Origin of the sequence: Gloeomargarita sp. SRBZ-1_bins_9 (assembly GCA_039794565.1) — a bacterium.
Lineage (GTDB): Bacteria > Cyanobacteriota > Cyanobacteriia > Gloeomargaritales > Gloeomargaritaceae > Gloeomargarita.
In genome coordinates this window covers 1-56073 of the sequence record JAUQVX010000006.1, presented here as the reverse complement: position 1 = coordinate 56073, position 56073 = coordinate 1, and the positions used below count along the sequence as shown (strand labels likewise).

Genomic DNA, 56073 nt, shown 5'->3' with positions numbered 1-56073 from the left:
GGGCATTGGGTCTGGGTTTGGTTCCAGCCCTGGAGGGAGGTACTGCACACCGGACAGGGGCCAACGGCGATTTGGCGACGCACCCACCAACGCAACCCCCAGAGCAACAGGGGCGGTGCCACGATGAAAAACACCAGCAGGACCACCAACCCCCGCACCAATCCCTGCAACCCCAGATTACCCAGCAACAGGAGAAGAATGAGCCAGCCCAGCCAAAATCGCCATCCCGTGTTCACCCGTCTCCCCCAGACCCTACAATCAATCTAGCGCCCCTTGCTCCCATGGTAGTGTATGACCCATCCGACTGATCAGTGGACCCTGGCCCGGTGGTTGGCCGCCGATTTCAGTAACCAGGCCCAGGCCTTCGCCAATCCCCCTTTTTTTGCCCACATCCGCGTGTGCATGCGCCCCCTGCCCTGGTCCCTGCTCAACGGACTTAGCCTGTACGTCGAACAAGCCTACAACTATGAACTCCACCACCCCTACCGGGTACGGGTGCTCAAAATCCACACCGTCAACGACCACCTGGAAATCGAAAATTACCTGGTGCGGGACGAGGTCGAATTTTACGGCGCGGCTCGCCAAAAAGAACGTCTCCAGGCCCTGACGGCCGACCGGTTAGTCCACCTGCCCGGTTGCAACATGATCGTCACCTGGGACGGCCAGAGCTTTCACGGCCGGGTGGAGGGCAAATGCTGCTGGGTGGAGCGGCGGGGCAAACGGACCTACCTCGATAGCGAATTCAGGGTCAACGACCGGGAATTTTTGAGCTGGGACCGGGGCCGGGACCCGGAAACCGATGCCCAAGTGTGGGGTGCCGTCGCCGGACCCTTTGAGTTCGTACGGGTGCAGAGTTTTGCCGAGGAAGTAGCCGACTTATTCCACTGAAACCGGTTGCTGCGGCACTACGATGTAGCCCTCCTGTTCATTGCCCAGAACCTGGTTTTTTTGGCGTCCCCAGTACCACCAGTAAGCAGCAACATAGGCGCACACCAAGGCATCCAACTGATCCTCTAAGACCTTTAGGGCAGCAGTGGTGCTGGGAATGGCCGGTAAATCCCTCAGGTTCAAGGCCGGTTCGCCCCCCTTGAGTTGCAGCAGCAAATCCCGTAGCTTTTGCAATTCCTGTTGTCGCTGGGCCAATCCCCCTTTCTTGTACTTGAGAATGCGCGGCAGGGCAAACAAATGCACCACCGCCGGATGGGGAAACACCTCAATCTGCCAGCGGTCGGGCCGACGGGGTTGGATGTGCACCCCATGGCGAAATTGGCGCGCCAACAGGGCCTGCCCAAATCCCACCGTGCGCCGGGCAAAAGGCCGCCCCAAATTCGCCGGATAACACCCCGCCTGGTAGCGCCGGAAATACAGATGGGTCAGCCGGTCCGGTAAACGCATGCCCGTGGCATTGGGAATGATCGTCGGCGCATCCACCGCCACCCCCGCCGCCTGTCCCTCCGGCGCCCACCGGTCCACCCAGGCCAGGATCGTCTCCAGGGGTTGTTGCCGGCCCAGGTCGAGCAAAACAAGAGCCTGCCCATCCCACTCCAGGCAACAAAGTCCCGACGGCCCCGACACCCAGCCCAGGTCAATCCCCAGAAAGCGCAACTAGGCGACCCCTTCGATGCGGTCCTCCACCTCCTGATACAACTGCTGGAGCAGAGCAATGTTTTCCGGGCTGGTTTGCCAGTAGCCCCGCCCATACACCTCCAACAGCGTGCCCACCATCCGCCGGAAGGAATGGGGATTCAGATTCAGCAGGCGCTCGCGCATATGCGGGTCGTTGATGTAGGTGTTGTGGGCCTCCTCGTAAATCCAGTTGTCCACCGCCCCGGCTGTAGCCGACCAACCCAGGGTGTTGTTGAGCCGCTTGGCAATCTCCCGCACCCCCTCGTAGCCGTGCTTGAGCAGCCCCTCGTACCACTTGGGGTTGAGCAGTTTAGTACGAGCATCCAGGCGCACCGTCTCACTCAAACTCCGCACCCGGCCGTCCGGCGTTGTGGTGTCGGCGATGTAGGCCTGGGGCTTTTTGCCGTCGTTGCGTAAGCTGGCCACCACCTTGGTCGGGTCCGAATCAAAGTAGTGAGACACATCCGTCAAAGAAATTTCCGACGAATCCAGGTTTTGCAGCGTCACCTCCACCCGGCGCAAGCTGCTTTGAAACAGCTCCAGGTTCTGCTCCATCGTCCCGGGACAGTCGGCATTAAAGGCATAGGACTTGCGGGTCAAAAACATCTGCTGCAAATCACTTTCCTGCTCCCAGGTGCCGTTTTCCACCGCCAGGTTGACATTAGCGGCATAAGACCCCGAAGCATTGGAAAACACCCGCGTGGCCGCCTGCCGCAACGGCAAGTTCAACTCCTGGGCCTGCTCCAGAGCGTGCTTGCGCACAAAGTTCCACTCTAGGGGTTCCTCCGCCTCCGCCGCCAACTTCACCGCCTGGTCCAGCAAATACATCTGGTTCAAAAACAAATCCCGGAACACCCCCGAGCAATTGACCACCACATCAATGCGGGGCCGGCCCAACTCCTCCAGCGGGATCAACTGCAACCGGTTCATCCGCCCCAGAGCATCGGGCATAGGTTTGACCCCCACCAACCAAAACACCTGGGCCAGGGACTCCCCATAGGTCTTGATGTTGTCCGTCCCCCACAGGGTAATGGCGATGCTCTCCGGCCAGGTCCCCCCCGACTCCTGCCGATAGCGCTCCAGCAACCGGTCCACGATCAGCCGCGCCTGGGCCATAGCCGCAGCCGTGGGAATCGCTTGGGGGTCCAAGGCATGGATGTTTTTGCCCGTCGGCAGCACCTCCGGCGTGCGCACCGGGTCACCCCCCGGCCCCGGCGTAATGTATTCCCCCTCCAACGCCTTGAGCAACGCCCCTAACTCGTTATCGGCGGTAATCAGCTCCAGCGCCTGGGCCAAGTAATTCATCAGGGGCTGCAACTGCACCTGCTCCAAGCGGGGGTAATCCTTCTTGAGCATCTGAAACCAGGGTTCCTGCGCCCCCAGCCCAAAGAAATTAAACCGCGCCGTTCGGCCCAGGCGACCCTCCTGGTCCGTGACCGTTTCCACCAGGGTGGTAATAGCCCGGTACGTATCTGCCTGCAACCGGTCCAGCCATGCCACCGCCGCCAAATCCCCCTGCTGGCTCCGGCGATACAGCTCATCCAAATCCTGTCCCAGACTGCGGGCCAAAATGCGCGGCAGACTCTCTAGGCCCTCCTCCGGCCGGTCCACCTTAGCAATTGCCACCAGGGTCGCAATCGCCTCCTGCGCCGACGGCGGCTGGCCGATCACATGCAACCCAAAGGGCAACAACCGCGATTCGATGTCCATCAACTGCCGGTAAATGCGGCCCACCAATTCATCCCGCTGTTGGGGCGTTAATTCCTCCCCCGGCACCTCCGGCAGCGGCACGTCCTGATCCAAATTCACCAGCCGACATTGCTCCACAATGCTGTTGATAATCGCCGGCCCCCGCCCCGTATCTTTCAGGGTTTGGTAGGACGCAATCAAGTCCTTGAGTTCCCGCAGCCCCTTGTACAACCCCGCCTGGTCCGCCGCCGGCGTCAGGTAACTAATGGTGGTGGCATAGCCCCGCCGCTTGGCAATCGTCGCTTCCGACGGATTATTCGCCGCATAGTAGTAGAAATTGGGCAGTTCCCCGATCAAATTATCCGGGTAGCAATCCCCCGACAGACCCATCTGTTTCCCCGGCATGAACTCCAGCGACCCGTGGGTGCCAAAGTGCAACACCGCATCCGCCTGCCAGACGTGCTGGAGATAAGTGTAATAGGCAGCAAAACCGTGGTGGGGAGACGCCGAGCGGGAAAACAGCAGCCGTATCGGGTCCCCTTCATAGCCAAACGTCGGCTGCACCCCGATAAACACATGGCCAAAGTGCTTGCCGTAGATGAGCAAATGCTGCCCATCGCTGTTGAGCTGGCCCGGCGGCGGTCCCCACTGCTGGGTAATCCGCTCATGGTAGGGCGTCAACCGCTCGTACTCCGCCACCGTCATCCGGTAGGCAATGTTCAGATTGGGACTCCCGGCGAGCGCCTGCCGGTCATGCAAAACCGCCTCCATCAACTCCTCAACGCTCCCGGGCATATCCTCCACCGCATAGCCGTTGTTTTTCAGCGCCTCCAACACCCGGTAGATCGAGCCAAAGACATCCAGATAGGCCGCCGTACCCACATTTCCCTTATCCGGCGGGAAGCTAAAGACCGTAATGGCAATCTTCTTTTGACACTTGGGTTTACGGCGCAACTGCACCCAGCGCATCGCCCGTTTAGCCAGCAGCGCCACCCGGTCCTGGAGCGCGATCGCCTTGCCCGTGGCCCCATCCCGCCCCGAGAGAATAATCGGTTCAATGGCCCCATCCAATTCGGGAATCGCCATTTGCAGCGCCACCTGAATCGGATGCAGCCCCAGGTCGCTGGCCCGCCATTCCTCCGTCGTTTGAAACACCAGCGGCAGCGCCACCAGGTAGGGACGGTTGAGTTTTTGCAGCACCTGCACCGCCTTGCCATGGTCCTGGCGCGCCGGCCCCCCCACCAGGGCAAACCCCGTCAGGGACACCACCACATCCACCAGGGGTTTGTGGGGCGCCTGGGGTTGGTAGAAATAGGCCTCCACCGGCTTGGAAAAATCCAACCCCCCCGCAAACACAGGAATCACCCGCGCCCCCAAACACTCCAACTCCTGCACCATGGCCACGTAGTGGGCGTCATCCCCCGTCAACAGGTGCGTGCGCTGCAAAATCAACCCCACCGTCGGCGCCAAGGGGTCTCGCAAATCCTCGCCGATGTCCGCCCGCTGTTGGTACCAGTGCAGGTAGTCCACCAAGGACGTAAACATCTGGGGCGCCAAAGGGTGCCAAATCCCCATCTCCGGGTAGGTCACCGGCTCTTGAAAGGCCAGTTTTTCCTGCATCTGGGGCAAATACTTATCCGCCAGCATCAGCAGGAAATTGCGCAGGTTTTCCTTCGACCCCCCCAACCAGTACTGAAAACTCAACAGGAAATTGCGCGCATCCTGGGCCTTGTCAATGGGCAAATACTTCAATACCTTAGGCAGGGTTTGCAACAGTTTCAACATCCCCTCCTGGAACGACCCCCCGCCAGCCTCCTTGCGCTTGCGCATGAATTGGGCAATGGCATTTTTCGACTGGCCCAACTGCGCCATAGAAAACGTCCCCAACTTATTGAGCCGCATCACCTCCGGCAGGGACGGAAACACCACAATCGCATGCAACTTGTCCCGGTAGGGAGTGACCGCCTGCACAATCTTTTGGGCCAAATCCTCCACAAAAATCAACGACGCAATGAAAACATCCGCCTGGGCAATGTCTTCTTGAAATTGTTGATAGTTTTCCGGCGAGCGCAACTCCTCAATCAAATACCCCCGCAATTCCACCGCCAGGTTGCCCGGTTGGGCGTTGATATCCCGTGCCGCCGCCGTCAACGCACTTTGATACTGCGGTTCCAACACCACATACACCACCCGCATCACAGTGCGATTTTCCACATTCTCCGGCTGCAATTGACGGATAGACGGCTTGACGTAGGTGAACATAAGCTCGCTGTCACACAAAGGGCCTATGAGTATTCTTACCGAAAACACCCACCAGCGGTGACCCCGCCTCCCCACCTGCAACAATTCGATACGTTGCTTAATCTTGGGATAGCTTCCTTGCGTTACGACCGGTTTTGTGATAAGGCGCGGGGGTGAAGGGGGTTATGTTGGGGTAGGGGCATGACAGTGAGGCCTGAAGTCAGCCGGATACCGCCTTGAGAAAGCGGCGACCACTTATCGCGGGCGGAAGCGGCGCTATGCTACCATGCCCCAGGTGAAAGCGGAACTCATCGAAGGGGTGGTTATAGGGCGTCGCCGGTGCGGGCAACCAGTCACAGTCGTCCCCACAGTCTGGTCACACCCTAGGCAATGGTCTGGCGAACCCTGGAGCAGGAATTTGTGGGGGAAGCAGGGACCTGGACCTATCAACGTCAAGAACCCAATGCCCAGGGCGTGCTCAAAAGTCGGTTTTTTTGCCGGACTTTGGTTGGATGGGGTGGCGCTGTCGCAGGGTAACTTGTCCCAAGTTCTCAACCTGTTGCAGCAGGGGTTGACGACCCGCTAGAGCAGTTCCCAGGGGTCCACGTCAATCAGCAACTGCACATCGGGGGGGCACCGGCGCAGCAAAAAACGGAAATCGGGCCAGGGCGCAGCGACGTCGGGCATTTTTAGGAGCAACTGCCAGCGGTAGCGCTCGGCCAAGCGGGGGATAAAAGCCGGTGCCGGCCCCAAACACTCCCAAGGTCCCTGCGGTAAGGCCGCGGCCATTTGTTCCGCCACCTGTTGGACACGGACCTGGTCGCGCCCGCTCCAGCGCAACAGTGCCAACCGACCCCAGGGCGGATACCCCAGCTCCCGGCGCTGCTGCAACTCCTGGACCAGGAACCCCCCGTAATCATAGGCCCACACCGCCTGTAAGACCGGATGCTGGGGGCAGTAGGTCTGGATAATGACCTCCCCCGGTTGTTCGCCGCGACCTGCTCGCCCCGCCACCTGGAGCAACGTTTGGGCCGCGCGTTCCTGCACCCGGTAGTCCGCCAGATGCAACAGGCCATCGGCCGCCAGGACCACCACCAACGTCACCCGCGGCAGGTCCAGGCCCTTGGTGAGCATCTGGGTCCCTACCAGCACATCCGCCTGCCCCTGCTGAAACTGGGTCAGGATGGTACGGTGGGCCTCCTTAGTGCGGGTGCTATCCCGGTCATAGCGCAACACCCGCAACTGGGGCCACAGCCGCCGCAGTTCTTGCACCACCCGCTGCGTCCCACAGCCAAAGTGCTTGAAATAGGGCGACCCACAGCTTGGGCAACGCGGGGGCACCCCCTGGCGCCAGTTGCAGTAGTGGCAATAGAGCGCGGGGATGTGCTCCGGGTGTTCCTGGTGATAGGTCAAGGACACATCGCAGCGGGGACACATCAGTACATAGCCACAGGCGCGGCAGGACACAAAGGTGCTATGGCCCCGGCGCGGCACAAACACGATGGCCTGTTCCCCCTTGGCCGCCAGAGCGCTTAGCCGCTCCTGCACCACCCGGCTGAACAGGGACCGGTTGTTTTGCGCCAACTCCACCCGCATATCCACCAGGTGAATTGGCGGCAAAGGACGGGGGGGAATCCGCTCCGGCAACACCAGGTGATGGACGCTGCCGGCCAGGCGCTGCCAGGTTTCGGCGCTGGGGGTTGCCGACCCCAAAACCACAGGGCACCCCACCGTTTGGGCACGCCAGCGGGCCACCGTCTGGGCGTGGTAACAGGGGGCCATCTGACTCTGCTTAAAACTGGGGTCGTGCTCCTCGTCCAGGATGATTAATCCCAGGCGCGGCAAAGGGGCAAACACCGCCGAGCGGGTGCCGATGACCACCGCCGCTTCCCCCTGCCAAATGGCCCGCCAGGTGTCGTAGCGCTCTCCGTCGGACAACCCACTGTGATAGACCCACACCCGGTCCCCCAAGCGCGCCCGGAACCGGTCGGTTAACTGGGGCGTTAGACCAATTTCTGGCAACAGCACCAGCGCCTGTTTCCCCTGCCGGATGACGTTAGTAATCACCCGCAAATACACCTCTGTCTTGCCGGAACCCGTGACCCCATGGAGCAGGATTTCCGTAAAAGTTTTCGCCTCTAGGGCTTGCCGGATATGCTCCACAGCTTGTTGTTGCGCCGGCGTCAGGGTGGGGGGCTGGTCGGGGGCAACGACGTGCCTTTCTCGCCGCAGCCAAGGCCGTTGGTGCAAAGCAATCATCCCCAGGGCCTCCAGTTTCTGGAGCGTTGTAGCGCTGGTTTTCACCTGTTGTTGCAGGTCTGCTAACCAGGCCGCACCCCCTTGGTAATGCAGCCAGTCCACCACCCGCTGTTGCGCCGGCGTCAGGGGCACAGCGTTTTCATCCACCAGCGTCACCCACGTCCGGTACTGGGTCCGGGGCGCCGGGGGGAACACACAGTAGGAAGCGACGACCCCTTTGCGGAGCAACTCCCGTAGGGCACGCCGGCAGCCCGGCACCTGCCGTTCCAGATAGCGGCGGCTGTAATCTCCGCTGCCCTGGCGCAACAGGTCCCAGACCCGCTGAGCTGTCGCCGAAAGCTGGGGGGGAGCTTCTGTTACCTGGAGCCGGATGCGGGTCTGACCGCGCCGAAAAACCCCCGGTGGCAGGGCCAAGCGCCACACCGCCGCCAAAGGGGTCTGGTAGTAATCCGCCACCTTGTGCAGCAGGGGTACATAATCCGGGGGGAACAACTGGCGATGGACCACCGCTGTGACGGGTTTGATCTGCTCCGGCGACACCTCCGGCGGCAAAGTTTCCACCCAGTTCAGCACCAGTCCCAGGACCGTTTGTGAGCGCAGGGGCACCTGAACCACATCCCCCGGCTGGGCTTCCTCCGCCCTGTAGGTCAGCACCGCCGCTGTCCCTGGCGCCTCCACCAGTACCTCAACCCAGGGGGTAGGCATCCATAGGGGGGCAACTGCACACCAAATGCCGGTCGCCGTAAGCGTTATCAATGCGGGCCACCGGTGGCCAGAACTTGGAGGTGCGTAGGCGGGGCACCGGATAAGCTGCCTGTTCCCGGCTGTAGGCGTGCGGCCAGTGATCCGCCACCAACACCTCCGCCGGATGGGGGGCATTCTTCAGCACGTTGTCCTTGGGGTCCGCTTCCCCCCGGGCAATGGCCATCGCCTCATGGTAGATGCCAATCATCGCCTCGCAAAAGCGGTCCAATTCCGCCAGAGACTCGCTTTCGGTCGGTTCCACCATCATCGTTCCCGGCACCGGCCAGGACACCGTCGGCGCATGGAAGCCGTAGTCCATCAGCCGCTTGGCCACATCCTCCACGTCAACCCCGGTCTGGGCCTTCAAGGGGCGCAGATCCAGGATGCACTCGTGGGCCACCCAACCATTTTTACCCCGATACAGCACCGGGAAATAGGGGTCCAGCCGTTGGGCCAGGTAATTGGCATTGAGAATCGCCACTTTAGTGGCCTGGGTCAGCCCTTCTGCCCCCATCAGCGCGATATACATCCAGGAAATCGGCAGGATACTGGCGCTGCTCCAGGGGGCTGCCGCCACCGTACCGATGCTTTGGGAACCCCCCACCGGCATCACCGGATGGGTCGGCAGAAAATCCCGCAAATGTTCCGCCACCGCAATTGGCCCCATCCCTGGTCCCCCGCCCCCATGGGGAATGCAAAAGGTCTTGTGCAAATTCACATGGCACACATCGAACCCCAATTCCCCGGGCCGGCACAGGCCCACCAGCGCATTCAAATTCGCCCCATCCAAATACACCTGCCCCCCGCAGTCATGGACGATGGCGCACAGCTCCTGCACCGCCGGCTCAAACACCCCGTGCGTCGAAGGATAGGTCAGCATCAGGGCGGCCAGCTCGTGGCGATACTGCTGGGCCTTGCGGCGCAGGTCCTCCCCATCCACATTCCCCTGGGCGTCACAGGCCACCGGCACCACCTGTAACCCCGCCATCACCGCACTCGCCGGATTCGTCCCGTGAGCCGACTGGGGAATCAGACACACCCGCCGGTGCCCTTCTCCCCGCCGCTGGTGGTACTGGCGGATCACCAGCAACCCCGTCAATTCCCCTTGGGAACCCGCATTGGGTTGAAACGACACCCCCGGCAACCCCGTGATGTCCCCCAGCCAGGCCGCCAACTCCTGCAACAGTTGCTGGTAGCCCTGGGTTTGGGTCAGGGGCACAAAAGGATGCATCTGATTCCACTCCGGCCAGGAAATCGGCAGCAGTTCACTGGTGGCATTGAGTTTCATCGTGCAGGACCCCAGGGGCATCATGGCCGTGGTCAGGGACAAATCCCGCCGCTCCAGGCGACACACATACCGTAAAAACTCCGTCTCCGACCGGTACTGGTGAAACACCGGCTGCCGCAAAAACGTGTCCTTACGTCGCCAGGGCGCCAAATCGTCATCCCCCAGCTGCCCCAACAACTCCTTGACATCCAAGGGTGCCTCCCCCATTCCCCCCAGCAGCGCCAGGAGCTGTTGCACATCCTCCCAAGTCGTCGTTTCGTCCAGGCTGATGCCCACCCCGTCTTCGTAAAACCAATTCAGATTGATCTGGGCCTCGGTAAAACGCCGTTGCAGGTCTTGGCGCTGGTGGGGGGCCAATTCTAAAAACACCGTATCGAAAAACACCGAAGACCGCAGGCGATAGCCCAACCGCCGGCACCCTTCTGCCAGCACCCGCGCTTTCTGGTGAATCTCCTCCGCAATGCGCCGGAGTCCCTCCGGTCCGTGATAGACCGCGTACATACTGGCTACTACCGCCAACAGCACCTGGGCCGTGCAGATATTGCTGGTGGCCCGTTCCCGCCGGATATGTTGCTCCCGGGTTTGCAGCGCCAGGCGCAGTGCCGGTCGTCCCAGCCGGTCCTTCGACAGCCCCACAATCCGCCCCGGCACCAAGCGTTTGTAGGCCTCCCGGGTGGCGAAATAGGCCGCGTGCGGTCCCCCATACCCCAAAGGCACCCCCAACCGTTGCGTACTGCCGATGGCCACATCCACCCCCAGTGCCCCCGGCGGTTGCAGCAGCACCAAGCTCAAAACATCCGCCGCCATGACCGTCAGCGCCCCAACGGTTTTAGCCCGAGCCACCACCGCCGGCGGATACACCAGCGCCCCGTAGCAATTGGGGGACTGCCACAGACAACCACAGGTCGTCTCATCCAGGGCAAAAGCCTCCACCGGGGCGATGCGCAGGTCAATCCCTAAAGCCTGGGCGCGGGTTTGCAGGACCGCCAACGTCTGGGGCCAGCACCGATCATCCACCCAAAACGTCGGCCGCTGCTGCTGGTGCGCTTGATAGCACAAAAACATCGCCTCCGCCGCCGCCGTCGCCTCATCCAACAACGACGCATTGGCAATCTCCAGCCCCGTCAGTTCCGTAATCAGCGTCTGGAAATTAAACAGGGCCTCCAACCGGCCTTGGGCAATTTCCGCCTGGTAGGGGGTATAGGCCGTGTACCACCCCGGATTTTCCAAGATGTTGCGCTGGATCACCGGCGGCGTCATGCACCCGTAGTACCCCATGCCGATGTAGGTTTTCCAGAGTTGGTTGCGCCGGGCCATCTGTTTCAGGGTCGCCAGGGCCTGGTCTTCTGGCTGGGCCGGTGGCAAGTGCAGGGGTGTTTTTGTGCGCAACGATGCAGGAATCACCTGGTCGATTAACTCGTCTAAGCTCCGGCAGCCCAAAAACTGCAACATCGCCACCTGTTCCGCCGGCCTAGGCCCGATATGACGCGCGACAAACGAATCCGTCATGGGTTCTGCGGGTCACACTCTTTTCCACCCTAGCGCAGCCCACCCCTAAACTGGTGTAAGGGAAGAACCATAACGGCGTTTGGCCCTGAACTTTCATGACGACAACAGGACAATATCATCACATTGCTATCCGCACAGGGGACATTCACCGGGCCATTGCCTTTTATGAAGCCCTGGGGTTTCGGGTCACGGAACGCTTTAGCGCAGGCATCACCCTGGCCTGTTGGTTAGAGGGCTGGGGGACTCGTTTAGAGCTGATACAGGTGCCGGTGCCCCGTCCCGCCCCGGATGCCTTTGGGGACGAGCACTACGTGGGGTATTACCACCTGTCGTTGCTGGTGCCGGATGTGGCGCAATGTTTAGCTGACTTGGCGCAACGGTTGGGGGAAACGCCCACCGTCTTATTACCGCCTACAGAGCAAACCATCGGTTCCCGGCGCTACCAGGTGGCCTTTATCCAGGACGCTGATGGGTTGCCCATTGAGTTGATGGCCTGTCTGTAGTCCCAGGTTGAAGAATCACCGGCGTCCGACCAGTTCCAGCAATGACCCAGGGCAACACAGGTGAATAAGCCGCTTCACCCGCCCAAGCGGAAGTATCTGTTGTCAGGTAGATGACTGCACCTTGCCGAGGGACACCCAGAAGGGAGCTTGGCCCCTAGTAAACACCGGGGATGAGTTTTTTCACCCGCTGGCGGTAGGTTTGGTAGGTGGGGAATTTTTCCTGCAACCACCGTTCCTCCTGGGCAGCTTTGCGGTCAAAAAACAGCAACAACCCGGCGGTGCCCAAAAAGTGGGTCCAACTCCCTCGCCAACAGGCATAGGCCAGGGCCAAAAAGATCACACTGCTGTAGATGGGATGGCGCACCCAGCCATAAACCCCGGTCGTGACCAATTGACCTGTATCTTTGGGGTGGGGCAAGGGCGTGAGATTTTCCCCCAGATGCAGTAAACCCGCCCCCCCCAGCCCCAGGGCTATCAGGCCGAACAGGGTCGCCCCAGCCCAGCGCAGCGCCAGGGGAAACGGCTCCACAGGCACGACCGGCAACAGCAGGTACCCCAGGCTCACCACCCCCTGGCCGATGACCCAATACTCCCCCCGTGAGTTACGCCACCAGTCCGGCCCAAAACCCCATTCCGCCAGTTTGTGCATAGAACTGTCCCCCCCCTGTCCACGATTTTAGTCGGGCGACGTTTGCTCTGGTCTAGGCGGCTGCGGTTGTGGGGTAAACTCCAGCACCTGCAGGGCCCATATCCCCAGTCCCAGCGCCAGCACCGCTCCCAGAAGGGCCACCGCCACCTTCCACCGGCTGATGGGATGGTCGCCGAAGACCCGCCCCGTCATACCGCAGCCGATGACCTGATACGTCCGTCCCCGGTAGCGATAGCTGAATAACCACAGGGGCAACAGGATGTGCTTAAAGGTAATCCCGTCGTAACTGGTGTCTTTTTTGAGGATGCGTTGCTCGTCCCCACCGATGTCGCGACGGATATCCGATTCAATCGCTGCGTCCATTTTTTGCCGGGCCCGTTCCCACCCCTGCACCGGCGTCACCTGGTAGCGCTCCACCCGATAGCCCGCCAGATACCGGTCGTCATAGGGTCTCAGGGCGCCAGGGGAATAGGCTAACTCCACCAAACGCTCCAGCCGGGGTGCCGGTATGGATTTGGTCGCCGCCACCAGCACGTCGTCGAACCAGCGCTCCACCCAGCCCCTGGTGTCATACCAGCGGGTGTACCGCACCTGCCGCGTTTGCCACTGGCCGTTGCTGTCCTGGTAGCGCTCCGTCCGGTAGTCGTACTCCCCCCGTTGCCCCACGTAAAACGTGCGGGTCTGACTGTCAAAGGTCCAAAAGGGCACATAGACCCCCTGGATACGCTCCGGTTGGGCCAGTTGCTGCAAGTCGTTGGGGGCCAACCAGTTCTTCCCCAACCATTGCAACAGGCGTTGGCCCATGGACTGGCGGGCCACCGCAAAAGGAACCACCGCCTGGGGCGCCACCACCGGACTGGCCAACCGGGGCTGTACATTCAAGTGCGTACCGCAAAAGGCGCAGCGGTCAGCCACGTGCGTCGGGTCAAAGGTGGTCACCGCACCGCAACTGGGGCATGGCACCTCCTGGGCAGCGAGCACCCCCTGGGCTTGGGCCGTCCAGTTGTGCAAGTCCCGGTAGCTGTGCTCAGTTATGGCCGCCTGCACAACGTCCACCTCCCCCCGCCAGCCGCAATAGGTGCAGGCCAGTTGCTGGGTATCCGGGGCAAACTCCAACCCCTTCGCCCCGCACTGGGGACAACTCAAGGACGCCGGAACTGCTGATGTCATGGTTTGCTCGCGATCTCAAGCCGGTGGCGGTGGGGGCGGCAGGGGCGACAAACGCTGGGCTAGCTCAGGCACTTCGGCAGCCCTGGCCCAGCTAGCCATCCCCGCTTTCCACACGTAGGTATCCGGCGTCAACCCCTGTTGCAGCAATTGATCTAGGGAAAATGGCCCCAAGGTTTGCCCGTGGCGGGACAAATGCCATTGGACGACTGGGGGTGGGGGCGGCGGGGGCATACTCTGGGCAATCTGCTGCCCCATGGCTAACCCCATGCCCCAATCCACCGCCGGGTGACTGGCGCCTGGTTTTTGGGCTATGGTCTCTATAGCATGGGCCGCCTGGAACTGGGCGTACTGCGGCATGTCCCCCAGAATTCCCATGGACGTCCGTTTGTCCAGCACCTTTTCCACCTCAGGGGGCAGGGAAATGCTCTCAATCAGTAACTGAGTTAATTCAATCCCCCAGCGCTCCAAGTCCGGTTGAATTTCAGCCCGCACTTTGTTCCCCAACTCCCGATATTGGGCTGCCAAATCCAGCACCGGAATTTGACTCCGCCCCAACCAGCTAGCAAAACTCGACACGATTTCATTGCGGATTTGGTGGCTGATTTCTTCAACCTGAAACAGGCCATCGGTGCTCACCAATTGCTCCAACATGGCGCGGGGGTCTTGGATGCGCAGGGCATAGGTGCCAAAGGCCCGTACCCGCACCGCCCCAAAATCCTTGTCCCGCAGGGTAATGGGATTCTGGGTGCCCCATTTCAAATGGGTGAAATTACGGGTGCTAAAAAAATAAACCTCCGCTTTGAAGGGGGAATTGAAACCGTGGGGCCAGGCCATAAGCGTGCTTAAAATGGGCAGATTGCGGGTGTAAAGTTCGTAAGTCCCTTCGCCGAAGACATCAGCCACTTGCCCCTCGTTGACCAACACCGCCATTTGCCCAGGCCGGACAATCAGTTTGGCCCCCTGTTTGATTTCATTGTTAAAGCGCTCAAACCGATAGACCATCGTGTTGTTGGTCTTGTCTAGCCATTCGATAACATCAATCAATTGCCCGCGAAAAACGTTAAAAACCAGTAGCCCCATCGCCTTGCCCCCCTCATCCCCCTACCCATGGTTTGACCTTACTATAGCATAGGGCTTTTAGGGGCTGACCGTGAGCATACCTGACCAATTATCCCTGTTTGACCAGCAACAGTGGCGGGCCATGGGTACTCCTGGCTACTACCCCACTGGTTTGCCGCCCGATTGGTCCCCTAGCCAATTGCACGCTTGGAAACAGGCCATTATTCAGCATCAGCAGGCCCAGGCAGTTACAGTTCAGGGGGATTTCTGGAACTCCTTGCCCCTTGTTAACCCCTTTACCCTGGGAACAGAAAGCGACCGGTTTTTTCGCTTCCCCCAGCGCTTTCGCCAGGGCGACCCCTGCATCTATTTCGTGCTGGATCAAGCCGCCCCCTTGGTGCTCTACATCGGGGAAACGGTCAACAGCCGCCGCCGCTGGCAGGGCCATCACGATTGCAAGGTCTATTTGCGCCATTACCTGGATGTCCATCGCCGCTTGGGGATACCCACCCGCATCCACTGGGCCTTTTACTGGGAGGTGCCCCGGGCAACCCGCCCCCGCCAACGCCTAGAGCAAGCGTTGATCCGGCACTGGCTGCCTCCTTTCAATAAGGAAAGCTGGTCCCGCTGGGGCGCCCCCTGGCGCATCCATTACCGGGTCAGTCGTGACTAGGGGTGGTATTCGGCCATAAACTGGTGCAACCGCTGGCGGTATTCCTGGCCCCAATGGTTCACCCATTCCCGCTCCACGCCGTTGACCACCAGGTGCACCTGGGGTTCGGTGGCGTCCGGGAGAAATAACACCCAGTGGTCCGGGTCGTAGCCCTGGGGAAAAATGCGCACACCGTCGGTCAAATCCAGCAGGTCGGGGGTGTGGGTTTCCAGTAAATGGCGCATCCAAGCTCCTTTTAGGCGCCAGGGACAGTGAATGGTTTGCGACTTCCAAAACACCACTGGCAAATGGGCATTGATCTGGGCCAGGGACCGCTCCTGCACCGTGAGTAACTCCAGCAACTTGGCGGTGGTAAACATGGCGTCAAACCCCGGGTGCAACTGGGGAAAGATGAATCCCAATTCGCCGCTGCCGGCACAGAGAAGGCGGGGTTTTTCCTGACAGGCGCGCATTAATGCCGTGGGGTTGGCTTTGGTGCGAATAACTTGCCCCTCATGATGTCGGGCCACCTGCTCTACCAGACTGCTGGTGGTCACCGGCACCGCCACCGCACCCCGGGGTTGTCCCGCCAGCACCAGCTCCATCACCACCGCCGTCAACCGGGACCCCTGGATAGCTTGGCCCGTTTCGTCCACCAGCACCAGGCGTTCCCCATTGGCCCAAATCTGCACCCCCAAATGGGCCCGCACCGCCTCCACCACCCGCCCCAGTTGTTGCAGCGACGCCTCCCGCTCCTGGGGGGTCAAAGGCGTTTGCCGCAAGCTGGCGTTGAGCACCAGGGGGTCGCAGCCGTAGCGCACCAGTAACTCCGGTAGGAGAGCACCCGACACCCCATGGGCGTAATCCACCACCACCCTAGCCCGGGATTGGCGGATGGCCTCCACCTGCAACTGCTCCTCAAAGGCTTCGCAATACCAGTCCACCACCCGCGCCGGAATCACCATGTCACCAATATCCGCCAGGGCCGCCCGCCGAAACTCCTCCCGCACCAACGTCGCTTCAATCTTTTTTTCCAGAGCCGGAGAAATGTTGACCCCCTGGCTATCCAAAAACTCGATCAGCACATGGCCGACCCGGTCCGGGTCCAGCCGCACATGGATACCCCCATCGACACGGGACATGCGGGCCACCAAGCGACTAACAGGAATCGCCGTCGCCTCCAAGTTTTGCACCTGCACCCCCACGGACATCAACCCGGCGATTACCGACCGGGAAATCATGCGGGAAACCTTGCGCTGGTCCCGGGAGACCTGCACCTTGGCCCCCGGCGGCAAACAGGACCCAAACGCTGCCCCCAGCCGTATGGCCAGCTCCGGTGTAATGTCCACATTGGCCAGCCCCGAGACCCCCCGCAGGCCAAACAGATGCCGCCGCGCCCCCGTGCCCCAGATGAGATTGGTATTGACCGTGGCCCCCGGTTCGATATACTTGCCGGGCCAAACGCGGCAGCGCTCCTGCACTAAGGCCTCCTCCCCCACCTGGCACAGATGCCCCAGCACCGCCCCCTCGAGAACTTGCGCCCGCCGGCCAATGCGACTGCCCCGCCCCACCACACAGGCCCGCAGGTGACTTTCCTCCCCCACGATCACCCCATTGAGCAGCACGGCACGTTTCAGGTCCGCCTGGCTTTCAATTAGGCAGTTATCGCCAATGACCGTCCCGGCTCCCAGCTGCACCCCCGGCCCGATGCGACAGTTATGGCCAATCAGCACCGGCCCCTCCCAGGTCACCGTCGGGTCCAGACGTACCTGTTCCCCCAGCCACAGCCCGTTTTGCACCTGCCGGTACCCCAGGGAGACATGCACCTTACCCGTCAGGGCATCCCACTGCACCTGGCGGTAGCGCTCCAAATTCCCCACATCGCACCAGTACCCCTTGGCCACAAAGCCGTACACCGGCTCCCCCTGGGCCAGTAGGTAAGGCAGCACATCCTGGGCAAAATCCGCCGGTTGGTCCGGGGGCAGGTAAGCCAGCGCCTCCGGCTCCACCACATAGGCCCCCATATTCACCGTGTCGGAAAACACCTCCCCCGGCGTGGGTTTTTCCAGCAGCCGGACAATCCGCCCCTCCCCATCGGTGACCACCACCCCGAACTCGGCTGGGTCCGGCACCTGGGTCAGGATCACCGTAAGTTTGGCACCCCGCTGCCGGTGAAAGGCAATCGCCGCCGGTAAATGCACATCCGTCAGCACATCGCCGCTGACCACCACAAACGTCTCCGGCAGCAGGGACAACACCTGGCGCACCGACCCCGCCGTCCCCAAGGGCCGCAACTCTTCCACTGCATAGGACACCTGCACCCCCCAGTCCCGACCGTCCTGGAAATAGGACTGCACCGTATCCGGCAAGTAGTGCAGCGTGACCACCAATTCCGTTAGCCCATGTCCCCGCAGCCAGGTCAGGCTGTGCTCCAGAATGGGACGATTGAGCACCGGCAACAACGGCTTGGGCAGGTCACAGGTCAAAGGTCGCAAACGGGTCCCAGCCCCCCCTGCCATCACAACCGCCCGGATCATGTCATCAGCCCTTTTTTCCCCATTATGACCGGCCCCACCGCCGCTGATGGCCTAAACTGAGAAATGTGAAGTTGTATGACAGTTTTTGTATGGTCCAGGCGGTCCTAACCCCCCAGCAACGGCGCAAGTTGGACGAAAGCGACGACGCCCTGTTTTATCAAATGCCCCGGTTGGTCACCCACGTGGACCAGGGGTTTTTGCAGCAGTTGACTCAACTGTACCGGGAGCGCCTGACCCCCAGTAGCCGTCTGCTGGACTTGATGAGCAGTTGGGTGTCCCACCTACCGCCGGAGATGGACTTTGCTGAGGTGGTCGGGCACGGGATGAATGCCGAGGAACTGGCCCGCAACCCCCGGCTGACCCACTACTTTGTCCAAAATCTGAACCACAATCCCCGCCTACCCCTAGAGGACGCTCGCTTTGATGCCGTCTTAAACGCCGTGTCCGTGCAGTACCTGCAGTATCCCGAGGCTGTTTTTGCCGAAATCCAGCGCGTGCTTAAACCTGGCGGCTTGGCCATCGTCAGTTTTTCCAACCGCATGTTCTACCAAAAGGCCATCCAGGCCTGGCGGGACGCCACCGACGCCGAGCGCATCGCCCTAGTGCAACGTTATTTCCAAGCGGTGCCCGGTTTTGGTCCGGTGGAGGTCATCGCCCGGCCCAGCCCACCCGGTTTTTGGGGACTACTGGGTGGCGGTGACCCCTTTTACGCCGTTTTAGCCCGCAAAGAGCCGTGAACCATGCTGACGCTTGTCAATGTCAGCTATCATCCCCCGGCCAGTTCCCACCCCATCTTGCAGCACATTGACCTCATGGTGCCGGCCCCCTCGCTGACCTTAATTGTGGGACCCAGCGGCGCCGGTAAGACCACCCTGTTGGAGGTGATTGCCGGTCTGGCGGCCCCCACCCAAGGCTATATCCGTTGGCAGGACCAGGTGTTACAACCGGCAGATTTGCGGCTGGTGGCGGGGTTGGTGTTCCAGTTTCCCGAGCGGCACTTCTGCGGGTTGACGGTGCTAGAGGAGCTGCGGCTAGGCCACCCCGAACTCACCTACGACCAGGTGCAGCAGGTCCTGGAAACAGTGCATTTGGCGGACGTGTCCTGGCAACAGCCGCCCCATTGCCTCAGTGGGGGACAACAGCGCCGCCTAGCCCTTGCTGTGCAATTGATTCGGCAGCCCTATCTGCTCCTGCTGGATGAGCCTCTGGCGGGCCTCGACTGGTCCATGCGCCGGCAACTGCTGCAACTGCTCCAGGAACTGAAGCAGCGATGGTCGTTACTGGTGGTGAGCCACGACATCCGGGAACTCAGCGCCCTGGCCGACCAGGTGTGGCGTCTGGAGCACGGGACCCTAGGGGCGGCCTAGATGGCATAGTGCAACGGGAAACAGCGGGCCTGCCGGGGCCGGACATACACCTGCTGCTGGGGCTGTAACTGGAGTTGGGAAAACCGTTGCCGGTCCATTTGCGCCACCAGAGTCTGGCCATCCTCCAGCAGGAGTTCCAGGCGCACCTCCGGCCCCAGGTGCAACAGCCGCCGAATCCGGGCGGGGGTATGGGCCTCCTCAGGATGGGTGCTGATGACAATATCGTGGGGACGTAAAAACGCCTGCCCCGCTCCCAGGGCCAACCCCTGACCCCGTAACAGTCCCGCATCCCCCGGCAAGACATTCACCGGCCCAATAAAACTCATCACAAAGGGAGTAGCCGGATGGTCGTAGATGTCGGCGGGGGTGCCCACCTGTTCAATGCGGCCCCTGTGCATCACCACGATTTGATCGGCCAGCTCCATCGCCTCCTGCTGGTCGTGGGTGACAAACACCGTCGTTACATGCATGTCGTCATGCAACCGCCGCAGCCAGGCCCGCAACTCCTGCCGCACCCGGGCATCCAACGCCCCAAAGGGTTCATCCAGCAAAAGCACCTGGGGTTCGACGGCCAACGCCCGCGCCAGGGCCACCCGTTGCCGCTGACCGCCGGAGAGCTGGTGGGGATAGCGGTCCCCTAGGCCCTGCAACTGCACCAGCTCCAAAAGGGTTTCCACCCGCTGCTTGATCCGGTGGGGGGGCACCTTGCGCACCTCCAGCCCGAAGGCAATGTTTTGCCGCACCGTCATGTGCTTGAACAGGGCGTAGTGCTGAAACACAAACCCGATGTTGCGCTCCTGGACCCGGCGGTGGGTGGCCTCCTGACCGGTGAGCCAAATGCGACCCGTATCCGGTTGCTCCAGACCAGCAATCAAACGCAGCAGGGTCGATTTCCCAGACCCCGACGGCCCCAGCAGCGCCACCAATGACCCGGTGGGAATCGTCAAGCTCACGTCATCCACCGCCACGAAGTGACCGAAACGCTTGGACACCTTTTCCACCACGATCCCCATGGCCGTTCCTCCCTACACCGACCAGTCCTCCTGGTGATTCCCTTGCCAGACCTGAATGCCCCGCTGGCGGAGATAATCCAACCCCTGGGCAATCTGTTCCGCCGTTCCCTGCACCTCCAGGTCAAACCAGCCATCGTCCTCGTGGGTGGGACTGAGCAACCCCGCCCGCAGATTCACCACCAGCCCGTAGCCCGACACCAACCCCGACAGGATAGGTACATCGCAGGCCGCCTTGGGAATGCGCACATGGATGTGGGTGCGCTGGAGAGCCGTCGTTGCCGGGGGCATCACCGACGTGGGCACAGACCCTGCCGGTGCCTCCGTCATGGGGGAACGATGGATCAACTCCCACCGCCGGGCCTGCATGGCCGCCAAACATTGCTCCAGAGCGGTCTCCGGGCCGTAGAGTTCCAAATCCAGCCAGGCCTCCGCTTGATTCTGGGGGTCAAACAGGGCCGCCTGGATGTTCACCGTCACCCCGTAACGGCTAATCAACTGGGACAGTACCGGTTCCGCCTGACCCCCTGCCGGCACCCGCACCCGCACCGTCAACCGCTTGGCTTGCGTCATCCTGGGTTGGCCCCCCTTGGTCACCAGCTTCATTATCAACGCCATAACCAATACCGTAGCCCCACCAGCACCAAAAACCCCCCGTAGAGCTTCTTCATCATTTCACTGGTGATAAAGGGCTGATTGGCCAGCAACGCCCCCAAGCCATTACCCAGCACTAAACCCACCACCATGATGACCGCCGCCCGCAGGTCCAGATGACCACTGCGGTGGTACACCCAAGCCCCCACCAACCCAATGGGCAACACCTGCGCCGCTAGGGATGTACCTGTGGCCACCTTCTGGTCAAACCCCAGCCCCAACACCAACGCCGGCACCATAATCGCCCCGCCGCCAATGCCAAACATTCCCCCCGCCAAACCCGCTATCAGCCCCACCAACAACAACGGTCCCATGGCTACAGCCCCGAATACTACAGTAAGTTTATCGGATTTGGTGACAATATGGTCGAGGGAAAGAAATCATTGTCCCTAGGTGTGGCTCCCCCCGACCCTTGTTACAATCCCGGTATCAGCCCATTCTAGGTGGTGTTCCATGCTGCGTCCGGGGGATGTGCAGATCAAGGCGGACTCCCGCAATGCGGTGACGGGGGACCGGATCACCACCGTGTTGCTGACGCGGTTTCCCTACACGTTGATTCAGGAGCTGGCGACGCACCGGTTGTTGCGCCAGGGGGGGCTGGTGGAGGTCCTGGGGGATACCAATCCCTTTACCGAATGGACCAGTCGATCGAGTGGATCCACGCGGGCGATTCCCGTGGAGCGGGTGATCCAACGCATTTTGGAGGACCCGTTTATTCCCCAATTTAGTCGGCACCAGAAGGGGATGCAGGGGGTGGAGGTCAACGACCCGGACTTCCAGGCGGAAAACGAGCGGGTCTGGCAGGCGGCGCTGGAGCAAAACATTGCCCTGGCCCGACAACTGGCCGCCCAGGGGGTCCACAAACAACACGTGAACGATTTACTGAAACCCTTTTTGCGCATTCCCATTCTGATTACCGCCACCGAGTGGGAGAACTTCTTTTACCTGCGCACCGATAAGCCCTGTCGTCCGGAGTTTCGGGCCTGGGCCATAGGTATCCAGCAGGCGCTGCAGGCGTCCCAGCCCCAGACCCTCCAACCCGGAGAGTGGCATATTCCCTTTGGGGACCAGATGCCCCCGGGTTTGTCGCTAGCTGAGCAGCTCCAGGTGGCTACGGCCCGGTGTGCCCGGCTTTCTTATGCCACCCACGACGGCAAGCGGGACGTGCAGGAGGACTTCCGGCTGTACCACCAGTTACTCCAGGACGGGCATTTAGGACCCTTTGAGCACAGCGCCATGGCTGTAGACGACTATCTGACCACGCCTCAGAAAATCCCCTGCTACGCCCATGTGCCAGGCCGTGCTACGCCCATCTTTACCCGTAATTTCCGGGGTTTTTACAGCTATCGGGCCATGGTAGAAGATGACTATTCACCCATCGGTGTTTAGGGGCTAATCCATGGTACTGACGGACCACGAATTGAACCAACTGTGTCAGGGCACGCCGCCGTTGGTGGCCCCCTTTGACCCGACGTTGCTCAACCCGGCGTCCCTCGACATTCGCATCGGTACCTCAGCGCTCATTGAGCAGGAGGACGGAGAGCAGGTGCCCCTGGATTTAACGCCCTACGACGCCCATCAGCCCTACATCCTCGAACCGCAAACCTGGCTGCTGGTGGCGTCGCTGGAGATGTTTCACATTCCCGATTTCTTGGCGGGGGAGGTGCGCTTGAAGTCGTCCCGGGCGCGGGAGGGGTTCGACCTGGCTCTCGCGTTGTGGCTGGACCCGGGCTGGCATGGTTCCCACCTGACCATGGCCCTGCGCAATACCACCCGTTTCCGGCGGCTGGGGATTTATCCGGGGATGAAAATCGCCCAGGTAATTCTGCACCGGTTGTCCAATCGTCCCCAGCGCAGTTACGCCCAGGTGGGACGCTATAATCGTGACCGGCAGGTGCAGGGGTCCAAGGACTGAATGGCTAAGTTTGTGGTAATAGGGCACTACTGCGAGGACGTGCGCCAGCGCCGGGAACCCTATCGGCAAGCCCACTTGGAGGGTCTAGCCCGACAGAAAGCCCAGGGGGTGCTCATGACCATTGGTCCGACTGAGGACTTGCGGCGGTTTTTTGGGATTTACGAGGCGGATTCACCAGAGCAGGTACGGGCGCTGATCGAGCAGGACCCCTACTGGCAAAACGGCATCTGGACGGACTACGAGGTCATGCCGTGGATTCAGGCCATCTAAGGGCACTGCAGGGACGCTACTGGTGCAAGTTCATCAGCGGGGCCAGCTTGGAGGACACGGCGGTAATCGAACCCCTCAGTTGGGTGTTTGCCCTGGCGGGGGTGCATTGTATTGATGTGGCGGCTGACCCGGCGGTGGTCCAGGCGGCCTATCGGGGCATCCAACGCGCGCAAACCCCCCACCCACCCTGGTTGATGGTGAGCCTCAACGACGACAGCGACCCCCATTTCCGCAAGGCCCACTTTGACCCGGCCCTGTGTCCCCCCGATTGTCCGCGCCCCTGCCAACGGGTCTGTCCGGTGCAGGCGATTGGCCCGGCGGGGGTGAACGCGCCCCTGTGCTATGGCTGTGGCCGTTGTCTGGATGTGTGTCCCTACGGCTTGATCCAGGCCCGCACCTATGTTCACCGACCCGAAGCGGTGGTGACCCTGCTGCAAACCCAACCCGTGGCGGCCGTGGAAATCCACACCCAGGTGGGCCATGAATCGGGTTTTGCCCATCTGTGGCAGGTGCTGCGGCCCTGGGTAGCGCGCTTGCAGGTGCTGGCGGTCAGTTGTCCAGACCACGACCAGGTCATTCCCTACCTGTGGCGGCTGTATGACATTATGGCCCCCTTGCCCTGCCCGTTGATTTGGCAAGCGGATGGACGGCCCATGAGCGGCGATATTGGTGCGGGCACCACCTGGGCGACCCTGCGCTTGGCCCAAAAAATCCTGGAGGCGGGCCTACCGGGGTTTGTGCAGTTAGCGGGGGGCACCAATCAAACCACCTGGCCCCTGGTGCAGCGCCTGGGGTTACCGGTGCATGGGGTTGGCTACGGTAGTTACGCCCGCAAACTGCTGCAACCCTACTTGCCCCACCTAGAGGACCCCCAAACCCTGGCCACTGCCGTCTCTGCCGCCCGCACCCTCCTGCCCCCTAAAACACCCGGTGCTGGAGACTGGGCATCTGCCGCCGTACTTGGGCCAGGCGTTCCGGGTTGATCTCCGCAATGGCCATACCTGGTTGGTCGCCCGCATCCGCCAGCACCACCCCCCAGGGGTCCACGATCAGGGCATGACCATGGGTTTGGCGGCGGGGATAATGCCATCCCACCTGGGCCGGCGCCAGGACGTAACAGGTATTCTCAATCGCCCGCGCCCGCAACAACACCTGCCAGTGGTCCTTGCCCGTGTAGGCCGTAAACGCCGCCGGGATAAACAAAATTTCCGCCCCCACCTTGGCCAGGTGCCGGTAGAGTTCGGGAAAACGCACGTCGTAGCAGATGGAAAGACCAATACCCCCCAAGGCTGGTTGGTAATACACCGGGGGCAACCGGGTTCCGGGCACCACCGTGCGGGATTCTTGGTAGGTATGGCCGTCCGGGAGATTCACATCAAATAGGTGCACCTTGTCGTAGGTGGCGGCAATTTCCCCCTCCGGCGTCACCACCAGCGCCCGGTTATAAACCCGTTGGTTGTCCGCCGGCACCGGCATTCCCCCCGCCAACAGGGTCACCTGAAAGCGTCGGGCCAGCGTCCGTAGGCATTGCTCGGCAGCGGCAGCAATCTGGGGTGCTTGCCGGGCCTTGTCCTGCTCATCCCCCATAAAGGCGAAGTTTTCCGGCAGGCCAACCAAGGAAGCCCCCCGCCGACAGGCCAGCTCCACCAGATCCGCTAATTGGTTCAGATTTTGTTCAATATCCGGCCCGCTAGTCATCTGGAGGGCGGCGGCCAAGTAGGCATGTTTCATCACTGTGTGGACAGTTCCAGCCCGCCCCCGCCTACGTATGCCGCAGTTTACGGATCAGCTCCCGCAGCACGTCTGTCTTGGTGCGACCCTTGGCAGCACAGTAACTCTCCAGTTTCATCAGCTCCTCGTTGGGCAGGCGAATCGTCAGTACACGGTCCGATGGGGGTTTGGTTCTAGGCATAGCCGGAATTACCCGTAAACGAAACAGTTGTACTAATTTTTAAGGGAGCTTAGTTTGGAAAGCCGCAACGACGTTGTACTCGGTATCGAAGTACCTTAATCAGGTATTAAACAACGTTTCGTTCGGCTTGGCAAGCACTTGACAGGCAGTCACAGGTTGGTGGTAATGGCGGCGACGGGACAGGCGGGAATGCACTGTTCACAGACGATGCAGCGGCTGCGGGTAAAGGTCAACCGGAATTGCCGGTCTAACGCCAGGGCCTGCGTAGGGCACACCCCCGTACACAGCCCACAGTCAATGCACTTGTCCGTGTCAATGAGAATCTCTCGGCTACTCTGGACCACCTCGATGCCGCTGTCCTGGAGCCATTCCAAGGCCGCTGCCATTTGGTCCATATCCCCCGACAGTTCCACCACCAGCTTGCCCACCTGGTTGGGAGCCACCTGCGCCCGGATGATATTGGCAGCAATGTTAAAATCCTTGGCCAGCCGGTAAGTAATGGGCATGTGCACCATCTGGCGCGGGAAGGTCAAGGTAACCCGTTGTTTCATCGCCGGGACGACGTAGCGCTTTGCCTTCAGTATAACGACCGGCTAGGTTAGGAAAAGTGCGTTGACACCTAACTTTTTATGGAACTGGTCATTCTCACGCCCACTACCCAAGAGACCTTTGGCGAGACGGTCCTGACCCTACCTATCACTCGCTTCGATAGCACCCAAGTCAGTTCCTTCAAGCAGCAGTATGAGCAAGCAGTAGCCGGGCGGGCCTGTTATCTGGGCATTGACCTGTCGCGGGTGGAATTTCTCGACAGCGCCGGTTTAGGCGCCCTGGTGGCCTGCCATAAGCACGTGCGGCAACTGGGGGGCCAGATGGGGTTGATTGCCCCGCGCCCTCTGGTACTCAATCTGCTGATCATGACCGCCTTGGACAAAATCCTACCCATCTACGCCAACGTCGAGGATTTCACCAGCGGCGCCCCTCAGATGCCGTAGCTTTTGCCCACGACCCAGTGTCGGCGAAAGAGCCGGGCCAGTTGGGTCTCCGCCAACGGGAGATAAATGGGGCGACCGTGGGGACAGGTGCGGGGATAGCGGGTGGTCTGCCACTGGTCCAACAACGCCTGCATCTGGGCTAGGGTCAAGGGGGTGCCGTTGCGCAGGGCGCTGCGACAGGCCAAATCCACTGTGGCTTGCTCCCGGTCGGCTATCCGGCTCAGGGTCATCAGAGCAGCCACCCACTCGTCCGGCCGTTCCAACAGCACCTGGGGCATGTGCCGCACAGCCCACTGCTGGGGACCAAAGGGTTCCGGCGCCAAACCGTACTCCCTCAAGCGGTTGACTTGCTCTGGTGTGAGCTGGGACAAAATGACCGGACTGTCCAGGGCTACCAAGCTCCATCCCTGCTGCAACTGCTCGTATAGGACCCGTTCGTGGGCGATGTGCTGCTCCACCAGCCATAACCCGCTGGGGTGCTCCGCCAGGATGTAGGTGCGGTGCAACTGGGCTAGGGCCTTCAAGGTCGGACGAGCACTGTAGCGGGCGTTGGTTTCCGCCACCTGGAACAGTTTTTTGACCTTGGGGTAGTCGGCCTTAGGAGGCGGCGTTGTTTGCAAACAGCTCTCGCACAGGTGCAGGAGTTGGGCTTGCCAGTGCTCCAGGTCCTGGAGATACACCTGAGTTTTGGCGGGATGGCGGTGCCAGTCCACCTGCTCCGGCGGCACCTGGAGATGGACAAATAAAGCGGGAAAGCGGCCCCGGGGCAACAGGCGCTGGAAATGGTGGATAAGGGTCGTGCTGAGTTCGGGTAGGTCAACGCACCGCCCATTAACCGCCAGCCACACCCGGTCGGGACGGGGACGGTGATACTGGTCCGGCAGGGCTAGGGCCACCGTCAGGCCCTGGTATTGGGCCAAGCGCACCAGCGACGGTTCCAGTGGCGGCCACACCTGGGCCAAACGATCCGGCAGCGTACCCGGCCACAGATGCCAGCGCTTGCCCGCTATTTCTACCTGCCAGGTGATGTGCGGGTGACACAAAGCAGCCTGCTGAATCCAAAGCTGGATGTGCCGCACCTGCTGGGGCCAACTGGGAAGTGCTGCTCGACGCTGGGGCCAATCGGCAAATAAATCCCTCACCGTTACCACCGTCCCCGGCGCTAGGGGAACCATTTGTTGGCGTTGCACCTGCCCTTGGTGGTCGTACTGCACCTGCCACCCCTGCGGTTCACCGGCCCAGCGGCTGGCAATGGTCAAACGCCCCAGTTGCGCCAGGCTGTAAAGGGCCTGTCCTCGAAACCCCAGGGTTTGAATCCGGTTGAGGTCCTCGGCAGTACAGATTTTGCTGGTGGTATAGGGGCGGGCAGCCAAGGTAAGCGCCTCGAGGGCCATTCCCTGACCGTTGTCGGCTAGGCGAATCTGCTCCGGGGTGACCTGGAGGTGTAAATGGGTTGCTCCCGCATCAATGGCGTTTTCCACCAACTCCCGCACCACCGCTACCGGCGCATCGATGACTTCTCCTGCCGCCATGCGCTGGATGAGTTCAGGCGCCAAACAGTGCAACATCGGTGTTGGCAATGAGTTCCATTTTTTTTACTTTCACTCTATCGCCTTGGGCAGGTCATGGGGAGTCAACACGCCAGCGGCCAAATAAAAGCCAAAAAATTGAAAAATTGTTTAACCAGTCTCGTGCCCTTGCGACGCAATGGTAGGATCGGCAGTGTTTCCTTGGGAAGACAGCCTGACACCAAATGATAGGGGGGTGAGGGTATGGCGGTGATGGCGACTTGGACACTGGACTTGGCCCAAGTCACGCAAGAGACTGGACGTTGGATTAATTTGAACCTGGATCGCTTGGTTCCATTTTTGTTCAACCTGCTGGGGGCCTTAGGGATATTTATTGTTGCTTGGATTGCGGCATCGCTCCTGGCAGAATTTAGTCGATCTACTTTAAAGCGCACAGGCATAGATGACCGTCTTTCCCAACTGGTGTCCGGCACATCTGAACCAACTATTTCTGTAGGTAAATGGCTGGGATTAATTGTCTTTTGGGTGGTGCTGCTTTTGGGGGTGGTGGGGGCTTTGGATGTCCTGCGACTGTCGGGCATCTCCCAACCCCTGGCCCAGTTGCTCAATGAAATCTTTGCCTATGTGCCACGAATCATTGGCGGGTTGATTGTGGCGGTGCTGGCTTGGGGGGTGGCGACGGTGACCAAGCTGGTGGTGGTGCGGTTATCCCAGTCGCTGCAACTGGACCAACCCCTGGAGTTACCCCGCCCAACACCAGAAGCACCGCCGGTGACGGTGGGAGAACTGGTGGGGACAGTGCTCTATTGGTTGGTGTGGCTGTTTTTCCTGCCTTTGATCCTGGATACGCTGCAACTGCAAGGGCCGCTTCAGCCGGTGCAAAACCTGGTGAATGAATTGCTAGCGGCTTTGCCCCGGATTTTCAAGGCGGTGTTGATCGGGCTGGTGGGCTGGCTGGTGGCCCGGGTGCTGCGGACGATGACGGTGAATCTGCTGACGACGCTTGGGGCAGACCCCCTGGGGCAGCGGTTGGGTCTGGGCGAACAGGTGCGGGTGTCCCAGGTCGGCGGCGGACTGGTGTATATCCTGGTGTGGATTCCCACCATTGTGGCAGCGCTGGAGGCCCTGGAGATTCAGGCCATTTCTCGGCCGGCGGTGGCAATGCTGAATATGTTTTTGATGGCCTTGCCCCGGGTGTTTACGGCGGGTTTGATTCTGCTGGCGGCCTACGTTGGCGGGCGGTTGCTGGGGGAAATGATCACGGGGGTGTTGACGCGGGCAGGATTTGACCAGGTGTTGACATGGCTAGGGCTGCCGGCACCGGCCCAGATGCAGCAAACACCGTCCCAGGTGGCTGGGTTTATCGTCCTGGGGGGTGTGATGCAGTTGGGGGTCATCGCGGCGGTGGAGGTGCTGGAAATTCCCACCCTGACGGCGGTGGCGACGGGGTTGTTGGTGATTTTTGGCCAGGTACTGGTGGGGCTACTGGTGCTGGCGGTGGGGATATATGCGGCCAACGCCATGTTTCGGTTGATTGCCCAGGCGGGAACTCCCCAGGCACGGTTCCTGGCCCAGGGGGCGCGGATTGCCACGTTGGCGCTGGTGGGGGCAATGGCGCTACGGCAGATGGGGATCGCCGCTGATATTGTCAACTTGGCGTTTGGGTTGTTGTTTGGGGCGATAGCGGTGGCGATTGCCATTGCTTTTGGCTTGGGGGGTCAGCAGGTGGTGGCCCAGCAACTCCAGGAATGGCGCGACCAGATGAAAAATCCCCCCCAGTAGCCGGACTGGCTTTATAATGCAAGCAAGTTGATATTTCCCCCTGACCATGGCGGATATTGTGGATATTGCGGTGAGCGCTGGGTCGTTCCAGACGCTGGTGGCGGCGGTGCAGGCGGCGGGTCTGGTGGAGGCGCTCAAAAGTCCGGGGCCTTTTACGGTGTTTGCCCCTAACGATGAGGCCTTTGCGGCCCTGCCGCCGGGGACGGTGACGACGCTGGTGCAAAATCCCCCCCAGTTGGCCCGCATTCTCAAATACCACGTGGTGCCGGGGCGTTATACCAAGGCGGATTTGCGGGATAGGGATTATTTGCAGTCTCTAGAGGGGTCGCTCATTCCCATCTACCGGCAGGGGGATGAGTTTGAGGTCAAGAACGCGACGGTCCTAGCGGCAGACATCTTGGCGGATAACGGGGTGATCCACGTGCTCAACCGGGTGATTCTGATGGGGGGCGACGGCGGGCGTCGGGGGGACGTGAGCAAGGGCTGGTACGCCCAACCGGTCACCGGACTCTGAAATTTTGTGAAGGGGACAGCTGTTTCTCTAACGTTTGATTGCGCAGATGGAGGGATAAGGGGGGCTCTGGTGCTACCTTTAGCCATTGTCTGGTTAGGGATAGGCAGTGGCAATGTACAGTCCAGAGCAACGGGATTGGCCGACGGCCCTGATAACGGCGGGTTTGGGCGCAGGGGTGGCAACTTCCCTGGCGGTAGCTCGGGGACAACATCCGGCAGTGGCCTTGGCCATCACCCTGTTTGCCGCCGTGGTGGCCGTACTGATTGATGAGCTGCAACGGCGATAGAAGATACCATTAGGGATTGGCCGGGAACCACTATAATAGGGGATGCTGCACCTGGCCGGAAACGGCGTACGGTGGGGATGGAGTGTTAGCCGGCTGACTTCAGCATTGGCGTCCACCAGATAGCGACGGGTTGAGTCATCGGGGGGGATGACGCCGGCGGGGTAGCACTTCTTTGACGTTCTACTCGGGTGTCCTATGCGCAATTCCCCTTGGCCTTGGTTGACTGATGAACGGGATGCTTGTGGGGTGGGTTTTATTGCTGACCGGCGGGGGCGGGTGAGTCATGCGGTGGTGACCCAGGCGCTGGCGGCCTTGACCTGCCTGGAACACCGGGGGGGATGCAGCGCTGACCGGGATTCGGGGGACGGGGCCGGGTTGATGACGGGACTGCCCTGGGGTCTGCTGCAGGCGTGGGCGGAAGGATTGGGGTTGCCGCCGCTGGTGCCGGGGCGCACGGGCTTGGGGATGGTGTTTTTGCCCCCGGAGGCGGTGACAGCGGCCCAAACCTGGATCACCCAGGGGTTACAGGCGGAAGGGTTTACGGTCCTGGGCTGGCGGGAGGTGCCGGTGCGCCCACAGGTGCTAGGGGTACAAGCCCACGAAAATTGCCCGGCGATTGCCCAGGTGGTGGTGACGCATCCCAGGTGGCAGGGGGAGGAACTGGAGCAACGGTTGTATTTGGCCCGTAAACGTCTGGAGCGGCAGGCGGCGCAACAGCCCTGGGGTCAGGAGCTGTATATTTGCTCGCTCTCGGGCCGCACGGTGGTCTATAAGGGGATGGTGCGCGCGGCGGTGCTGGGGGAGTTCTACCGGGATTTGCGGGATGAACGTTACCAGAGCGCCTTTGCTATCTATCACCGGCGTTTTAGCACCAACACCATGCCCAAATGGCCCCTGGCCCAGCCGATGCGGTTTTTGGGGCACAACGGGGAAATCAATACACTGCTGGGGAATATCAACTGGATGGCGGCCCGGGAAAGTAGCTTTGGCCATCCAGCCTGGGAGGGGCGGCTGGAGGATTTGCGCCCGGTGGTGGATTGCCAAAAGAGTGATTCCGCCAATCTCGATAGCAGTCTGGAGTTGCTGGTGCGCGCCGGGCGGAGTCCCCTGGAGGCGATGATGCTGCTGATTCCGGAGGCCTATCGGCACCAGCCGGAGTTGGCAGCCTACCCGGAGGTGGTGGATTTCTACGAGTTCTACGCGGGGGTGCAGGAGCCGTGGGATGGACCGGCATTGGTGGTCTTTAGCGATGGGCAGGTGGTGGGGGCGACGCTGGACCGCAATGGGCTGCGCCCGGCTCGCTATGTGTTGACCCAGGACGATTGGGTGATTTTGGCGTCGGAGGCGGGGGTAGTGGAGGTGCCCCCCCAGCAGGTGGTGGCCAAAGGACGCCTGGGGCCAGGACAAATGCTGGCGGTGGATTTGGTGAAGGGAGAGTTGCTCACTAACTGGACCATCAAGCAGCGGGTGGCCCGGCAACAGCCCTACGGGGTGTGGGTCAAGCAGTACCGGCGCTATCTGGAGCCACAGCCTTTTAACGAGGCTTGCACCTGGGAGGCAGAGGCGCTGTTGCGTCACCAGACGGCCTTCGGCTACACGGCGGAAGATGTGGAGATGATCATTGAGCCGATGGCCAGCACGGGGAAAGAACCCACCTTTTGCATGGGGGATGATGCGCCCCTGGCGGTGTTCTCGGATAAGCCCCATTTGCTCTATGACTACTTCAAGCAGCGGTTTGCCCAGGTGACGAATCCGGCGATTGACCCCCTGCGGGAAAGTCTGGTGATGTCCCTGGAAATGGGGCTGGGGCGGCGGGGGAATCTGTTGCAGGTGCGCCCGGAGGATGCCCGCCAACTGTGGCTGCGCTCGCCAGTGCTTAACGAACAGGAGTTGCAACAGCTGTACACCAGTGGCTTTGGCACGGCGACGCTGAGCACGTTGTTTGACTGCACGGAACCGGAGGCCCTAAAGCAGGCGGTGCATGCGCTCTGTGACCAGGCGGCCCAAGCGGTGCAGCAGGGGGTAGAGATTCTGGTGCTGAGCGACCGGGTGGAACCCTTGACAGCGAATCGCACTTGGATTCCCCCTTTGTTGGCGGTTGGGGCGGTGCATCACCACTTAATCGCCCAGGGGTTGCGGCTGCGGGTGTCCTTGGTGGTGGAGACGGCCCAGTGCTGGAGTACGCACCATTTCGCCTGTTTGATTGGCTATGGGGCCAGCGCGGTGTGTCCCTATTTGGTCTGGGAGACGGTGCGCCACTGGTGGCATGACCCCAAGACCCAGACGTTGATGCAGCAAGGGAAGGTGACGCCCTGTACGGTGACCCAGGCCCAGGCCAATTACCGGGCGGCGGTGGAGGCGGGGTTGCTGAAAATCCTGTCGAAAATGGGGATTTCTCTGCTGGCCAGCTACCACGGGGCGCAGATTTTTGAGATTGTGGGGCTAGGGCCGGAGGTGGTGGACCTGGCCTTTCGGGGGACGGTTTCCCAGTTGGGGGGATTGAACCTGGCGGAGCTGACCCAAGAAATTCTGCAATTCCACCGGCAGGCGTTCCCGGAGCTGACCCACAAGCGCTTGGAAAATCTGGGGTTTATCCAGGCCCGGCCCCGGGGAGAATACCACCTGAATTCGCCGGAGATGGCCAAGTTGCTGCACAAGGCGGTGCGCTCCGGTCGGGCGGAGGACTTTGCTGCCTATTTGCAGTTGCTGGAGAACCGGCCCCCCACGGCCCCCCGGGATTTGCTCACCATTGTCAGTGACCGCTCGCCGATTCCCCTGGAGGAGGTGGAACCCGCCAGCGCCATTGTCACTCGCTTTTGCACGGGGGGGATGTCCCTGGGGGCGCTGTCGCGGGAGGCCCACGAGGTGCTGGCGATTGCCATGAATCGCTTGGGGGGTAAGTCCAACTCCGGGGAAGGGGGGGAAGACCCGGTGCGGTTCCGGGTGCTGATGGATGTGGACGAAACGGGCCACTCGCCGACGCTACCCCATCTCAAGGGTTTGCGCCAAGGGGATACGGCCAGCTCGGCGATTAAGCAGGTGGCATCCGGGCGGTTTGGGGTGACGCCGGAGTATCTCATCCAGGCCCAACAAATCGAAATCAAAATTGCCCAGGGGGCCAAGCCGGGGGAAGGGGGCCAGTTGCCGGGGAAAAAGGTCAGCCCCTATATCGCCATGCTGCGTCGCTCTAAGCCGGGGGTGCCTTTGATTTCCCCGCCGCCCCACCATGACATCTACTCCATCGAGGACTTGGCCCAGTTGATCTTTGACCTGCACCAGGTGAATCCCCGCGCCCAGGTGTCGGTGAAACTGGTGGCGGAAATCGGCATCGGTACGGTGGCGGCGGGGGTAGCCAAGGCCAATGCGGATGTGATCCAGATTTCCGGGCACGATGGGGGCACGGGCGCGTCGCCCTTGAGTTCCATCAAGCATGCGGGGACGCCCTGGGAGTTGGGATTGACGGAGGTGCACCGGGTGCTTTTGACCAATCGCCTGCGGGACCGGGTAATCCTGCGGGTGGATGGGGGTCTCAAAACTGGCTGGGACGTGGTGATGGGGGCGCTCATGGGGGCGGAGGAGTTTGGGTTTGGGTCGGTGGCGATGATTGCTGCCGGCTGTATCATGGCCCGGGTCTGTCACACCAATAACTGCCCGGTGGGGGTGGCTACCCAGCGGGAGGACCTGCGGGCGCGTTTCCCCGGTGTACCCGAGCACGTGGTGAATTTCTTTTTGTTTGTCGCCGAGGAGGTGCGGGGAATTTTGGCCCAGATGGGGTATCGTTCCCTGGCGGACATCGTGGGACGGGCGGATTTGTTGCAACCCAAGGGGGTGAAGCTGGCCAAAACCCAGGGGGTCACTACGGCGGTAATGACGCAATTGCCGGATACGCGCACGAACCGCTCCTGGCTCCACCATGAACCGGTGCACAGCAACGGCCCGGTTTTGGACGACGAACTGCTGGCGCGCCCGGAACTGCAGCAGGCGATTCGCCACCATGGCCGGGTGACGCTGACGCTTCCTGTTCGCAATACGGACCGGAGTGTGGGGGCGCGGATCGCCGGGGAGATTGCTCGCCTGCATGGGGATGATGGGTTCCAAGGGCAAATCACGTTGCGATTCCGGGGCAGCGCTGGCCAGAGCTTTGGGGCGTTTAATCTGCCAGGGATGACGCTGCAGCTGACGGGGGAGGCCAACGACTATGTGGGCAAGGGGATGCACGGGGGCGAAATTATTGTGGTGCCGGAGCCAGAGTTGGCCTGCGACCCCAGCGAGCAGGTGATTATTGGCAATACCTGTCTGTATGGCGCTACGGGTGGGCGTTTGTTTGCCTACGGTCGGGCGGGGGAGCGCTTTGCCGTGCGCAATTCCTTAGCCCAGGCGGTGGTGGAGGGGACCGGTGACCACTGCTGCGAGTACATGACCGGCGGGGTGGTGGTGGTGCTGGGACCGGTGGGCCGGAATGTGGCGGCGGGCATGACGGGTGGACTGGCCTACTTCCTGGATGAAACGGGGGATTTTCCCGCTAGGGTGAACCTGGAGATTGTCCGGATTCAGCGGGTGACTAGCCCAGCGGGGGAACGTCAGTTGCGCGGTTTAATTAGCGCCTATTACGAGCGTACCGGCAGCCGCAAGGCCGAACACATCCTGGCCCAGTGGGAGCGTTATCTGCCCCAGTTCTGGCAGGTGGTGCCGCCTTCGGAGCAGGAGACTTCCGAAGCCCAGGGTGGAACAGCCGCACCCTTGTTGGAGCGGGTCTAGGGTTAAAATGCCGGATAGGCAAGGGGTTGCGGTTTTGCTGCGCGTTGGATTTTGGCTGCTGCTATGGACGGGGGCGGTCTGGTGGCTTGACCGTTGGTGGCGACGCCGTTCCCAGAATCCCCTGCACCTGACCCGGGGCTACTGGCAGATGGAGGTCCAGGCGAGGGACCACTATCGCTGGCGCGGGCATTTGGAGTGGGTCAACCCAAGCAGCCGCTACGAGGTCATGGTGCCGGAGTGCCGGGTGCAGGTGCAATTGCTCTCCCGCCAGGACATCTCTGATATTCGGGTGACCACCCAATTGCTTTCCCACCATCCCGAGGCACCCACGCGACCGGATGGTTATTGGCGCGCCCGCATCATCAAAACCCGCCAACGGGTGGGGATGGAGGTGGTGCTGGACATCCAAGGACCCGATCTACAGGGGTTACAGGCGGCCTGGTTGTGTTTCGATTACGTCAGCTATGGACCCGCCGGCTGGTTACCCCAGCAGCAGCATGTGATTTTACCCCTGGCCTTTCCCGACCCTAGCCGCACCATCCCTAGTCGCCATGTGCCCGGACTGGCAGAAATTCTGCTCATTCAGACCCACCTGCTGACCCATGCCGACGACCCGGTGGGGGTGGTGAAACGGTATGCCCTGCCCCATGCCTTGCCCGGCGATATAGTGGTTTTCGGCGAGACGCCGGTGGCCATCATGCAGGGGCGGTGGCGGCATCCGCGGCAGGTGCAACCGGGTTGGTGGGCCAGGCGTTTGTGTACCTTTTTTTTACCCACTTCTAGCCTGGCGACCGCCTGTGGCATGCAGACACTGATCGACCTGGTGGGCTGGCCGCGGGTGGTGGGGGCGTTTGTGGTGGGAGCTATGGCCAAGCTGCTGGGCCGACCGGGGGTGTTTTACCAGTTGGCGGGGGAACAAGCGGCCTTGATTGATGATGTAACGGGCACGTTGCCTCCCTATGACCAGTTCATCGTCCTGGGACCGGCGCGACCGCAAACGGTGGTGGAGGAGATTCGGGAGCAGACCGGACTGGCAGCGGCCATCGTCGATGTCAATGACCTGAAAGCGGTTAGAATAGTGGCAGCGACAGCCGATGTGGACCGGGAGTTTCTGACCCAAGTGCTGGTGGATAACCCCGCCGGGAATGCGGATGAGCAGACACCCCTGTTATTGATTCGTCCGATGGCTGGCGACCTCAACCCGAACCCTACTGATGATGCTGACGATTCGTCCCCCCCACTCCCCCCAGGAACGGCATTGGATACAGACCTCTAGGGGGGATGGTGGCCCGGTTGACCGGCAGGGCCATATCTGGCTGGCGGTTGCTGATAACCAGGTGGTCGGAGCCATTCAGGTGGCGCCCTTTAACCGCAGCCGTAGCACCTGGCAGGTCAAATGGGTCAGTAACCTGACGCCGGAGGTGGGGTCACAACTGTTGCGCTATGCCTTGGAAACCGTATTGGAGGCCCGCACCTGGGTTCTGGAGGTACCGACCCCCGATCAGGATAAGTTGTCCTTGTACCGGCAAAACGGATTTCAACCCCTGGCCCATTGCACCTACTGGCACCTGCACGGGGAAGCCCTGACGGCCCTGGCCCGGTCCAGCTTGGAGGCGCCACCTTTGAGTCCGGTAGGGCAGCGGGACGCCTATTTGCGTTACCAGTTGGATACCGTGGCCATGCCGCCGTTGGTGCGTCAGGTGTTTGACCGGCATCCCCAGGACTTTGCTGTTCCCCTATGGCAAACCTTGTGGTATCGCTGGCGGGCCTGGCGGGGGAAGGCGCGACCGATTCAGGGCTATGTGTTTGAACCCCAGCGCCAAGCCGCCATTGGCTATTTCTGTCTCTGGTTTGACCCTCAGGCCACCCAGCCCCACCCGGTGGAGTTGACGGTACATCCAGCCTACACCTGGCTTTATCCCCAGTTACTAACCCATATGACGCGGTTGGTGGCACCGGAACCGGGTTTGCGCTTGGCCTGTATGGACTACCAACCGGAGCGGGAGGCCTGTTTTCGCTGGGCGGGGGCCGTGCCCCAGGGGGAAACCCTGTGGATGTGTCGGTCGGTGTGGCACAAATTGCGGGAGGCCAAATTTTCGTTCCAGGAACTGCCGGGCCTGGCGGAAGTCTTACCCCGTTTGCAACCGGTGCCCCTGACCCAACGGGACTCGTTTGGGGGGGACCGGAACATGGCACAATGACCCTAAGAGACCAATCGGCATGGTTGTTGGTTTGGGTCTGGATATTGGTCGCAAACGGATTGGGGTAGCCATCAACGACCCCACCGGCTTAGTGGTGACGGGTTTGCCGACGCTGACGTGGCCGACAGCTCCCCAGGAACTGGCCCGTTTGGTCCAACAGCGACGTCCTCAGGTGTTGGTGGTGGGGCTGCCCCGCTATCCCGATGGTCGTGCCAGCCCCCAAACCCGATTTACCCAGAAACGGGGGGATTACTTGGGGCAGTATCTGGGACTGCCGGTCGTTTACGTCGATGAGGTCCTCACGTCTTGGGCAGCGGCGCAGCAACTGGACCGGCGGCGCTTTCGGTCGGAAAGGGACTATCGGGCGGCGCTGGACCAGCAGGCGGCCATCCTCATCCTCCAACAGTGGCTGAGCCAACAACCCCATGTCTGTCGTTCTGGAGAAACCTATGGGTCGCAATTCCCAACATCGCTTTGACATCCCGGCGCAGGTGGTTCTGGTGGATGACCAGGGCCGGTCCCTGGCGTGTTATGTGGACCGCACCCTGGAGGTGGACGAACGTCCCTATCTCCTGCTGTTGCCCGTGGATACCCCGGTGGAATTGTTCGCCTGGAACGAGGCGGAAGACACCCTCCTGGACCTGGACGAGGAGGAACTAGCCAAAATTTTCCCCATCGCTCGGGACATTCTGGCGGAACAGAATCTCAAGCTCCTGGATACGGCCCTCACCCTGACCGCCCAGGGGGAACTGCCCCAACTGCAGGAGACAGAAACCCTATTTTTGGACTACGAAAACCAGGACGGGGAAATCGAATCCGAGGAGTTTCAGGAACTGGGGGTTTTCTACTACGAGGGTCGCCGCTACGGGGTGTACACCCCCATTGAACCGCTGCTATTTTTCGCCCGCCTCAACAGCGACGGTCAGCCGGAACCCCTGTCGGCGGAGGAAATGGCCCGTATCGGCCCGCGGCTAGAAGCCCAACTGCTCGACGACCTGGACGACTAAGGCCGGAACAAATGGCGGTGCTGGGGGTGATACAAACAGGAACGACTCGCCGCAGCCCCCAGGACGGGACTGATGACATATAACGTCGTGCGGGTGAGCCGCTCCTGCTGGGTAAGGGCCGCCATTTCCGCCAGCGGTACCAGCCAGAGGCGCTCCTGGGGCCACCCCAAGCAATGCCCCACCATCACCAGGGTTTCCGAGGGATAGTGTTTTTGTAATTCCGCCTGCGCTTGGTCCACCCAGCGGGCACTTAGGTATAGGGCTAAGGTGGCGCGATGGGCCGCTAGGTCCGCCAAGTTCTCCGGCATGGGGGTCACCCCCGGCGCCCGGGTGAGGATCACAGTCTGTACCACCCCTGGCAGGGTCCATTCGGTCTGCAAACGGGCTGCCGCCAGTTGCAACGACCCAATCCCCGGCACGATTTCCACCGCCACCCCCGCCTGCTGCAACTCCTGGATTTGTTCCACTATGGCGCTGTAGATACTCACATCCCCCGAATGCAGGCGCACGACTAATCGCCCCGCTTTGGCCCGCTCCACCATCAGGGGAACCAACGTCTCAAGCGTCAAGCTTTTGGTGGGGATACGTTCACAGTCGGGCCGGGCCAAAGCCACAATCGCCGGCGGAATCAGGGAATCGGCATACACCAGCACATCCGCCCGCTGAATCAGCCGCATCGCCCGCACCGTCAGCAACTCCGGGTCCCCCGGCCCGGCCCCCACCAAATAAACCTTCATCACCACCCTACGCGCATCCTGCCCGCCATTCTATAACTTGAATCCCTGGAGATAGTTGGGCAAAACAAACCGGATCGTGGCGCGACACCCCTGGCCCCTCCTGCCTGGCAAACGTGTCATTTTCGCTATACATTAATAGATTTGGCGCTTTTTTGTATTTGTATCCGTTTATGGTGACGCCTCCCCCCAAACCCAAACGGCGCCCCGAGAAACGACCACCGCCGGAACTCCCGGATTATATCTATGGGCGGCACACGGTCTTGACGGCGCTTGAGCAAAACCAACCCCTGAACCGGGTGTGGATTCTCCCCCAACTACGCTATCATCCCCGCTTTCAACCCCTACTCAGCCAGGCGCAAGCGCGGGGCACGGTGATCGACCAGGTGGATGCCAACCGCCTCGACCAGCTCACCCACGGTGCCAACCATCAGGGGGTAGTAGCCCAGGTCAGCCCCTACCGCTACTGGGATTTAGGACAATTTCTGGAGCACATTCGCCCCCACCCACACCCCCTGGTCGTCCTGGCCGAGGGCATCATGGACCCGCAAAACTTAGGGGCGATCATCCGCACCACGGAAGCCATGGGTGGTCAGGGCGTGATTATTCCCCAACGGCGGTGTGTGGGGGTTACCAGCACGGTTGCCAAGGTAGCTGCTGGCGCCCTTAGCCATCTACCGGTCGTGCGGGTGGTGAACCTGACCCGGGCCTTGGAAGACCTGAAAGCCGCTGGGTTTTGGACCTACGCCCTGGTGCCGGAGGCCCCGACCCCCCTGTATGAGGTGCAATTCGCCCAGGCGGTGGCCCTAGCAGTGGGTTCAGAAGGGGCTGGCTTGACCTTGAATCTGCGCCGCCACTGCGATGTCTCCCTGGGTATCCCCCTGGCGGGTAAAACCCCCAGCCTCAACGCCGCCATCGCCTGTGGCATGGCCCTCTACGAAGTCCGCCGCCAACACCGCCCCGCCCGCCTGATTACCCCCATCTCTGATATATCCAACTGAGATATGGCTCTATCCCTGGCTTAGCCGGCGTGACCCGCTACAAAAGTTTAAGAATAGTTACAAAAATTTAGTATCACTTTAGGTAGAATCGTAGGTAAAACGCTCGGGGTTGGGCAGCTGGCGTTGTCATGGGTGGGACAGAGCCATGAGATTCAAGGAATCGTTTCGGGAATTGTTTATTGCGGTGCTAGAGCGGGTTGGTTTGGCCTGGTGGGTGGAGATGCGCACGGAGCGTCCCCCCTGCCTGTACTACTTTGGGCCTTTTGCCACCCGTGAGGAGGCGGAGGCGGCGCAGCCGGGTTATTTAGAGGATTTGCTGGGGGAACAGGCGGAAGGGATCACCTGGACCATTCGCCAGTGCCGTCCGTCAGTCCTAACCGTTGAGAACCCGAATGGGGTGTCTGCCCTACGTGTCAACGGTCAGTCGCCGAATTCTACCAAGCCGGAGTTACCCCTGGGGTAAACGCGGCCTTTCCAGGCGCCCCCCTGTCCCTGCCAGTGTCGGCGGGCCGAATCCAGGGTCATGAGGGTATAGAGTCCGGCGGCCAGGGGTAGGGTGAATCCCCAAGTCCAGGGCAGGTCGTACCGGCGCAAGGTCGGGCCGTAGAGGGTAGCCATGAGCGTCCAGGTGAGCAACCCCAGCAGAGCCACGCCCCACTTACCCGTCACTGCACCCCCCAGGCAGCCCACCGGCGGTCCCAGGTACACCAGTCCCATGCCCAGCACCGTGCCCAGGAGCCACCAGGGGGAATAGCCCAGTTGGGTAAACGCCGTGCGGGCCACCATCTGCCAAATACGGGTCAGGGAACCGTAGCGGCGCACACTCTCCGTCTGGTCAGTCAACCCCAGCCACAGGGGAACCCCTAGGGCTTTGACCCGTTGCGCCAGGGTGCAGTCATCGATCAGGGCGTCCCGCACACTGGCGAATCCCCCCAGCTTGTGTAAAATCTCGCGGCGAATCAGGATACAGCCACCGGCAGCGGCAGCGGTGGAACGCTGGGGGTCATTGACCCAAGGAAAGGGGTAGAGTTTTTGGAAAAAGAACACAAACGCCGGGATCAGCAGCCGGTCCCACCCGGACTCGCAACGCAGGCGCACCATCCAGGAGACCAAACCCAGGCCATCGGTTTCTGCTTTGCTTACCAAACGGGCGATGCTGTCGGGGGCATGGCGAATATCGGCATCCGTGAGGAGGACGTATTGAAACTGATCCCGCCCCTGTTGGATCGCTTGCCAACCCTGCTCCAGCGCCCAGAGTTTCCCGGACCAGCTCGGCGGCAAGGGGGATCCGGCGATGACTTGCACGGGGTAGCGGCTGGCCTGGGCGATTTCCCGGGCGATGGTTGCCGTCCCGTCATCGCTCTGGTCATCAATCAGCCAAATTTCCAGGTGACCGGCGTAGTCCTGCCGACAGAGGCTGGGCAAGGTTTGGGGTAAAGTTTCGGCTTCGTTGCGAGCGGGAATCAAGACAGCGACACCTGGCCACTGGGGCAGGTTAGGGAACGTGGTGGGCAACACCTGGTCTGCCCGCCAGAAACGCCCCCGTCCTAGGGCCAGGGTCAACCATACCAATGCCGCCAGCGCCACCAATACCCCCAGCATCTTGCTATCGTCAAGACGTCCCCCTTTATTATCTCGCCCCATGCCCCGCAACGATTTGACCTACTACAACCGGCACGCCGACCAGTGGTGGCAACCCGGCGGTTCCCTAAACATCCTGGCGGCCCTCAACCCCGCCCGCTTTCAATTTTTCGACCAATTTCTCCCGGATTGGCGGGGGGTGCGGGTGCTGGATGTAGGCTGCGGCGGCGGTCTGACCTGCGAATTTCTGGCCCAGCGGGGAGCCATCGTCAGTGGCGTGGACCCCTCTGACCCTTCGATAGCCATTGCTCGGGAACACGCCCGGCACCAGGGTTTGGCCATTGACTATCGGGTGGGGGGGGGGGAGGACCTGCCCTATCCCGACGCCACGTTTCAGGTGGTGGTCTGTGTAGATGTCCTAGAGCACGTGCAGGATGTGGCCCAGGTGGTGCGGGAGTGCAGCCGTGTCTTACAACCGGGGGGCCTCTTTTTTTTCGACACCATTAACCGCACCTGGGAATCCCAGGTGGTCATGATTTGGCTGTTGGAAGATGTCCTCCGGCAAATTCCTCAGGGGATTCATGACTGGGGTAAATTCATTACGCCGGACGAACTCACTCGGTTTTTGCAACAAGCCGGTTTTCAAAACATCCTCTACCGGGGTTTTGACGTGACCAATGGGGGCGACTGGCTAGCCCTGGGGCAACTGCTGTTTTGGGGTCTCAGGGGTGCGGCACGCCGGGGAGCCTTGCGGGTACAAATCAACGACCATCTGCGGTTGATGTACATTGGTAAAGCGGTGAAAAACCTTAAACCCATCTAAATTAATCCCGCCCTTCTAGGAACGCAGGGTTAGAGTGTTAACAACGGTAGCCGGTTAAGCAAAATCATTGGCAGAAAACGCTTTGAGGAATGGCGTTATGGTTATCACTCCGATCAAGCCCGATATCAACGAGCTAAGCGCTTTTGGTCCCGCCCGTTCCACTGTTAGCGGTACGCCCCTATCACCGGAGGAACTCCATCAGTTACACGCCTTCTGGCGGGCGGCCAATTATCTGGCGGTGGGGATGATCTATCTGCAGGACAACCCCTTGCTGCGGCAACCCCTCAAACCTGAGCATATTAAAAATCGTTTATTGGGCCACTGGGGGTCCAGCCCTGGCATTGCCTTTGTTTACACCCACCTCAACCGGGTGATCAAAAAGTTTGACCAGGACATGGTGTACATCGTGGGGCCGGGTCATGGGGCGCCGGGCTTCCTAGGGCCTTGTTATCTGGAGGGGAGCTATAGCGAGTTTTATCCCAATTGCAGTCTGGATGAGCGGGGACTGCGGCGGTTTTTCAAGCAGTTTTCCTTCCCCGGCGGCATCGGCAGCCACTGCACCCCGGAAACCCCCGGTTCCATCCATGAGGGGGGAGAACTGGGCTACTCCCTCTCCCATGCCTTCGGGGCCGTATTCGACAACCCTAATCTGATCGCTGTAGCCCTGGTGGGGGATGGGGAAGCGGAAACCGGTCCCCTGGCGACGGCCTGGCACTCCAACAAGTTCATCAATCCCAGCCGGGACGGGGCGGTGCTGCCCATCCTGCACCTGAACGGGTACAAGATCAACAACCCGACGGTCCTGGCCCGCATCAGCCACGAGGAATTGGAGGCCCTGTTCCGGGGCTATGGGTACACGCCCTACTTTGTGGAGGGGTCGGACCCAGAAACCATGCACCAGGCGATGGCCGCCACCCTGGACCACTGCATCACGGAAATCCACCGGATCCAAGCGGAGGCTCGCTCCACCAGTCAGCCGGTGCGTCCCCGTTGGCCCGTGATCATCCTGCGCACGCCCAAGGGATGGACGGCCCCAGCGGAGGTGGGGGGGCACAAAATTGAGGGGTTTTGGCGCTCCCACCAGGTGCCCCTGGCGGATGTGAAGAAAAACCCGGAACACCTGCGTATTCTGGAGCAATGGCTGCGCAGCTACCGGCCCGAGGAACTCTTTGACGAGCAGGGGGCACCCCGACCGGACATCATGGCCGCCGCGCCCAGTGGCACCAAACGCCTCGGTTCGACCCCCTACGCCAACGGAGGACTCCTGCGGCGGGATTTGCGCATGCCCGATTTCCGGGATTCCAAGTACGCCATTCAGGTCCCTAAGCCGGCCACGATTGAGGCCATGAACACCAAACCCCTGGGGGCTTTCCTACGGGATGTGATGGCCCTGAACCCCCATAATTTCCGGGTGTTTGGGCCGGACGAAACCACCTCCAATAAGCTGGATGCGGTGTACGAAGCCAGTAAAAAGTGCTGGCTGGCGGAATATTTCCCGGAAGACGCCGATGGTGGGGAGCTGGCGCCGGATGGCCGGGTGATGGAGTATCTGAGTGAACACACCCTCGAAGGCTGGCTGGAGGGTTATTTACTCACGGGACGGCATGGCTTTTTCTCCACCTACGAGGCCTTTGTCCATGTGATCGATTCCATGTTCAACCAACATGCCAAATGGTTGGATATGTGCAGCCAAATCCCCTGGCGCCAGGACATTTCATCGCTGAACATCCTAATTACCTCCACCGTTTGGCGGCAGGACCACAACGGGTTTACCCATCAGGACCCGGGTTTCCTGGACATTGTGGTGAACAAGAGTTCTAAAGTAACGCGGATTTACCTACCGCCGGATGTGAACTCCCTACTGTCATGCGCCGACCACTGCCTGCGCAGCAAGAACTACGTCAACGTGATTGTCTGCGACAAGCAGTTGCACCTGCAGTACATGAACATGGAGGAGGCGATTCGCCACTGCACCAAGGGTCTGGGCATTTGGGACTGGGCCAGCAACGACCAGGGCAGCGAACCGGATGTGGTGATGGTAGGCTGCGGCGACATTCCCACCCAGGAGGCCCTGGCGGCCACGGCCCTGTTGCGCCAGGAGTTTCCCGATTTGAAAATTCGCTTTATCAACGTGGTGGACCTGTTTCGGCTGCAACCGGAAAGCGAACACCCCCACGGGATGAGCGACCGGGATTTTGACAGTTTGTTCACCCTGGATAAGCCGATCATTTTCAACTTCCACGGCTATCCCTGGCTGATTCACCGCTTGGCTTACCGGCGCCATAACCACCGCAATTTGCACGTGCGGGGCTATAAGGAAAAGGGGAGCATCAACACCCCCTTGGAGCTGGCGATTGCCAACAACATTGACCGGTTCTCCCTGGCGATGGATGTGATTGACCGGGTGCCCAAATTACAGGTGGCTGGGGCGCACGCCAAGGAGAAATTCCTGAATATGCAAATTGACTGCCGCAACTACGCCCACGAACACGGGACGGACATGCCGGAATTTGCCAACTGGCGCTGGCCGTTCTGAGGGGGGGCAACTAGGGGGAAGGCCGCTACAGACTCTGGCTTTCCCTTTTTTTTAACCACAACAGGGAGGAGGAAATAACCTGCCATGAAAGTCGCGGTGTTTAGCAGCAAATCCTACGACCGGCAGTTTTTAGATGCGGCTAACCGGGAGGCGGGGCACGAACTAGTCTATTACGACGTGCGCCTAGAGGCCAGTACCGCTACCTTGGCGGGGGATGCCCAGGGGGTGTGCGTCTTTGTCCACGACGTGCTGGACCGGGAAACCCTGACGTTGCTCCATCGCCAGGGGGTCAAACTCATTGCCCTGCGCTGCACGGGTTTTAACAATGTGGATTTGCAGGCGGCGGCGGAGTTGGGACTCACGGTGGTGCGGGTGACGGTCTATTCCCCCTACGCGGTGGCCGAGCACGCCATTGGGTTAATTCTCACCCTGAGCCGCAAGTACCACCGGGCCTACAACCGGGTGCGGGAGGGCAATTTTTCCCTGGAGGGGCTGCTGGGGTTTGATTTGCACGCTCGCACGGTGGGGGTCATCGGCACGGGGAAAATCGGCCTGGTGTTTGCCCAGATTCTCCAGGGGTTTGGCTGCCGGATTTTGGGGTATGACCCTTTTCCCGACGAACGCTTTGCCCAACTGCCCAACGCTCGCTACGTGACGTTGGATGAGCTGTACGCCCAGTCGGATATTATTTCCCTGCACTGCCCGCTGCTGCCGGAGACCTATCACCTGATTGACCAGCAGGCCCTCGACAAGATGAAGCCGGGGGTGATATTGATCAATGTCAGTCGGGGGGCGTTGATAGATACCAAGGCCATGATTGACGGCTTAAAGTCGGGGAAAATCGGGGCGCTGGGGCTGGATGTGTACGAGGAGGAGGAAAACCTGTTTTTTCAGGATTTGTCGGACCAGATTATCCAGGACGACCTGTTTGAGCGCCTGTTGACCTTTCCCAATGTGGTGGTGACGGCCCACCAGGCGTTTTTTACCCGCGAGGCCCTGACGGAGATTGCAGCCACCACCATTGCCAACATCAGCGATTTTGCCGCCGGTCGGCCCTGCCCCAACGAAATCCGTTATACCCCACGCCAGGTGCAGCCATGAACATCCGCACGGTCCTGACCCAACCGTTTGCTGGCCAAAAACCGGGTACCTCCGGGTTGCGCAAGCCCACGGCCACCTTTTTGCAACGCCACTATTTGGAGAATTTCATCCAGGCGATTTTCAACACCTTGCCGGAGCGGCAGGGGGCAACGCTGGTGCTGGGGGGGGATGGCCGCTACTACAACCGCCCGGCGCTGCAAACCATCCTGAAAATGGGTGCGGCCAACGGCATCGGGCGGGTGCTGGTGGGCCAGGGGGGGATTCTGTCTACGCCGGCGGCTTCCTGTTTGATTCGCAAATACGGTGCTCTGGGGGGTATCATCCTGTCGGCCAGCCACAATCCGGGGGGACCCGATGGGGATTTCGGCGTGAAATTCAACACCAGCAACGGGGGTCCGGCGCCGGAAAAGGTGACCAACGCCATCTACGAACAGACCCAGCACATCGAGGCTTACACCATCCTGGAGGCCAATGACCTGGACCTGGACCGGTTGGGAACCACGCGCCTAGGGAATATGCAGGTGGACATTATTGACCCGGTAGAGGATTATGCCCAGTTGATGCAGCAGTTGTTTGACTTCGACCGGTTGCGGGACCTGCTCACCGGCGGCCGGTTTCGCCTGTGTTTTGACGCCATGAATGCGGTGACGGGTCCCTATGCCCAGCGCATTTTGGAGCAGATGCTGGGGGCGCCGGCGGGCACGGTAATCCGGGGCACACCCCTAGAAGATTTCGGGGGGATCCATCCCGACCCCAACCTGGTGTACGCGCGGGAGTTGGTGGACCGGCTGTTTCAGGAGGATGGGCCGGATTTCGGGGCGGCATCGGATGGGGATGGGGACCGGAATATGATCCTGGGGCGGCGGTTTTTTGTCAGTCCCAGCGACAGTTTGGCCCTGCTGACGGCCTATGCCCACTTGGTGCCGGGGTATCGGCAGGGCTTGGCGGGGGTGGCGCGCTCTATGCCTACCAGTCAAGCGGTGGACCGGGTGGCGCAAAAACTGGGCATCCCCTGCTACGAAACCCCGACGGGCTGGAAGTTTTTTGGGAATTTGCTGGATGCGGGCAAGGTGACCCTGTGCGGCGAAGAGAGCTTTGGCACCGGCTCGAACCACGTGCGGGAAAAAGACGGGCTGTGGGCGGTGCTGTTTTGGCTGAATATCCTGGCGGTGACGGGCCGATCGGTGGCCGATTTGGTGACGGACCACTGGCGGCAATACGGGCGGCACTATTACTCCCGCCATGACTACGAGGGGGTCGAAAGCGAGCGAGCTCATACCTTGATGGAGTGTCTGCGGGAACGACTGTCTGGATTGGTGGGCACGACGTGGGGCCGTTACACGGTACAACACGCCGACGACTTTGCCTACCAGGACCCCATTGATGGCACGTTGAGCGAGCATCAAGGGATTCGCCTTAGGTTTACCGATGGGTCGCGGGTGATCTATCGGCTCTCTGGGACCGGAACCCAGGGAGCTACTGTGCGGGTGTACCTGGAGCGCTATGAACCGGATGTCACCCGCCAAAACCTGGACCCCCAAATGGCCCTGGCGGAGTTGATTCAGATAGCCGACTCCATCGCCGAGTTACGCACCCACACCGGCATGGCCCGCCCTACCGTCATCACGTGATGGGCCAACCCATAGGCGCATATCTATTTGATCAGTCCATCCCTGGCAACAAAATTGCGGAAGGTGCGGTGAACGGGCAAACCGATGGGGAAGGTCAGGGGATTTTGCCAACCCGCAGGATTAAACAGCACCTGTTGGTACTTCGGATCGGGGATAACGGCGTAGAGATAGGCACCGGCGCTAGGGTTTTTCGTGATGGCCGGGGGAAGCACGATTTGATACCTACAGCCCAGCCCCAGATGATTACCAGTGGTCGTCACTTTTTCTTGGTATTCCATCGGGAATAGGGTCGTGTTTTGGCCGGGCGGCGGAACCAGAACCGTAGAGGCGGGGCGAGGCTGGAGCATGACTTGAATTTGACTGCACTTGATGGGACCGTATTGCTGAACCAGTTGGTTGTAATCTTCAGCAACGATGGTGCCAACGACTTGAGAGCGGATGCCAGTGGGAAGGGTTTGAGTCTGGGCGGTTAAGGGCAAGAGCATCACCAGGGCAGGGCCAGTGACCAGGGCAAAAAGTAATAGGTTCGCATGGAAAAACTCCTTGGAGGCGGAAATGAAGGCGCTCCTTGACCTACTATAGCCTTTTTTGCGGCGCCCCAGTGCTTACCAAGGATACCCTACGACTTTCCCGTTCTATGGCGTAAACCACCCATTGGTTGCCCTCCCGGCGCAGTTGGACTTCCACCCTGGGTCAGCCATTTTTGTATTTGACCCGCCGGGTTAATCGCCACCATTAGTGATTGACCCGTATCCAGCCGGCCCTGGGGTCAAACCCTCTATCTCCCAACGGTCGCCCCATTGCTGCTCCTGCCGTCTTCCCCACCTGTCTTCGCCAGGGTGCCGCCCTAGCCTCCCCCAGGTTAACCAGCCCTAGCCCAACAATAAACCGCTTCGTTGTTCTCCCCAGGACCAACCCTGCCCTTTTGACTGGGCAACCTAGGTTGGGGGTCCTGCCCTGGGAGCAAGCACGACGGAATTGGTCAGCGTGCCGATGCCAGTAATGCTGATGGCTACGGTGTCCCCCGGTTGCATCGGACCGATACCAGCAGGCGTGCCGGTTAAGACAACATCCCCGGGGAGCAGGGTCATGACTTGGCTGATAAAGCTCACCAAAAAAGCCGGCGAGAACACCATGTCGACCAGACGAGCCGCCTGGCGCTTTTCCCCGTTGAGCCGCGTTTCCAATTGGGCTTCTGCTGACAAGGTGGGCACGATTTGGGGACCCAAGGGACAAAAGGTGTCAAAGCCCTTGCTGCGGGTCCATTGGCCATCCCGTCGCTGCAAATCCCGGGCCGTGACATCGTTGGCAATGGTGTAACCCCAGATGGCTGAAAGGGCTTGCTCGGGGTTGAGATGACGAGCTGGTCGGCCAATCACCACCGCCAATTCCCCCTCGTAGTCCACCCGCTGACTCATAGCCGGGTAATAGATAGGGTCCTCCGGCCCAATCACCGTGGTGGGGGGCTTGAGGAAAAGCACCGGTTCTTCCGGCACAGGGGCCTGCATCTCCGCCGCATGTTCCCGGTAATTGCGACCGACTGCCACAATTTTGCTGGGCACCGTGGGAGCCAATAAGCGGTAGCTATCGGGGGCAAACCATTGCTCGGTCCCTTGTCCCCCAGCCCAGGGAGCATCACTCCAGCCCTGCACGTAACCCTGCTCATCCCGCTGGCCGTACCACACCTGCTCCCCCACCTGCACCCGTACCCAGGTACCCATGCACTAACCCCCGACCTGATTTGCTATAATTGTAAATCGTCTTGTTTGACCAGGAGACAGGCACTTGACTATGGCGGCTCGCCCCAAACCCTACTACGAGACGATGTACATCCTGCGCCCCGATTTGGGGGACGAGCAGACCCAGCAGGCGATTGAGAAATATAAAAATATCCTGAGTGAACTGGGCGGCGAGGAGATTCAGATTCTCAACCGGGGGCGCCGGCGCTTGGCCTATCCGATTCGCAAGTTTTCCGATGGGGTGTATGTGCAGGTGAATTACTACGGCCGGAGTGATACGGTGGCGGCCTTTGAGCGGGCCATGCGCCTGAGCGAGGATGTCATCCGATTTTTGACCATTGCCCAGACCCCTCCCCCGAAAAAGGAAACGGCCCCGGCGACGGTCAACTAATTTGCATAGCCCACCCCCCGGTGCTATACTGAGGCCAGGCCATTATTGGATGGGGTGAGGATTCGGTGGCCAGCACTTCTCTGGTAGAGGATGTCGAAACCTTACGGCAAAGGCTGGAACAGTGCTATCGGCTGATTCATCAGCTTTCGCAGGAATTGTTTCAACGGGTTGTGCCGGAGCGGTTGCAACAGCGAACCCTACAACAGGCTCTGGCTGCCCAGACCCAAGAACTGCAACGGCTTAAGGCACGCTTTCACCAGTATGAGTGTCTGATCGGCCAATTGTCGGGGGAGTTGTACCAGCGTCTGCGCCAGGAACGTCAGGTTGACACAACCTTGGTTATCGCCTTGCAAAGTCAGATGCAGACCTTGCAGGGGGAGCTGCACCGGTGCCAGCAGTGTTTACAGCAGCGGGAACAGGAGCTAGTGGACATGCACAGTTCCCTTCAGGCGGAGCGGGAGCGCAACCAGCATTTGGAAACCGTCCTGCGGGATTTACCGGAACTGTACCGGCGACGGTTCCACGCTCGACTAGCACCCGTTAAGGAACAGCTCAGTCGTTTACAGGAGGAAAACCGGCGGCTGCAGACCGAACTCCAACGGTATGGGGCGCTGGTGGGAGGGGTTGCCAAACCACAGCCATCGCCGAACATTGACCTGCCCAAGTTTCCCCCCTTGCAGACGGTTTCCCGCGCTTTGTCCTGATGCCTCCTCGCTGGTCCCGCCGTCCTGACCCGGCTGACCCGGCCTATCGCCGCCTGGCGGACCGCATGAACCTGGCAGTACACGTGGCCCTGTTTGCAGCAGTCAACTCCGGGCTGTGGTTTGGCCACGAACTGACGGGAGCTTGGCCGCGCTTACCCTGGGTAACGGGACTGTGGGGGCTGGGGCTCCTGGGCCATGCCTGGTACGTACTGCGTCTGGCCCGCTATGAGGGTTAGCTCCCGAGTGCCTGGAGTACCTGGGCCGGACTGATGTCCGCCAGTTGCGCCGCCTGGAGGAGAATACACAAGTCCGAAGGGGGTAAGACCCGCCGGGGTGTCTGCGACGACAGGAGGGCCACCAGGGGGGTCTGCACCGCCACCGCCAGTTGCATCCGCGCCATTTGCGCCTCGCTGACCACCACCAGGGTTGCACCGGCCATCAGCGCCGCCGTTTGGCCCCAATTGGCAGGTGTGAGGGCGGGTAGTTCGGCCAACCCCTGCCCTAGAGCCACCACCGGTAAATCGGGCTGTTGTTGCCGCAGTTGCGCCGCCACTTGCTCCCAGTGGGGGTAGGCCCCATCAACCACCAGGAGCACATAGCCCCCCTGCAACCCCAACTGCTGCTGTTGCGTTTCCGCCCAGGACAAAGCCGCCGCCGGGATTTGCACCGCCAAGGGTTCACAGGGAACCGACAACCCCACCCCTTGGGCCAGGTCGTGGTAGTACTCGGGGGGATACTGATCCGGCTTAGGGGGAATCACCTGGGTGAGCCAGCGTTGCCCCGGACCGGCAAACCCCACCCGCTCCCGCACCCCGCTCAACCAGAGTAAAAAGCTCAAGCTACCACTTGGCCGGGTTAACAGCACCCCATCGTAATAGCCGTCCCGCACCACACCCAGTAGATTCACCCACTCCGTCAAACTGTTGCGACCGCCGTAGGTGTAGGTGTGGACCCGCGCTACCCACGGACACAGTTCATACAGGGATGCCACCGCCGGGGCCACCACCACATCCACCTGGGCCGGCGCCTGGCTCAAACTCCGGTAGGTGGGAAACAACCACAACTGTTCCGTCTCGTCCCCCGGCGACATGACCAAGAATCGGAGCATGGGTTCTCCCCCTGACAGCTATTCACCTTAAGTTATACCCCCTCTAGCGGGGCACACGAAACAGGGTATCCAGATAGACCCGCGCCACCCGCCGGTCACTCTCCGCGTTCTGGAGCAAAAACAGAGACAACGCCGCACTGCAGACCCGATCCACGTCCCAATCAGGATGGGTCGCCAGATACCCCTGCAAACTCTCGTGCAACTCCACCGGAATTTCTGCCTTGACCACCACCCGACCAGTCATAACGTACCCCACATTTGTTAAGAAATTTTGCCAGCACTCCCCACCCCCCTGTGCTTATTTCACCCGAAAGCCAGACGGGCTGTCAAATTCACCCATCGTACCCGTTCTGTAACATTTCTTTACACCTGACGAGAACACGGGGTTTCGGGGCGATTTTTGTTACGTTTGTTTACACTCAAAGTTATCCACAGGTGGGGCCGGAAAGGGGGATCGGGGCGTGGGGGGTTGTGGATAACCGGGGTTAGTTTGTGGATAAGTTGGGGATAACCGGCCTGCGGTTGGGGATAACTGGGTCCATAATGTAAAGAATCATCACAATTGGGCAGGGATGGAAGCGGCAACCGTAGAGGAGTTAGCTGACCTGGTGCGGCAGACGGGCAGCCAACCGTTGCAAATCCGAGGGCGCGGCAGCAAGGCGCACTGGGGCGGGTCGGGGCCGGGGCAGGTGGTCAGCCTAGCCGGGTTAAACCGGTTAGTGGACTACGCGGTGGCGGATTTGGTGGTGACGGTGGAGGCGGGGATGGGCTGGGCAGATTTACAGGCCCTGTTGGCCCAACACAACCAGTGGTGGCCGGTGCAACCCCTGTATCCCGACCGGGCGACGGTGGGGGGAATTGTGGCCACCGCTGATGCGGGACCGGGGCGCCAGCGCTACGGGGGAGTGCGGGACCTGGTGCTGGGGGTGCAGTGGGTGCGGCCCGACGGGGTGTTGGTCAAAGCCGGGGGCCAGGTGGTGAAAAACGTGGCGGGCTATGACCTGATGAAATTGCTAACCGGCTCCTGGGGGACTTTGGGCATCCTGACCCAGGTGAGTTTGCGCCTGTATCCCTTGCCGCCGGTGACCCGTTGTTTTCTGCTACAGGAAGAGGATTTAGCCGAGCTACGCCAGCGGGTGTTGGACACGGGCGTGCCCCTGACGGCCTGTGATCTGGTGTCGGCAGCGCTCGTGGAACGGCTGGGGTATCCGGCGCGCCTGAGTTTATGGTTGGAGTTGCGGGGGACGGCCATCAGTGTGACGGAACAAATAACCTATCTGCGCCAGGCCCTAGGGGGGCAGGCCAACCTGCAGGAAATAGACCCGGAAACGGGGATGCGCATCACTCGCCTGTTGAGCTTACCGCCAACCCAAGTCCACGGGTTACTGAAAGTCGGTGTACTTCCCAGCCAAAGCGTTGCCCTGGCCGAGTACCTACAGCAATGGCTACCCCAGGCCTGGGGTCAGATACACGCCGGGGTGGGCGTGGGACGGATAGGGGTTGCACCGGTCCCTGCCAACTGGGAAACCTTCGTGGCCCAGCTGCGCCGGTGGGTACGTCCGCATGGCTACGTGAGCGTGATAGCAGGGCCGACGTTGGCGGACCGATGGGATGTACCGGCGGAGCGTTTGTCCCTGATGCAGCGGGTGAAACAACAACTCGACCCGGACCATCGCTGCAACCCAGGACGCTGGCTGTGGGGGTATCATTGAAGGGGGGATAAGCTGGAGAGGCAGGGTCATGTCTAGTACGCTGGTTTTCCTGGTACAGGGTGTGATTAGTTTTATCAACATTTACTTTGTGCTGTTAATTCTGCGGGTGTTGTTGAGCTGGTTTCCCACCATCAATTGGTACAACCAGCCCTGGATGACCCTCAGCCAGTTGACTGACCCCTACTTGAACCTGTTTCGGGCTGTGTTACCCCCCCTGGGAGGGATTGATTTTTCACCCCTGCTAGCTTTTCTGGTGCTGCAGGTAGTGGCAACAGCTTTGAATGCAGTGGTGATGGGCGGTGTCGTCGGGTTCTAACCGGCTTAAGGCGGCCTCCACCCTCAAACGGGCCGGTTGGGTGGGCTTTTGGGTGCAGGTGGTGCTGGGGGTGGTAGCCCTGGGTATCCTATTGTTTGCCCTACTACAACGGCGGGCGCGCGTGCCCAGTGGCCTGGGGTTGTCCTTGGGCTTGTTGGGGGTGGCGTCCCTGGGGCTGGGGATTTGGTTGAAGTACCGCGGTGTGCAGATGGCCAGACGCTTAGCCGACGGCGAATGGGAAACCCGCCCCCGCAAAGAGGAGGTGGTCAATAAGCTGTGTATGGAAATGGGGGTTTCCCTGCTGGGGATGCTGGCTACGTTGCTCGGGACCTTTGTGGTGGTGGGGAATCTGTTTGCCAAGGCCCTGCTGGTGCCCCAAGGAACCATTGCCCTGGCTACCCAGCCGGTGGATGCCATGGACATTTTGGTGGTGCAGGGCTTGCTCAATACCATTGCGGCCCACTTTGGCGCCTTGCTCACCAGCCTGTGGCCCCTATGGCGCATCACGCGGACGGAGGCGAACTAAGGCTGTACTCCTGCAGGATGGCCAGGGGGATGATTTCCAGGGTTTTTTGATGGGTTGCCGTCAGGATAACGGGGGGAGCAACACCGGCACGCCGGGCTTCTTCCCACCGGCTGGCACATAAACACCAGCGGTCGCCGGGTTTCAACCCCGGAAAGTTGTACAGGGGGTTTGGAGTGACCAAGTCGTTGCCCTGCTTGCGTGTGAATTCCAAAAAGGCCTGGGTTACCTGGGCGCACACGGTATGCATCCCCAGGTCATCCGGCCCCGTCTCACAATAGCCCGTGCGATAGAAACCGGTCAACGGCGAGCGACAGCAGACCTCCAGCGGCGTTCCCAGGACATTAAGCGCTTGCGGCATAGGTCGTTATCCAACGTTCACCCCCTATTGTACTGGGATGGGGAGGTCACCACATCCGGCAGGTCCCGTCGCCCCACATACAGCCACAGCAGGCCCCCTACACCTACGGCCATGCCCACCAGGCTGACCAACTGGGCCACCCGCCACGGCCCTAGCATCAAACTATCGGTGCGCAACCCTTCGATAAAAAACCGCCCCAGGCTGTAACCCGCCATATACACCAACGTCAGCGTACCCGGTCGCAAACGGGGGTACCGAAAAAACAGATACAGCAGCACCCCCCCCACCAGCAAATTCCACAGGGATTCATACAGAAACGTGGGGTGGAAGTAGGCAAACTGGCGGAATTCTGGGGGCCGTTTTTCATAGGGGATGTAGAGTTTCCAGGGCCAATCCGTTGGCCTCCCAAACGCCTCGGAATTAAAAAAATTACCCCAGCGGCCGATCGTCTGTCCCAAGGCCAACGAGGGCACCAGCACATCCGTCAACTGCCACAGGGAAATTTTCCGGCGGTGGGCGTAGACATAGGTCGTCAGCAAACCGGCCAAGATTGCTCCATGAATCGCCAGCCCTCCATGCCAAATCGCCAGAATCTCCCAGGGGTTTTGGGCGTAGTAGGGCCATTGGAAGGCGACGTAATAAAGCCGCGCCCCCAGTAGGGAAAAAACGACTAGTGCCAGCGCTAGGTCAGCAATATGGTCAGGATTCAGGCCCCGGCGCTTGGCCAAAAACTGAGAAAGCTGCAAACCCAGCAACACCGCTAGGGCAATCAGTGCCCCATACCAGCGAATGACCAGCGGGCCAAATTCCCACAGATTCGGACCCGGTGAACGCCAAACCATCGGTGGCCAATCCTGCCAGCTAGGTTCAGTGTAACCCAATCGGCCGCCTTGACAAAGGGGGAAAAACGTGGGAAATCAAAGGTGGGACGGCAGGGGAGGGCAGCAGGCGATGACCTATGGCGGCGCACCCAGGGACCTATCGCGGCTATTGACCAATGGTTATGAAGTAAGAACGGGCGAGTATCTGGTGCGGGGTTGGGAGTTATTGCGAGCCCAGCCAGGGATATTGATCGGTTTTGCTGCCTTGCAATTTGCCCTCGGTTTGATGATTGCCTTGATACCGTCAGCACGCATTGCTACCAGTGCCAATATCGCCATTTCTGTCATCCAACCGGCCCTGAATGCTGGTTTTTTCATCGTGGCCTACAAACAAGCCCAGGGCGAGCCGGTGGAGTTTAGCGATTGCTTCCGGGGCTTTGAGCGCTTTGGCACCTTTTTTGGGGCGGGTCTGGTAACGGGGCTACTCATTTTGGGAGGATTGATGCTTTGCATTATTCCCGGTGTCTTTCTCGGGGTGGGCTATGTCTTTACACCCCTGGTGATCATCGATCAAAATCTGGGGTTTTGGCCGGCCATGCAAACTAGCCTGAAGGTGGTCACCAAGCGCTTTTTCCCTATGTTGGGCTTCTGCCTGGTTTTGGGCTTGCTGAATTTCGGGGGTTTTCTGCTTTGTTGTGTCGGTCTGCTCCTAACGTTGCCCCTGACCTACTGCGCCCTAACAGTGGCCTACCTATAGACCTGGTGGCATGATTCGCTCAGTCTGGCGTGGATCTACCGCACGGTGAATATGCAGGGCATCGGCGGGGTCGGCATGTGGGCGCTCAGCTATGACCGACCGCGTACAGAA

At 60.7% G+C, this 56073-nt stretch carries 55 protein-coding genes (1 of these 55 only partly in view); 31 read left to right on the top strand and 24 right to left on the bottom strand.

The genetic code is table 11. The annotated features are described in order from the left end of the window. Positions 1-236, bottom strand: the 5' portion of a protein-coding gene (locus Q6L55_07065) for a hypothetical protein (GenBank protein MEN9258470.1). It extends 100 nt beyond the left edge of the window; the window shows 236 of its 336 coding nt (coding positions 1-236); its start codon is at positions 234-236; its stop codon lies off the left edge, out of view. A gap of 55 nt (positions 237-291) precedes the next feature. On the opposite strand from Q6L55_07065, the gene Q6L55_07060 reads away from it, so the two are divergent. Next, positions 292-888 carry a chromophore lyase CpcT/CpeT gene (locus Q6L55_07060; protein MEN9258469.1) on the top strand — a complete coding sequence of 199 codons (597 nt, stop codon included), beginning with the start codon at positions 292-294 and terminating at the stop codon, positions 886-888. Here the strand turns inward: Q6L55_07060 and Q6L55_07055 are convergent. The 4 genes from Q6L55_07055 to gcvP form a co-directional block, all read right to left on the bottom strand. After that, positions 877-1605 carry a DUF429 domain-containing protein gene (locus tag Q6L55_07055; protein MEN9258468.1) on the bottom strand — a complete coding sequence of 243 codons (729 nt, stop codon included), beginning with the start codon at positions 1603-1605 and terminating at the stop codon, positions 877-879. The genes Q6L55_07060 and Q6L55_07055 overlap by 12 nt on opposite strands. Next, positions 1606-5577, bottom strand: a complete 3972-nt coding sequence (locus Q6L55_07050) for a magnesium chelatase subunit H (GenBank protein MEN9258467.1) — start codon at positions 5575-5577, stop codon at positions 1606-1608. It lies immediately after the preceding gene. Positions 5578-6138: 561 nt separating this feature from the next. After that, positions 6139-8520, bottom strand: coding sequence for a primosomal protein N' (gene priA, locus Q6L55_07045; GenBank protein MEN9258466.1), 2382 nt, complete (start codon positions 8518-8520; stop codon positions 6139-6141). Continuing rightward, positions 8501-11356: an aminomethyl-transferring glycine dehydrogenase gene (gene gcvP / locus Q6L55_07040; protein MEN9258465.1), complete on the bottom strand. Its 2856-nt coding sequence runs from the start codon at positions 11354-11356 to the stop codon at positions 8501-8503. Before gcvP ends, priA begins: the two co-directional genes overlap by 20 nt. Positions 11357-11451: 95 nt before the next feature. Here gcvP and Q6L55_07035 point away from each other — a divergent pair, with 95 nt between their 5' ends. Further along, positions 11452-11859 carry a VOC family protein gene (locus tag Q6L55_07035; GenBank protein MEN9258464.1) on the top strand — a complete coding sequence of 136 codons (408 nt, stop codon included), beginning with the start codon at positions 11452-11454 and terminating at the stop codon, positions 11857-11859. Between the two features lie 154 nt (positions 11860-12013). Here Q6L55_07035 and Q6L55_07030 read toward each other — a convergent pair whose 3' ends face one another. Genes Q6L55_07030 through Q6L55_07020 form a run of 3 tightly spaced genes read right to left on the bottom strand, consistent with a single transcriptional unit; the run spans position 12014 to position 14758 of the window. Then, positions 12014-12508: an isoprenylcysteine carboxylmethyltransferase family protein gene (locus Q6L55_07030; protein MEN9258463.1), complete on the bottom strand. Its 495-nt coding sequence runs from the start codon at positions 12506-12508 to the stop codon at positions 12014-12016. A 27-nt stretch (positions 12509-12535) separates the two neighbouring features. Then, a complete protein-coding gene (locus Q6L55_07025) occupies positions 12536-13678 on the bottom strand; it encodes a hypothetical protein (GenBank protein MEN9258462.1) in 1143 nt (380 codons plus the stop codon). Positions 13679-13693: 15 nt separating this feature from the next. After that, the gene (locus Q6L55_07020; protein MEN9258461.1) at positions 13694-14758 is read right to left on the bottom strand and encodes an SPFH domain-containing protein; all 1065 of its coding nucleotides are present in this window, start codon (positions 14756-14758) and stop codon (positions 13694-13696) included. A gap of 70 nt (positions 14759-14828) precedes the next feature. Here Q6L55_07020 and Q6L55_07015 point away from each other — a divergent pair, with 70 nt between their 5' ends. Next, a complete protein-coding gene (locus Q6L55_07015) occupies positions 14829-15410 on the top strand; it encodes a GIY-YIG nuclease family protein (protein ID MEN9258460.1) in 582 nt (193 codons plus the stop codon). On the opposite strand, the gene Q6L55_07010 is transcribed toward Q6L55_07015, so the two are convergent. After that, positions 15407-17926, bottom strand: a complete 2520-nt coding sequence (locus tag Q6L55_07010; protein ID MEN9258459.1) for a mannose-1-phosphate guanyltransferase — start codon at positions 17924-17926, stop codon at positions 15407-15409. The genes Q6L55_07015 and Q6L55_07010 overlap by 4 nt on opposite strands. Positions 17927-18015: 89 nt before the next feature. Between Q6L55_07010 and Q6L55_07005 the strand changes: the two genes are divergently transcribed. Further along, positions 18016-18663 (top strand): class I SAM-dependent methyltransferase, encoded by a 648-nt coding sequence (locus tag Q6L55_07005; protein ID MEN9258458.1) that lies wholly within the window; start codon positions 18016-18018, stop codon positions 18661-18663. A 3-nt stretch (positions 18664-18666) separates the two neighbouring features. Then, positions 18667-19293 (top strand): ABC transporter ATP-binding protein, encoded by a 627-nt coding sequence (locus Q6L55_07000; GenBank protein MEN9258457.1) that lies wholly within the window; start codon positions 18667-18669, stop codon positions 19291-19293. Here Q6L55_07000 and Q6L55_06995 read toward each other — a convergent pair. From Q6L55_06995 to Q6L55_06985, 3 genes are read right to left on the bottom strand one after another with little or no spacing between them, the layout of a single operon-like run. Further along, complete coding sequence (locus tag Q6L55_06995) at positions 19290-20306, bottom strand: sulfate ABC transporter ATP-binding protein (GenBank protein ID MEN9258456.1); 1017 nt, start codon at positions 20304-20306, stop codon at positions 19290-19292. The two genes, Q6L55_07000 and Q6L55_06995, sit on opposite strands and share 4 nt — an antisense overlap. Positions 20307-20318: 12 nt before the next feature. Then, positions 20319-20876, bottom strand: a complete 558-nt coding sequence (locus tag Q6L55_06990) for an NIL domain-containing protein (protein MEN9258455.1) — start codon at positions 20874-20876, stop codon at positions 20319-20321. 35 nt (positions 20877-20911) lie between these two features. Further along, complete coding sequence (locus Q6L55_06985) at positions 20912-21271, bottom strand: sulfite exporter TauE/SafE family protein (protein ID MEN9258454.1); 360 nt, start codon at positions 21269-21271, stop codon at positions 20912-20914. A gap of 139 nt (positions 21272-21410) precedes the next feature. Here Q6L55_06985 and Q6L55_06980 point away from each other — a divergent pair, with 139 nt between their 5' ends. Genes Q6L55_06980 through Q6L55_06965 form a run of 4 tightly spaced genes read left to right on the top strand, consistent with a single transcriptional unit; the run spans position 21411 to position 24125 of the window. Next, positions 21411-22346, top strand: coding sequence for a hypothetical protein (locus Q6L55_06980; GenBank protein MEN9258453.1), 936 nt, complete (start codon positions 21411-21413; stop codon positions 22344-22346). 10 nt (positions 22347-22356) lie between these two features. After that, on the top strand, positions 22357-22872 hold the full coding sequence (gene dcd / locus Q6L55_06975) for a dCTP deaminase (GenBank protein MEN9258452.1): 516 nt from the start codon (positions 22357-22359) through the stop codon (positions 22870-22872). Further along, positions 22873-23142: a YciI family protein gene (locus Q6L55_06970; protein MEN9258451.1), complete on the top strand. Its 270-nt coding sequence runs from the start codon at positions 22873-22875 to the stop codon at positions 23140-23142. Next, positions 23124-24125: an LdpA C-terminal domain-containing domain gene (locus tag Q6L55_06965; protein ID MEN9258450.1), complete on the top strand. Its 1002-nt coding sequence runs from the start codon at positions 23124-23126 to the stop codon at positions 24123-24125. The genes Q6L55_06970 and Q6L55_06965 overlap by 19 nt, the downstream gene beginning before the upstream one ends. Here Q6L55_06965 and Q6L55_06960 read toward each other — a convergent pair. The 3 genes from Q6L55_06960 to Q6L55_06950 all read right to left on the bottom strand — a co-directional run bounded on the left by Q6L55_06960 (position 24061) and on the right by Q6L55_06950 (position 25605). Continuing rightward, on the bottom strand, positions 24061-24873 hold the full coding sequence (locus Q6L55_06960) for a carbon-nitrogen hydrolase family protein (GenBank protein ID MEN9258449.1): 813 nt from the start codon (positions 24871-24873) through the stop codon (positions 24061-24063). The two genes, Q6L55_06965 and Q6L55_06960, sit on opposite strands and share 65 nt — an antisense overlap. A gap of 31 nt (positions 24874-24904) precedes the next feature. Further along, positions 24905-25054 carry a ribbon-helix-helix protein, CopG family gene (locus tag Q6L55_06955; GenBank protein MEN9258448.1) on the bottom strand — a complete coding sequence of 50 codons (150 nt, stop codon included), beginning with the start codon at positions 25052-25054 and terminating at the stop codon, positions 24905-24907. 149 nt (positions 25055-25203) lie between these two features. Then, entirely contained in the window at positions 25204-25605 is a 402-nt protein-coding gene (locus Q6L55_06950; GenBank protein ID MEN9258447.1) for an NIL domain-containing protein, read from the bottom strand. 78 nt (positions 25606-25683) lie between these two features. Between Q6L55_06950 and Q6L55_06945 the strand changes: the two genes are divergently transcribed. Then, positions 25684-26046: an STAS domain-containing protein gene (locus Q6L55_06945; GenBank protein ID MEN9258446.1), complete on the top strand. Its 363-nt coding sequence runs from the start codon at positions 25684-25686 to the stop codon at positions 26044-26046. On the opposite strand, the gene mutL is transcribed toward Q6L55_06945, so the two are convergent. Next, a complete protein-coding gene (gene mutL, locus Q6L55_06940) occupies positions 26034-27614 on the bottom strand; it encodes a DNA mismatch repair endonuclease MutL (protein MEN9258445.1) in 1581 nt (526 codons plus the stop codon). The two genes, Q6L55_06945 and mutL, sit on opposite strands and share 13 nt — an antisense overlap. A gap of 213 nt (positions 27615-27827) precedes the next feature. Here mutL and Q6L55_06935 point away from each other — a divergent pair, with 213 nt between their 5' ends. From Q6L55_06935 to Q6L55_06900, 8 genes are all read left to right on the top strand, one after another. Further along, on the top strand, positions 27828-29357 hold the full coding sequence (locus Q6L55_06935; GenBank protein ID MEN9258444.1) for a mechanosensitive ion channel: 1530 nt from the start codon (positions 27828-27830) through the stop codon (positions 29355-29357). 46 nt (positions 29358-29403) lie between these two features. After that, on the top strand, positions 29404-29871 hold the full coding sequence (locus tag Q6L55_06930; GenBank protein MEN9258443.1) for a fasciclin domain-containing protein: 468 nt from the start codon (positions 29404-29406) through the stop codon (positions 29869-29871). A 112-nt stretch (positions 29872-29983) separates the two neighbouring features. After that, on the top strand, positions 29984-30157 hold the full coding sequence (locus Q6L55_06925; GenBank protein ID MEN9258442.1) for a hypothetical protein: 174 nt from the start codon (positions 29984-29986) through the stop codon (positions 30155-30157). Positions 30158-30376: 219 nt separating this feature from the next. Beyond that, positions 30377-34915, top strand: coding sequence for a glutamate synthase-related protein (locus tag Q6L55_06920; GenBank protein ID MEN9258441.1), 4539 nt, complete (start codon positions 30377-30379; stop codon positions 34913-34915). Positions 34916-34949: 34 nt separating this feature from the next. Next, entirely contained in the window at positions 34950-36191 is a 1242-nt protein-coding gene (locus tag Q6L55_06915; GenBank protein ID MEN9258440.1) for a hypothetical protein, read from the top strand. Further along, positions 36130-37116, top strand: coding sequence for a GNAT family N-acetyltransferase (locus Q6L55_06910; protein MEN9258439.1), 987 nt, complete (start codon positions 36130-36132; stop codon positions 37114-37116). The genes Q6L55_06915 and Q6L55_06910 overlap by 62 nt, the downstream gene beginning before the upstream one ends. Positions 37117-37135: 19 nt before the next feature. Then, entirely contained in the window at positions 37136-37594 is a 459-nt protein-coding gene (ruvX, locus tag Q6L55_06905; GenBank protein ID MEN9258438.1) for a Holliday junction resolvase RuvX, read from the top strand. Continuing rightward, positions 37566-38123: a DUF3727 domain-containing protein gene (locus Q6L55_06900; GenBank protein MEN9258437.1), complete on the top strand. Its 558-nt coding sequence runs from the start codon at positions 37566-37568 to the stop codon at positions 38121-38123. Before ruvX ends, Q6L55_06900 begins: the two co-directional genes overlap by 29 nt. Here Q6L55_06900 and cobM read toward each other — a convergent pair. Then, on the bottom strand, positions 38120-38860 hold the full coding sequence (gene cobM / locus Q6L55_06895) for a precorrin-4 C(11)-methyltransferase (protein ID MEN9258436.1): 741 nt from the start codon (positions 38858-38860) through the stop codon (positions 38120-38122). The two genes, Q6L55_06900 and cobM, sit on opposite strands and share 4 nt — an antisense overlap. Before the next feature lie 170 nt (positions 38861-39030). Here cobM and rlmB point away from each other — a divergent pair, with 170 nt between their 5' ends. Further along, the gene (gene rlmB, locus Q6L55_06890) at positions 39031-39858 is read left to right on the top strand and encodes a 23S rRNA (guanosine(2251)-2'-O)-methyltransferase RlmB (protein MEN9258435.1); all 828 of its coding nucleotides are present in this window, start codon (positions 39031-39033) and stop codon (positions 39856-39858) included. Between the two features lie 145 nt (positions 39859-40003). Next, entirely contained in the window at positions 40004-40321 is a 318-nt protein-coding gene (locus tag Q6L55_06885) for a DUF1816 domain-containing protein (GenBank protein ID MEN9258434.1), read from the top strand. On the opposite strand, the gene Q6L55_06880 is transcribed toward Q6L55_06885, so the two are convergent. After that, entirely contained in the window at positions 40279-41502 is a 1224-nt protein-coding gene (locus tag Q6L55_06880) for a glycosyltransferase (GenBank protein ID MEN9258433.1), read from the bottom strand. The genes Q6L55_06885 and Q6L55_06880 overlap by 43 nt on opposite strands. Between Q6L55_06880 and ubiG the strand changes: the two genes are divergently transcribed. The 4 genes from ubiG to Q6L55_06860 all read left to right on the top strand — a co-directional run bounded on the left by ubiG (position 41501) and on the right by Q6L55_06860 (position 47530). Beyond that, positions 41501-42262, top strand: coding sequence for a bifunctional 2-polyprenyl-6-hydroxyphenol methylase/3-demethylubiquinol 3-O-methyltransferase UbiG (gene ubiG, locus Q6L55_06875; GenBank protein MEN9258432.1), 762 nt, complete (start codon positions 41501-41503; stop codon positions 42260-42262). The two genes, Q6L55_06880 and ubiG, sit on opposite strands and share 2 nt — an antisense overlap. A 97-nt stretch (positions 42263-42359) precedes the next feature. After that, positions 42360-44798, top strand: coding sequence for a phosphoketolase family protein (locus Q6L55_06870; GenBank protein ID MEN9258431.1), 2439 nt, complete (start codon positions 42360-42362; stop codon positions 44796-44798). Positions 44799-44882: 84 nt separating this feature from the next. Next, a complete protein-coding gene (locus tag Q6L55_06865; GenBank protein ID MEN9258430.1) occupies positions 44883-45899 on the top strand; it encodes a 2-hydroxyacid dehydrogenase in 1017 nt (338 codons plus the stop codon). After that, the gene (locus Q6L55_06860; GenBank protein MEN9258429.1) at positions 45896-47530 is read left to right on the top strand and encodes an alpha-D-glucose phosphate-specific phosphoglucomutase; all 1635 of its coding nucleotides are present in this window, start codon (positions 45896-45898) and stop codon (positions 47528-47530) included. The genes Q6L55_06865 and Q6L55_06860 overlap by 4 nt, the downstream gene beginning before the upstream one ends. Before the next feature lie 23 nt (positions 47531-47553). On the opposite strand, the gene Q6L55_06855 is transcribed toward Q6L55_06860, so the two are convergent. After that, positions 47554-48015 (bottom strand): hypothetical protein, encoded by a 462-nt coding sequence (locus tag Q6L55_06855; protein MEN9258428.1) that lies wholly within the window; start codon positions 48013-48015, stop codon positions 47554-47556. A 453-nt stretch (positions 48016-48468) separates the two neighbouring features. Next, entirely contained in the window at positions 48469-49251 is a 783-nt protein-coding gene (locus Q6L55_06850; protein MEN9258427.1) for a fumarylacetoacetate hydrolase family protein, read from the bottom strand. 70 nt (positions 49252-49321) lie between these two features. Here Q6L55_06850 and rpsF point away from each other — a divergent pair, with 70 nt between their 5' ends. The 3 genes from rpsF (at position 49322) to Q6L55_06835 (ending at position 50600) form a co-directional block, all read left to right on the top strand. Beyond that, the gene (gene rpsF / locus Q6L55_06845) at positions 49322-49660 is read left to right on the top strand and encodes a 30S ribosomal protein S6 (GenBank protein MEN9258426.1); all 339 of its coding nucleotides are present in this window, start codon (positions 49322-49324) and stop codon (positions 49658-49660) included. 65 nt (positions 49661-49725) lie between these two features. Beyond that, entirely contained in the window at positions 49726-50364 is a 639-nt protein-coding gene (locus Q6L55_06840) for a hypothetical protein (protein MEN9258425.1), read from the top strand. Next, positions 50364-50600, top strand: coding sequence for a 2TM domain-containing protein (locus Q6L55_06835; GenBank protein MEN9258424.1), 237 nt, complete (start codon positions 50364-50366; stop codon positions 50598-50600). The genes Q6L55_06840 and Q6L55_06835 overlap by 1 nt, the downstream gene beginning before the upstream one ends. Here the strand turns inward: Q6L55_06835 and Q6L55_06830 are convergent. Next, positions 50597-51472, bottom strand: coding sequence for a hypothetical protein (locus tag Q6L55_06830; protein ID MEN9258423.1), 876 nt, complete (start codon positions 51470-51472; stop codon positions 50597-50599). The two genes, Q6L55_06835 and Q6L55_06830, sit on opposite strands and share 4 nt — an antisense overlap. Before the next feature lie 43 nt (positions 51473-51515). Further along, positions 51516-51716 (bottom strand): DUF2811 domain-containing protein, encoded by a 201-nt coding sequence (locus tag Q6L55_06825; GenBank protein ID MEN9258422.1) that lies wholly within the window; start codon positions 51714-51716, stop codon positions 51516-51518. A 328-nt stretch (positions 51717-52044) separates the two neighbouring features. On the opposite strand from Q6L55_06825, the gene Q6L55_06820 reads away from it, so the two are divergent. The 3 genes from Q6L55_06820 to Q6L55_06810 are packed head-to-tail and all read left to right on the top strand — an operon-like array spanning position 52045 to position 54026. Continuing rightward, on the top strand, positions 52045-53184 hold the full coding sequence (locus tag Q6L55_06820) for an FAD-binding oxidoreductase (protein MEN9258421.1): 1140 nt from the start codon (positions 52045-52047) through the stop codon (positions 53182-53184). Between the two features lie 28 nt (positions 53185-53212). After that, on the top strand, positions 53213-53500 hold the full coding sequence (locus Q6L55_06815; protein MEN9258420.1) for a YggT family protein: 288 nt from the start codon (positions 53213-53215) through the stop codon (positions 53498-53500). Further along, positions 53484-54026: a DUF3611 family protein gene (locus tag Q6L55_06810; protein MEN9258419.1), complete on the top strand. Its 543-nt coding sequence runs from the start codon at positions 53484-53486 to the stop codon at positions 54024-54026. The genes Q6L55_06815 and Q6L55_06810 overlap by 17 nt, the downstream gene beginning before the upstream one ends. Here the strand turns inward: Q6L55_06810 and Q6L55_06805 are convergent. After that, positions 54004-54384: a DUF2237 domain-containing protein gene (locus Q6L55_06805; protein MEN9258418.1), complete on the bottom strand. Its 381-nt coding sequence runs from the start codon at positions 54382-54384 to the stop codon at positions 54004-54006. The two genes, Q6L55_06810 and Q6L55_06805, sit on opposite strands and share 23 nt — an antisense overlap. A gap of 17 nt (positions 54385-54401) precedes the next feature. After that, the gene (lgt, locus tag Q6L55_06800) at positions 54402-55226 is read right to left on the bottom strand and encodes a prolipoprotein diacylglyceryl transferase (protein MEN9258417.1); all 825 of its coding nucleotides are present in this window, start codon (positions 55224-55226) and stop codon (positions 54402-54404) included. Positions 55227-55335: 109 nt separating this feature from the next. Between lgt and Q6L55_06795 the strand changes: the two genes are divergently transcribed. Then, positions 55336-55962 carry a hypothetical protein gene (locus tag Q6L55_06795; protein MEN9258416.1) on the top strand — a complete coding sequence of 209 codons (627 nt, stop codon included), beginning with the start codon at positions 55336-55338 and terminating at the stop codon, positions 55960-55962. The last annotated feature ends 111 nt before the right edge of the window (positions 55963-56073 follow it).

What these genes read in the sequence shown, in the direction of transcription:
- Q6L55_07060 (MEN9258469.1), top strand. Translation starts at nt 292, where the DNA reads ATGACCCATCCGACTGATCAGTGGACCCTGGCCCGGTGGTTGGCCGCC.
- Q6L55_06830 (MEN9258423.1), bottom strand. Translation starts at nt 51,472, where the DNA reads ATGCTCCGATTCTTGGTCATGTCGCCGGGGGACGAGACGGAACAGTTG.
- Q6L55_06795 (MEN9258416.1), top strand. Translation starts at nt 55,336, where the DNA reads ATGACCTATGGCGGCGCACCCAGGGACCTATCGCGGCTATTGACCAAT.
- Q6L55_06995 (MEN9258456.1), bottom strand. Translation starts at nt 20,306, where the DNA reads ATGGGGATCGTGGTGGAAAAGGTGTCCAAGCGTTTCGGTCACTTCGTG.
- Q6L55_06925 (MEN9258442.1), top strand. Translation starts at nt 29,984, where the DNA reads ATGTACAGTCCAGAGCAACGGGATTGGCCGACGGCCCTGATAACGGCG.
- rlmB (MEN9258435.1), top strand. Translation starts at nt 39,031, where the DNA reads ATGGTGACGCCTCCCCCCAAACCCAAACGGCGCCCCGAGAAACGACCA.
- Q6L55_07025 (MEN9258462.1), bottom strand. Translation starts at nt 13,678, where the DNA reads ATGACATCAGCAGTTCCGGCGTCCTTGAGTTGTCCCCAGTGCGGGGCG.
- mutL (MEN9258445.1), bottom strand. Translation starts at nt 27,614, where the DNA reads ATGTTGCACTGTTTGGCGCCTGAACTCATCCAGCGCATGGCGGCAGGA.
- Q6L55_06960 (MEN9258449.1), bottom strand. Translation starts at nt 24,873, where the DNA reads ATGAAACATGCCTACTTGGCCGCCGCCCTCCAGATGACTAGCGGGCCG.
- Q6L55_06850 (MEN9258427.1), bottom strand. Translation starts at nt 49,251, where the DNA reads ATGGGTACCTGGGTACGGGTGCAGGTGGGGGAGCAGGTGTGGTACGGC.
- Q6L55_07030 (MEN9258463.1), bottom strand. Translation starts at nt 12,508, where the DNA reads ATGCACAAACTGGCGGAATGGGGTTTTGGGCCGGACTGGTGGCGTAAC.
- Q6L55_06930 (MEN9258443.1), top strand. Translation starts at nt 29,404, where the DNA reads ATGGCGGATATTGTGGATATTGCGGTGAGCGCTGGGTCGTTCCAGACG.
- Q6L55_06855 (MEN9258428.1), bottom strand. Translation starts at nt 48,015, where the DNA reads ATGCTCTTGCCCTTAACCGCCCAGACTCAAACCCTTCCCACTGGCATC.
- Q6L55_06805 (MEN9258418.1), bottom strand. Translation starts at nt 54,384, where the DNA reads ATGCCGCAAGCGCTTAATGTCCTGGGAACGCCGCTGGAGGTCTGCTGT.
- Q6L55_07035 (MEN9258464.1), top strand. Translation starts at nt 11,452, where the DNA reads ATGACGACAACAGGACAATATCATCACATTGCTATCCGCACAGGGGAC.
- Q6L55_07050 (MEN9258467.1), bottom strand. Translation starts at nt 5,577, where the DNA reads ATGTTCACCTACGTCAAGCCGTCTATCCGTCAATTGCAGCCGGAGAAT.
- Q6L55_06835 (MEN9258424.1), top strand. Translation starts at nt 50,364, where the DNA reads ATGCCTCCTCGCTGGTCCCGCCGTCCTGACCCGGCTGACCCGGCCTAT.
- Q6L55_06815 (MEN9258420.1), top strand. Translation starts at nt 53,213, where the DNA reads ATGTCTAGTACGCTGGTTTTCCTGGTACAGGGTGTGATTAGTTTTATC.
- Q6L55_06825 (MEN9258422.1), bottom strand. Translation starts at nt 51,716, where the DNA reads ATGACTGGTCGGGTGGTGGTCAAGGCAGAAATTCCGGTGGAGTTGCAC.
- priA (MEN9258466.1), bottom strand. Translation starts at nt 8,520, where the DNA reads ATGCCTACCCCCTGGGTTGAGGTACTGGTGGAGGCGCCAGGGACAGCG.
- Q6L55_06935 (MEN9258444.1), top strand. Translation starts at nt 27,828, where the DNA reads ATGGCGACTTGGACACTGGACTTGGCCCAAGTCACGCAAGAGACTGGA.
- dcd (MEN9258452.1), top strand. Translation starts at nt 22,357, where the DNA reads ATGGTACTGACGGACCACGAATTGAACCAACTGTGTCAGGGCACGCCG.
- Q6L55_06955 (MEN9258448.1), bottom strand. Translation starts at nt 25,054, where the DNA reads ATGCCTAGAACCAAACCCCCATCGGACCGTGTACTGACGATTCGCCTG.
- Q6L55_06860 (MEN9258429.1), top strand. Translation starts at nt 45,896, where the DNA reads ATGAACATCCGCACGGTCCTGACCCAACCGTTTGCTGGCCAAAAACCG.
- Q6L55_06900 (MEN9258437.1), top strand. Translation starts at nt 37,566, where the DNA reads ATGGGTCGCAATTCCCAACATCGCTTTGACATCCCGGCGCAGGTGGTT.
- ubiG (MEN9258432.1), top strand. Translation starts at nt 41,501, where the DNA reads ATGCCCCGCAACGATTTGACCTACTACAACCGGCACGCCGACCAGTGG.
- gcvP (MEN9258465.1), bottom strand. Translation starts at nt 11,356, where the DNA reads ATGACGGATTCGTTTGTCGCGCGTCATATCGGGCCTAGGCCGGCGGAA.
- Q6L55_07010 (MEN9258459.1), bottom strand. Translation starts at nt 17,926, where the DNA reads ATGATCCGGGCGGTTGTGATGGCAGGGGGGGCTGGGACCCGTTTGCGA.
- Q6L55_06880 (MEN9258433.1), bottom strand. Translation starts at nt 41,502, where the DNA reads ATGGGGCGAGATAATAAAGGGGGACGTCTTGACGATAGCAAGATGCTG.
- Q6L55_06820 (MEN9258421.1), top strand. Translation starts at nt 52,045, where the DNA reads ATGGAAGCGGCAACCGTAGAGGAGTTAGCTGACCTGGTGCGGCAGACG.
- Q6L55_06985 (MEN9258454.1), bottom strand. Translation starts at nt 21,271, where the DNA reads ATGGGACCGTTGTTGTTGGTGGGGCTGATAGCGGGTTTGGCGGGGGGA.
- Q6L55_06980 (MEN9258453.1), top strand. Translation starts at nt 21,411, where the DNA reads ATGCTGCGTCCGGGGGATGTGCAGATCAAGGCGGACTCCCGCAATGCG.
- Q6L55_06865 (MEN9258430.1), top strand. Translation starts at nt 44,883, where the DNA reads ATGAAAGTCGCGGTGTTTAGCAGCAAATCCTACGACCGGCAGTTTTTA.
- Q6L55_06885 (MEN9258434.1), top strand. Translation starts at nt 40,004, where the DNA reads ATGAGATTCAAGGAATCGTTTCGGGAATTGTTTATTGCGGTGCTAGAG.
- Q6L55_07020 (MEN9258461.1), bottom strand. Translation starts at nt 14,758, where the DNA reads ATGGGGCTACTGGTTTTTAACGTTTTTCGCGGGCAATTGATTGATGTT.
- Q6L55_07000 (MEN9258457.1), top strand. Translation starts at nt 18,667, where the DNA reads ATGCTGACGCTTGTCAATGTCAGCTATCATCCCCCGGCCAGTTCCCAC.
- rpsF (MEN9258426.1), top strand. Translation starts at nt 49,322, where the DNA reads ATGGCGGCTCGCCCCAAACCCTACTACGAGACGATGTACATCCTGCGC.
- Q6L55_06970 (MEN9258451.1), top strand. Translation starts at nt 22,873, where the DNA reads ATGGCTAAGTTTGTGGTAATAGGGCACTACTGCGAGGACGTGCGCCAG.
- Q6L55_06870 (MEN9258431.1), top strand. Translation starts at nt 42,360, where the DNA reads ATGGTTATCACTCCGATCAAGCCCGATATCAACGAGCTAAGCGCTTTT.
- Q6L55_06945 (MEN9258446.1), top strand. Translation starts at nt 25,684, where the DNA reads ATGGAACTGGTCATTCTCACGCCCACTACCCAAGAGACCTTTGGCGAG.
- Q6L55_06990 (MEN9258455.1), bottom strand. Translation starts at nt 20,876, where the DNA reads ATGACGCAAGCCAAGCGGTTGACGGTGCGGGTGCGGGTGCCGGCAGGG.
- Q6L55_07005 (MEN9258458.1), top strand. Translation starts at nt 18,016, where the DNA reads ATGGTCCAGGCGGTCCTAACCCCCCAGCAACGGCGCAAGTTGGACGAA.
- cobM (MEN9258436.1), bottom strand. Translation starts at nt 38,860, where the DNA reads ATGAAGGTTTATTTGGTGGGGGCCGGGCCGGGGGACCCGGAGTTGCTG.
- ruvX (MEN9258438.1), top strand. Translation starts at nt 37,136, where the DNA reads ATGGTTGTTGGTTTGGGTCTGGATATTGGTCGCAAACGGATTGGGGTA.
- Q6L55_06950 (MEN9258447.1), bottom strand. Translation starts at nt 25,605, where the DNA reads ATGAAACAACGGGTTACCTTGACCTTCCCGCGCCAGATGGTGCACATG.
- Q6L55_06910 (MEN9258439.1), top strand. Translation starts at nt 36,130, where the DNA reads ATGATGCTGACGATTCGTCCCCCCCACTCCCCCCAGGAACGGCATTGG.
- lgt (MEN9258417.1), bottom strand. Translation starts at nt 55,226, where the DNA reads ATGGTTTGGCGTTCACCGGGTCCGAATCTGTGGGAATTTGGCCCGCTG.